The following is a 57,671-nucleotide window of genomic DNA, read 5'->3' on the forward strand; positions in this document are numbered from 1 at the left end:
GCGCTGATGAAGATTCAGAACATCCAAGTCTACACCCATGACTCGATTGGCTTGGGTGAAGATGGCCCAACCCATCAACCGGTTGAGCAAGTGGCTTCACTGCGTTTGACACCAAACATGAGCACATGGCGTCCGTGTGACCAAGTGGAATCAGCCGTCGCATGGAAGTTGGCGATTGAGCGTAAAGATGGCCCATCAGCGCTGATTTTCTCTCGTCAAAACCTAGCGCAGCAACCACGCAGTGAAACGCAAGTTGCGGATATCGCGAAAGGTGGTTACATCCTAAAAGAGTGCGCGGGTCAGCCTGAGCTTATCCTGATTGCCACTGGCTCTGAAGTTGAACTGGCGGTAAAAGCTGCAGAGCAACTTACAGCTGAAGGTAAGAAAGTGCGCGTAGTTTCGATGCCATCGACCGATGCGTTTGATAAACAAGACGCAGCCTACCGCGAAGCCGTACTACCAGCAGCCGTGACTAAGCGTATCGCTATTGAAGCAGGTATCGCGGATTTCTGGTACAAGTACGTTGGTTTTGGCGGCAAGATCATCGGTATGACTACCTTTGGTGAGTCAGCACCGGCGGATCAACTGTTCAAAATGTTCGGCTTTACGACTGAAAACGTGGTGAAACAAGCACAAGAACTGCTTGCTTAAGTCTTCTTATTTTTAATGCAAAAGCCCAGCGAGTCATTCGCTGGGCTTTTTTGATCTTGATGTTTATGGTGCTTTCCATTCCTCAGGACAGGCTTGACGTAGCGCGTCGATAAACAGACGCAGTTTGAGCGGATGTCTGCCTGCTGGATAATGACAACTAATTTCAGTGGGTGGCGACAACCATTCTGGCAAACATGCTTGCACACTGTTTGGGTGCGCTTGTTCAAAGCCTTTGGCAAACCATGTCGGCAGTAAGCCGATGCCTCTTCCTTTGGCTATCGCATCCGCTTGCATAGCTAAATTATCACTCTGCAAGCGGCTTGTGAGCGCAGGTAAAAGATAGCTGCCGTGAATAGGATGGATGAGAGCCAAAGCTTCTTGGCGAAAAGCGATAAAATCAATCCAAGGATGTTTGACTAGATCTTGTGGATGCTCTGGCATGTCGTTATTGGCAAGATAGTGTGGCGACGCATAAGGTGAATATTGCCAATGGCCGAGCAATTCACGTCTCCAGCCTTGTTGAGCAAACGGGCCAATCCAAATCAGTAAATCAGGCTCAAGATGCGACTCTTCTGCCACATATTGGCTGTAGAGTCGAATGTTGATTTCGGTGTGGGTTTGCATGAACTCATCCAATACGTTGCTCAACCAGCCACGAATTAAGTTCGGATGAACCACCAAGGTCATTTCACCGCTGATTTGGTTATTAAACTCTTGCAGTGCTTCATGGCTTTTTTCTGCTAATTCAAGCAGTTGTTCTGTATAGACTGCAAAAACTTGCCCAGCTTTAGTCAAAGTTAGACGGTTGCCTTGCCGAGCAATTAAGGCTTGTCCGAGATCGTTTTCCAAAGACGCCAAACGTCGACTGAGGGTGGACTTAGGCTGTTCCAGCGCTTTCGCCGCCGCAGTCAGGCTTTTGTATTGACAGAGAGCATGGAAAGCTTTGATCGCACTGAAATCATGCATAAGTAAAATGGCCTTTTAATCTAATCATCACTGTGTTCCATATTCGGTATCGACCATTCCATCTGTCTATCTATCTCAATCATCAAAATTATGAATAATCCACTCCTGAAATTAATAATCATTATCATTTAAAGGAGTGGTACATGTCCAGACTCAATCCGCTGAATGTTGCAATTACTGCGGCGCTCGGGTTATTCACCTCATCACACGTTTTCGCTGAAGAAATTCAATCTTATGAGAAATTAGTGGTGACGGCGGCTGGTTTTGAACAAACACAAGCGCAGGCTCCAGCGAGTATCAGTGTGATTACACGAGAAGAGTTGCAATCACGTTATTATCGTGATGTAACCGATGCACTGCGCAGTGTGCCGGGCGTGTTGGTGACTGGAGGTGGTGATAAAACAGACATTAGCTTGCGCGGTATGAGTTCAAACTACACTTTGATGTTAGTCGATGGTAAGCGTCAATCTTCACGTCAAACTCGACCAAATAGTGATGGCCCAGGTATTGAGCAGGGATGGATGCCACCACTGCAAGCCATTGAACGAATTGAAGTGATTCGTGGCCCAATGTCGACTTTGTATGGCTCAGATGCCATTGGTGGTGTGATCAACATCATCACACGAAAAGATAATCAAGAGTGGTCAGGCAGTGTTCAGTTGGATACGGTTTTCCAAGAAAATCGCGATTCTGGCGATCAGAACAGCGTCAACTTCTTCCTGACAGGGCCACTGGCCGACAATCTTTCTCTGCAAGTTTATGGACAGAGTACCGAACGCGATGAAGATAAGATTGAACGTGGCTACCAAGACAAAAGCTTAAAAAGTTTAACTTCAAAGTTGAACTACCAACTTAATGAGCAGCATGATCTGACTTTTGAAGTGGGCACTTCCGCACAAGATCGCCGAGGCAATGTAGGGTTATCCGTGCCAACGACAGGTTGTAAAGGTGGGTGCGAAGACAGCTTAAACGAATACCGTAGAACCTATATTTCCCTTTCTCACCAAGGGGATTGGGGCGACTATGGTGTGTCGGATACTTATGTCCAACGTGAAGTAAGTAACAATAAAAGCCGTGAGATGGAGATCATCAATACGGTGGCTAAATCAAGCTTAGTGGTGCCATTGACTAACAATACGGCAACCGTAGGCATTGAGGCTTCACATTCAAAGTTAGAAGATTTTACCTCAAATAAAGCCTCTGATTTAACTCAGATTGAAAGCACTCAATGGGCGGCGTTTGTTGAAGACGAGTGGCGCATGACCGAGTCGTTTAACCTAACCTTAGGTGGCCGTGTTGACCACGATGAAAATTATGGTTCTCATTTTAGCCCAAGAGCGTATGGCGTGTGGACCATCAATCCAGCGTGGATTCTGAAAGGTGGCGTGGCAACGGGTTTCCGTTCACCGCAGCTCAGAGAAGTCACGCCAAATTGGGCGCAGGTGAGTGGTGGCGGTAATATCTACGGCAACCCAGATTTAAAACCCGAAACTTCAATCAACAAAGAGTTGGGGTTGATGTACCAAAATGGAGCGGGTCTTAACGCGAGTTTGACTTTCTTCCATAATGATTTTAAAGACAAAATTACCCGTGTTGTGTGCCCCAACTACATTTGTACTGCAGGTCCGAACGAGTGGGGCTCTGATCCCACTTATCGAGTGAACGTTGATGAAGCGTACACGCGTGGGGTCGAAAGTACGCTCGGTTTACCTATCACAGAAACGGTTTATTTCAACGCGAGCTATACCTTTACTGACTCAGAGCAAAAAACCGGAAAATATCAAGGTATGCCACTTGAGCAACAACCTGAACATCGCTTCAGCGCTGATATTGATTGGCAAGCGACTGACAACTTGAGCAGTTGGTTGAAGCTGACTTATCGTGGAAAAGAGAGCAACCCAGTCACTGGCCCTTCTCGTAGCAGCTTGATTGAGCCAGCTTATCAGTTCATCGATACTGGCATCACTTACGCGCTTTCTTCTCAAGTAAGCTTGAAAGGTGCGATTTACAATCTACTCGATGAAGAAATTTCATACCAAGAATATGGCTATGTAGAAGATGGACGTCGTTATTGGTTAGGTATTGACGTTAATTTTTAAACCATCAATACCGCAAATGAAATGGCTCCCGTTTGGTGAGCCATTTTTTATGGACATCTTTCTTGTCGTAGCCGCTGTTGCTTGTACCTTGAGTCCGTTTAGAAACAGAATCTTTTGCGACAACTGATGGCTTGGGGTGTTGCTCTTGGTCGCTATCGGTTACTATCTGTACCACGAAAAAAGTTAAGACGATGGAATGATGCTTAAAGTCGCGATCAATGGTTTTGGGCGTATCGGGCGTAACGTGCTGCGTGCGATATATGAAAGTGGAAAAAGTCAGCAGATAAAGGTGGTGGCGGTGAATGAGCTGGCGCTACCTGATGCCATGGCGCACCTACTACAATACGACACCACTCATGGTCGATTTGGTAAAAAGATCACCAATGATCAAGAGCATATCTATGTTCATCATGGGCTAGATGAGCATGACTCGATTCGAATTTTGCACCTTAGTGAAATCAAACTTCTGCCATGGCGCGATTTAGGCGTTGATATTGTGCTCGACTGCACGGGTGTGTATGGCTCAAAAGCCGATGGTTTGGAGCACATTGAGGCAGGCGCAAAGAAGGTACTCTTTTCACATCCCGGCTCACATGATCTCGATAATACGATCATTTATGGGGTCAACCATGAGACGCTAACCGCAGAACATCGCATTGTGTCGAACGGATCCTGTACCACCAACTGCATTGTACCGATTATTAAAGTGCTTGATGAAGCGTTTGGTATCGATTCAGGAACCATTACCACTATTCACTCGTCAATGAATGATCAACAAGTGATCGATGCCTACCACACCGATTTGCGTCGAACACGTTCCGCCAGCCAATCCATCATTCCAGTAGACACTAAGTTGCACAAGGGAATTGAAAGGATCTTTCCGAAATTTTCTAACAAATTTGAAGCGATTTCGGTGCGTGTACCGACAGTAAATGTGACCGCGATGGATTTAAGTGTCACAATTAAATCAAATGTGAAAGTTAATGACGTAAATCAAACCATTGTGAACGCATCTCAGTGTACATTACGTGGCATTGTTGACTATACTGAAGCTCCGCTTGTTTCCATCGATTTTAACCACGATCCCCATAGTGCGATTGTTGATGGTTCACAAACAAGAGTGAGCAACGGGCAGCTTGTTAAAATGCTCGTTTGGTGTGATAACGAATGGGGCTTTGCGAATCGCATGCTGGATACGGCACTCGCAATGCAAGCATCCGAGTAGTAGCAGGATGATGGAGATTTATTTATTTTCAGGCTTGAAATAAATAACTCAAATCTACATATCGATAACCAGTTTGAAGAATTTATAGGCTCGGCAAGGTTGCCGGGTTTCCAAAAACTTTATTTATTAATATTTGAGAGGACAAACCATGTCTGTAATCAAGATGACCGACCTGGACCTAGCAGGTAAACGCGTATTTATCCGTGCTGACCTAAACGTACCAGTGAAAGATGGCAAAGTAACTTCTGATGCACGTATTCTTGCATCGCTACCAACAATTCAGCACTGCCTAGCGGCGGGCGCTAAAGTGATGGTTACTTCTCACCTAGGTCGTCCAACTGAAGGCGAATACGCGGAAGAGTTCTCTCTACTACCAGTGGTTAATTACCTAAACGACGCGCTAGATTGCGAAGTAAAACTGGCAAAAGATTACCTAGATGGCCTAGAGCTAAACGCAGGTGAGCTTGTTGTTCTAGAAAACGTTCGCTTTAACAAAGGCGAGAAAAAGAACGAAGAAGAACTATCTAAAAAGTACGCCGCTCTTTGCGACGTATTTGTGATGGATGCATTTGGTACAGCTCACCGTGCACAAGCCTCAACTCACGGCATTGGTATGCAAGCACCTATCGCTTGTGCTGGTCCACTATTGGCAGCAGAACTTGAAGCACTAGGCAAAGCCATGGATAACCCAGAGCGTCCATTAGTGGCTATCGTTGGTGGCTCAAAAGTGTCTACTAAACTAACGGTTCTAGAATCGCTATCTAAAATTGCTGACCAACTGGTTGTTGGCGGTGGTATTGCTAACACTTTCATCGCAGCAGCAGGCCACAACGTAGGTAAGTCTCTATATGAAGCAGACTTGCTTGAAACGGCTAAAAAGTTGATGAAAGAGTGTTCTATTCCAGTAGCAACAGATGTTGCTTGTGCAAAAGCCTTTGATGAAAACGCAGCAGCGGAAATCAAAAACGTGGCGGATGTTCAAGATGACGATATGATTTTCGACCTAGGTCCAGACTCAACCGCACAACTGGCTGAAATCATCGCTAACGCAAAAACGATTTTGTGGAATGGCCCTGTCGGCGTATTTGAATTCAAAAATTTCGAAGCCGGTACTAAAGGTATCTCTGAAGCGATCGCCAAATCTGCAGGTTTCTCAGTGGCTGGTGGTGGTGACACACTAGCGGCAATCGACAAGTTCGGTATCAAAGCCGACGTATCTTACATCTCTACTGGCGGCGGTGCATTCCTTGAGTTTGTTGAAGGTAAAGTACTACCAGCGGTTGAAATGCTAGAAGCACGCGCGAAAGCTTAATGACTAATGAAAGCGGGAGTGATTCCCGCTTTCTTGTTTGCTGCACGTGTGTTTTTATTCTGATAGAATGACGCCAGTTGTGAGCAAACGTTTGCAAGAATTTAAACTTAACTGTTTTATTTTTAAAACGATAGAAAAAATAGGATCAAATCCATGTCTAAGATCTTCGATTTCGTAAAACCAGGCGTAATTTCTGGCGATGACGTACAGAAAGTATTTGAAGTTGCAAAACAAAATAACTTTGCTCTTCCTGCAGTAAACGTAGTAAACACTGACTCAATCAATGCGGTTCTTGAAGCTGCATCTAAAGTGAAAGCGCCAGTGGTTGTTCAGTTCTCTAACGGTGGCGCGGCTTTCTTTGCTGGTAAAGGCGTTAAACTTGCTGGTCAAGGTGCACAAATCCTAGGTGCGGTTGCTGGCGCGAAATATGTTCACGCTGTAGCAGAAACTTACGGTGTGCCTGTTATTCTTCACACTGACCACGCTGCGAAGAAACTGCTTCCTTGGATCGACGGTCTACTAGACGCAGGCGAAGAGTTCTTCGCTCAAACTGGTAAGCCTCTATTCTCTTCTCATATGCTAGACCTTTCTGAAGAGTCTCTAGAAGAGAACGTTGAAACTTGTGCGAAATACCTAGAGCGTATGGCTAAAATGGGTATGACTATCGAGATCGAACTAGGTTGTACTGGTGGCGAAGAAGACGGCGTTGACAACTCAGACATGGATTCATCTGAGCTGTACACTTCTCCTGAAGACGTAGCTTATGCTTACGAGAAATTGAGCGCAGTGAGCCACCGTTTCACTATCGCAGCTTCTTTTGGTAACGTACACGGTGTTTACCAAGCGGGTAACGTGGTACTGACTCCAACTATCCTACGTGATTCACAAGCGTATGTTTCTGAGAAATTTGGCCTTCCAGCGAACTCTCTAAACTTCGTATTCCACGGTGGTTCTGGTTCTTCTGAAGCCGAGATCAAAGAGTCAATCAGCTATGGTGTTATCAAAATGAACATCGATACTGATACTCAGTGGGCAACTTGGGACGGTATCCGTCAGTACGAAGCTGAAAACCATGATTACCTACAAGGTCAAATTGGTAACCCTACGGGTGAATCTGCGCCAAACAAGAAATACTACGATCCACGCGTATGGCTACGTGCTGGTCAAGCATCGATGGTTGCTCGTTTAGAGAAAGCCTTCGCTGACCTTAATGCGATCGACGTACTATAAGTTCATTTATCTGGACTAAGTGATGAACCCGCTCAATGAGCGGGTTTTTTTATGGCCGAGATTCAGACAAAATGACTGGCGGATTGTTAAAATATTGCTTAACCTCTAACAAGCTCATATCAATGCTTCCAAGTAACTATTTGTTTTGTCAGTGTTTACATAAAACTGACTTTGCAACATAACCAAAGTGAGATATTGTGCCAAAAAACTGACACTCTGCTGTCAGTCGTTTTTTGTCTTTGATGTTCAGTGGTAACAACAACATTCAAAATGATTTTATAAAGAGGAAATGCAATATGTCAGGTGAATCAATGGGCATCGAAGCTCCATTAGTCGATGGTTTAGCGCAAGCCAATACTTGGCTGACCAATAATTCAGATCTTTTGATACAATACGGCGTCAATATTATTTCCGCTATTCTGATCCTATTTATCGGTAACATTGTTGTTAAAGCTGTCGCTGGAAGTGTTGCCAAGGCTCTGAAAAAGAAAGACATGGACAAAGCAGTTGTTGAGTTTGTTCATGGTCTAGTCCGTTATACGCTATTTGTAGTGGTATTAATTGCCGCTTTAGGTCGCATTGGTGTGCAAACCGCTTCTGTTGTGGCCATTATCGGTGCGGCTGGATTGGCGGTTGGTTTAGCGCTACAAGGCTCCCTATCAAACTTTGCTGCGGGCGTGTTGATTGTGGCATTCCGCCCATTCAAATCCGGTGATTACGTGGAAGTGAGTGGTACTGCTGGATCGGTTGAATCGATTCAAATTTTTTCAACAGTACTGCGCACGCCTGACAATAAAATGGTGATTGTGCCTAATGGTTCGATCATCAGTGGCCCAATTGTTAACTATTCACGCCATGACACTCGTCGTATTGATTTGGTGATTGGTGTTTCTTATAAGTCCAATCTGCAAAAAACCAAGGAAGTGCTGGCTAAAGTAGTCGCGGCAGAGCCTCGTTTGTTGCAAGATCCTGCACCGACTATCGGTGTAATGGCCTTGGCCGATTCTTCAGTCAATTTTGTGGTTCGTCCTTGGGTGAAAACGACAGAGTATTGGGCTGTTTATTTTGATTTGTTACAAGCCATCAAAGAAGAGTTAGATAAAGAAGGTATTGAGATCCCATTCCCACAAATGGATGTTCATCTGAATAAAATGAATTAATTCATTTTCAATCAAGTGAAAAGGGCATGAAATGATTATTCAGTTCATGCCCTTTCTTTTTGTTGGTTATACACTTACACCAGATATTGAATTGCCAGCCCTTTTGCAAGGATAAAGGCGATGCTAAACATCATTGCAGCCACGGCCATGTCTATTCCTTTCTTCACGTTAGGCTTTGAGAGCGTCGGCCCCAGCTTCGCAGCACCAATTGATAAAGAATAAAACCATACAAAAGAGGCCATCATGGTTCCTAGCGCAAACGCGATGCGATCATGGCCTTCAAACTGACCACCAATCGATCCCAAAATCACAACCGTATCTAAGTATAAATGTGGGTTAAGCACAGTAACGGCTAACGCGCCCAAAATAACCGTTCGTTTACCACGTGCGATCACTTCGCCATCCGATTCATTAGTGCTTGTTGAAGTGAAGGCACTCCTTAAAGAAATAAATCCATAAAATGAGAGAAAAGCAACACCGCCTAAGGTAACCGAGGTCAGTAAGATTTCGTTACTTGAGAGTAGGGCACCGCCACCAAATATACCCAGAGAAATAAAAATCACATCCAGTAGACTACAGATGGTCGCCGTCGTTAAGTGGTGATTGCGCTTAATTCCTTGGTTTAGCACATAGGCATTTTGTGCACCAATAGGAATAATCATCGTTGCACCTAATCCAAAACCTTGTAGCAAAATCCACACATTCACAGCTCACCTCATCGTAATAATTCAATACAGTGAGCGCACAATAGCGAGAGTATAAAAATAAGTATAATTAATGATTTTAATATTATATTAGTAATACTAATAACCATAAAAAGGAGCCTAGGATGAGAGGGCTAGATTACAAATGGATTGAGGCATTAGATGCGGTACTGCAACAAGGAAGCTTTGAACGAGCCGCTGAAAATCTCTATATTTCACAATCGGCTATTTCTCAAAGAATCAAGCAACTAGAGAGATTTATCGCCCAACCGGTCCTGATTCGAGAGCAGCCACCAAGGCCAACGCTGGTGGGAAAAAAATTGCTAGGGTTGTATCGTAGGGTGTGTTTGCTTGAAAATGAACTGGTGCCTGAATTGATGAATGAGGAGAATACGCGGCCTGTTTCAATAGCTATTGCCACTAATGCGGACAGTTTGGCTACTTGGTTACTTCCTGCGTTATCGAATACGATGAAAACGCGGCAAGTTGAGTTGAACCTGACGGTTTTCGGTGAGTCACGTACGATCGAAAAAATTAAAAATGGCGAAGTAGCTGGCGCAATAAGCTTAGAATCGCAAGCCATTCCTGGTTGTCATGCTGACTACTTAGGCAGAATGGACTATGTGTGTGTTGCCAGCCCAGAGTTTTATCAGCGTTATTTCTCTCAAGGTGTGAACTTTCATACTTTAAAAAAAGCACCAGCGGTATCGTATGATCAGTATGATGATCTGCATAAAAAATATTTGCATGATCACTTCAATGTGCCAAGAGATGCCGTCATAAACCATACCGTGGGTAGTTCAGAAGCTTTTGTTAAATTAGCCCTATCCGGTGCGGCGTATTGTTTGATCCCCCGCTTACAGATAGCACAAGAGCTCGAAATAGGCACGCTTACCGACATTACACCAGGGTTCATTTTAACCAACCGTATTTATTGGCATCATTGGCAGTTAGAAACGGGAATATTACAGGAAATTTCTCAGGCCATCGTTCAATATGCTCGCCAAGTGTTGCCGCAATGACAAAAGTTCAACGTCAAAGTTGTGTCATTTCATAAGCTATTAACTGTGCTTATATAGAGTATCGCCTATGATGTATTCACCCATTTGAGTAAGGTAACTCCCATGAAATTAATGACAAGTGTAACGCTATTATCTGGATTGCTCAGTTTTGGTTCTATGGCGCAGGAAATGAATTTTCCTCATCTTTCAACGACAGGTTATGGTGAAGTCGTTGCGGCACCTGATATGGCTGAGTTTTCAGTTAAAGTGGTTGAATCGACGCTGACGGCGGAGCAGGCAAAAAGAGCGGTCGACAAAGTGGTAGAAGCATTTGTGGCGCGTTTGAAAGAATCCGGTGTGACTTCCCAACAAATATCGAGTTCAAATCTCTACCTTGCCCCTCAATATCACTACCCTAAGTCCGGCAAGCCTGAGTTAGTGGGTTATCAAGCAACAAGAAGTGTCACGGTTGAGGTTGAAGATTTAAGCCAGCTTAATCAATACCTTGATGTAGCGCTCGGTGAGGGCATTAACCAAGTCGACAATATTCAACTTAAAGTTCGGAATCAAGAGCAATACCAGCAACAAGCTCGGCTAGCGGCGATTCAAGATGCGAATATCAAAGCGCTATCATTGGCGGAAGGATTTAAGTTGAAATTAGGTGATGTGTGGCAGATAGACTACAACTCGCCCAGCGTGCAGCCGATTATGATGCGTGCCATGGCAATGGATGCAAAATCTGAATCTAATAGTTACCAAGACTCGACGCTTATTATTCGCGATAGGGTGGACGTAGTCTATCAATTAAACAACTAAGCCCTTACCTAAGCTACTGATTAATTAGTTAATTTAAAGTGGATAAAAACGAGCTTTTACTTCCATAAATTGATTGTATTATTAATCGGTAGCTTTTTGTTTTGTCTATTTTTTAAGATGCTATAATCCGCTCATCACTATTTAGGGTTAATATTTAGACAAGTCATGAGATACACAAAAATAATCAGCATCCTTCTCATCATTTGTTTCTTATTCAGCGCAATAGTGACTGGGTATTACTATCAGCGCTACCAAGAAGTGAAAGACAACGCAACGCAAAACACGGTAGCGGAGGCGTTTGATCAACTCAATGAAAGTGAGCGACAGTATCGGGGGTTGAAAGCTCAGGTCGGTTCCATTATTGATTTGCTTAGTCGAAGCCAAAGTTTGTATGAATTTATTTTTTCTCCTTCAGAGATAAACCGGCAGCATCTTGAAAATATATGGTCTTCTGTTGCTGAAAAGCAGACATGGTATAGTTCGATTACACTTTTGGATTTATCTGGGCATGAGCGACTCCGTATTGATCATTCTGCGGACAACCCTTTAGCCTCTAGTGCAAAAAATCTTCAAGACCTGTCACATCATGGCTATATTGCCTTTGCAGAAAACCTGTCAGAGGGAGAAGTGGGTGTATGGGGCATTGCATTGGCTAGTGCTCGAAGTGCTGCGGCTATACAGCCGATGCTATGTGTGATCACGCCAGTTACCGTATTAGGGGAACGAAAAGGCTATTTAGTCCTCAATGTTGATATTTGGTCACAATCCTCGCGTTTAAATCATGTCCGTGATCCACAATTAACTCCTGAGCTTATCGGCGATTCAGGTTTCTATTGGTCTTCCAACGATAAAACCAAATTATTTGGAGACTTATTACCGTCCAATCAATACGTGAATCTTGCACTTCTGCTACCGAAAACTTGGCAGCAGATGCAGACAACTCCTTCTGGCTATGTATTCGAAAATGGCAAGGTTACGGTTTATAAAACCCTTAAATTTGCTTCACTGAAACCTGTTTTTTTGATGATTCAACTCACCGATGAGCAACTAGAGCATCGAGCGAAGCGTGACGTCAACGATTTAATCAAAGAAGCTTTTTTTGTCTTCTTCGTTATACTCATTTTTGCGCTTCCCATGGTTTCCATGGCGTTGCATTACCATCATCGAAGTATTGAAAGCAAACTGGCAAGAGCGGCCTTGAATGGTATGTCTGCAGTGATGATCTCAGACAGAAAGCACAAAGTGATGATGGTTAATGGCGAATTTGAAAAGATTACAGGTTTGACTATTGACGAGATAAAAGGCAGTAACGCATTAAAGTTACTGCTCAGTCCAAATGGTATGGAGTTTATGCTCGAGGTGCTTGAAGAGGTATCGCAGCAACATTTCTGGGAAGGTGAAGTAGAAATGGTCAATACACAAGGTGAGACTCTAACCGCCATCATGAGAATTCAAGCGATTAAAGAGGCGACTAAAGTCAGTTATTACATCACCTCTTTAGTCGATATTACTCAGTACAAAGTCTTAGAAAACCGATTGCGAGAATTGAGTGAAAAAGATGCGTTAACTCAGCTATGGAATCGGCGTAAATTTGAAGCAGAATTGCAGCATCATACGCACATCATTCAACGTTATCCCGAAAGCCATCATGTTTGCCTCGTCTTAATTGATATTGATTACTTTAAACGAGTGAATGATGAACAAGGACATGATGAAGGTGATCGCGTCATTATTAAAGTTGGTGAGATTTTGAGCCAAACATTGCGTGCCACGGATTTTCTGGCACGTATTGGTGGTGAAGAGTTTGCGATTATTATGCCGCACACTTCTGTCGAAGAGGCGGAGATTGTCTTGAACCGCTTACGAGTCGCAGTAGAGGTAGAGCAAAGTCTTACCGTGACCATCAGCGCTGGTTTTACTGACTTAACCGCAGATGGTAAACGCTCGTATAAATGTGCTGACATTGCTTTATATGAGGCGAAAACCTTAGGACGAAATCGAATTTCACTGTGTAAAAGCAGTGATGATCTTGCTTAAGGCATACCACAAAGAGTGATGGGTTTGGCAAGTAAAACGTAAGCTAGAAACAGAAAAATCGGGGCAAGCCCCGATTTTTCTGTTTCTAGCTTACGTTTCTATTATAGAACGTGAACAGAAGCTGTGTTGGTTGTACCTGAGGCAACAAGTGCACCAGAAACCATCACTACGATGTCACCCTTCTTGCCTAGACCAGAAGCCAGTGCAATCTCTTTACCATTGATGTAGAACGCATCAGTGCTGTCGATAGTATCAACAACAACCGGTGTTACACCTTTAGTCAGAACAAGTTGAGCGGCCGTTTTCTTGTTAGTGGTTACGGCAATGATGTTCGCAGTTGGGAAGTACTTACGCACTGAACGAGCTGATTTACCCGCTTCAGTTGCGACCACGATAAGTGGAGCCGCCAATTTCTCAGCTGTATCTACCGCACCTTTACATACGGCTTCAGTAATGCGTAGGCGTGGGCTGTCTAAACGAGAACCCAACTCAGCTTGTAGAACGCGGTCTGTACGAGCACAGATTTGCGCCATGATAGTGACCGCTTCAACAGGGTATTTACCTTTTGCTGTTTCGCCAGAAAGCATCACTGCATCTGTACCATCCATTACCGCGTTGGCTACGTCGCCAGCTTCTGCGCGAGTTGGACGTGGGTTCTTGATCATTGAATCAAGCATTTGAGTTGCTGTGATAACCACTTTACGTGCGCGGTTACATTTTTCGATCATCATCTTCTGTGCAAAGATAACTTCTTCAGCAGGGATCTCAACACCTAGGTCGCCACGAGCAACCATGATACCGTCAGAAAGCTCAAGAATTTCGTCGAAGTTATCAACGCCTTCTTGGTTTTCAATTTTAGAGATGATTTGGATATCTGCGCCACCGTTTGCTGTTAGCAGTTCGCGGATTTCACGTACGTCGTCAGCTTTACGAATGAAAGAAGCAGCAACAAAATCAACGCCTTGCTCACAACCAAATTTAAGGTCTGCTTTATCTTTTTCAGAAAGAGCTGGAAGGTTCACTGAAACGTTAGGAAGGTTAACACCTTTGTTTTCACCTAGCGCGCCGTTGTTCAGCACTTTACATTTCACTTCAGTTTCTGTGGTTGCAATCACTTCCATTTCAATCAGGCCGTCATCAACCAAAATTTTGTTACCTACAGTAAGGTCTTTAGCAAAACCTAAGTAAGTCACGGCAACTTTATCTTTGTTACCTACAACGGTTGCATCAGTAGTGAAAGTGAAATCCTGGCCAGCCACGAGATCAACGTCATCACCATTTTCTAGTTTGATGGTACGGATTTCAGGACCTTTAGTGTCTAAAAGGATCGCAAGCTGTTTACCAGTGTTTTCCATTACTTTACGGAAGTTCGCAATACGAGTGCCGTGTTCTACGAAGTCACCGTGAGAGAAGTTCAAACGCATAACGTTCATGCCAGCATTCACTAGCTCAGTAAGCTTCTCTACAGATTCAGTTTTAGGGCCAATCGTACATACGATTTTGGTCTTTTTCATGGAAGGTTCTCTCCGGTAAATATGATTACAATTTGAAGTTGGTTGAGTGTTCTAGCGTCATCACAAGCGGCAATTTTTCTTATCTATTACCCAACAATATTGATGTGATTTTGTGACATTAGAGCTGAAAGTCTTTCAACAGTTTAGTCATTTTATGACCAAGCATTGTCGATTTTATAGCGTTATTTTGCCACTTATTGAGTTTAAATCGGTTAAGTTGCAAAAGAATAACAGTCAATTCTGTAATTTTTTTTCTTTTCGGCGCGAATTCTACCACCTAATGAGTTCAATATCACTGCCTAAGAATTGTCTTAGGACAAGGTTTTAGCGTGAATTATTAATTTTTTAGATCGAAATAAATAGACAATAAAGTTTCGATTCGATTAACATTGCTTTTGATTCGTAATCTTGAAGAAAAATATAAATGTCGAAACGAAATACACAACTGAGAAGACACACCATCGCTAACCTTGTGAATGAACAGGGTGAGGTCAGTGTTGATGCACTCTCTGCTCAGTTTGAAACCTCAGAGGTGACGATTAGAAAGGATTTGGCCTCTTTAGAGAAAAACGGTCAACTCTTACGCCGTTACGGTGGTGCGATTGCACTGCCTAAAGAGGTGGTCAATGATGAGTTTAATCCTAAAGTTTCGAATCGAAAGATAAAGCTGGCTAAAGCGGCGGCTAAGTTAATTCGAGACCACAATCGCATCGTTATTGACTGTGGTAGTACTACGGCAGCATTAATTCAGCAACTGAATGATAAACGCGGTTTGGTTGTGATGACCAACTCATTGCACGTAGCGAACGCCCTTAATGAACTAGAAAGTGAACCGACACTATTAATGACGGGCGGTACTTGGGATACCCATTCCGAGTCCTTTCAGGGCAAAGTGGCTGAATCGGTACTGCGTTCTTACGATTTTGACCAACTGTTTATTGGCGCTGACGGTATTGATCTTGAACGTGGCACCACCACCTTCAATGAACTGATTGGCCTGAGCAAAGTGATGGCCGAAGTCTCACGAGAAGTGATCGTGATGATCGAATCAGACAAAGTTGGCCGAAAAATTCCCAATCTTGAGCTCGCTTGGGAGCATATCGACGTGTTAGTGACCGATAACGATCTAACCGTTCAAGATGCCGCATTGATTGAATCGCACCAAGTGCGAGTGATCCGAGCTTAATTAACCCCTATTCAACCATTCCTAAATAAAGGCCTTCGCTTGCGGCTTTAGGGATGAAGCATAAATCTAAAATGGAGTAAAAACCTTATGTGTGGAATTGTCGGTGCAGTAGCACAACGAGATGTGGCTGAAATTTTAGTGGAAGGACTACGCCGCTTGGAATACCGCGGCTATGATTCAGCCGGTGTTGCTGTGGTGGATAGTGCGAGTCAATTAACGCGCGTTCGTCGTTTAGGCAAAGTGCAAGAGCTAGCCGATGCAGTCGAAAAACAACATGTTGCCGGAGGCACAGGCATTGCGCACACGCGCTGGGCGACACACGGTGAACCTTCCGAAATTAATGCTCACCCACACATGTCGGGCGATATTGCGGTTGTGCATAACGGCATTATCGAAAACCATGAAACGCTACGTGATGTTCTGCGTGAACGCGGCTACCTTTTTGAATCGCAAACCGATACTGAAGTGATTGCTCACCTTGTTGAGTGGGAATTGCGCACGGCCAGTTCGCTGCTTGAAGCGGTGCAAAAAACCGTTAAACAGCTCGATGGTGCTTACGGTACTGTGGTACTTGATCGCAAAGATCCAAGCCGTGTTGTGGTTGCTCGTTCCGGTAGCCCGATCGTGATCGGTTTCGGTGTTGGTGAGAATTTCTTAGCTTCAGACCAATTAGCTTTGCTGAATGTTACACGCCGCTTTATGTATCTTGAAGAGGGTGATGTCGCGGAAGTTACGCGCCGCGATGTGACTGTTTTTGCTGCAAACGGCGAACAAGTGACGCGTGAAATTAGCGAATCTAACGCAGAGCATGACGCTGGCGATAAAGGTAAATATCGTCATTTCATGCAAAAAGAGATCTTTGAACAGCCAACGGCATTGATTAACACCATGGAAGGCCGTATCACCAAAGACAGCGTAGTGACAGAAAGCATTGGCGTGAACGCTGCCGAAATTCTTAGCCAAGTGGAACACGTACAAATCGTCGCTTGCGGAACATCGTACAACGCAGGCATGACAGCGCGTTACTGGTTTGAAGCATTGGCAGGCGTGAGTTGCGATGTGGAAATTGCCTCTGAATTCCGCTATCGCAAATTTGTCACTCGTCCAAATAGCTTGTTGATCACGCTTTCTCAATCCGGTGAAACGGCAGATACCTTAGCCGCTTTGCGCTTGGCGAAAGAAAAAGGCTACATGGCCGCGATGACTATTTGTAACGTGGCGGGTTCTTCACTGGTTCGTGAATCTGACTTTGCATTCATGACTCGCGCCGGAACAGAGATTGGTGTGGCGTCAACCAAAGCCTTCACTACTCAGCTTGCAACCTTGTTAATGTTAGTGACCGCTCTTGGTAAACAAAAGCAGTGCATTAATAAAGAAAAAGAGGCTGAAATTGTCGAAGCGCTGCATGCACTGCCTGCGCAAATTAATGCCGCTCTTGCCTATGAAAAGCAGATCGAAGCACTGGCTGAAGATTTCGCAGATAAACACCACACCCTATTCTTAGGCCGTGGTGAGTTTTATCCTATCGCGCTTGAAGCATCATTAAAGCTGAAGGAAATCTCTTACATTCATGCTGAAGCATACGCGGCGGGCGAATTAAAGCACGGCCCATTAGCACTGATTGATGCTGATATGCCCGTTGTCGTGGTTGCGCCAAATAACGAGCTGTTAGAGAAGCTAAAATCGAACATTGAAGAAGTGCGTGCTCGTGGCGGTTTGCTGTATGTGTTTGCCGATCAAGACGCTGGCTTTGCGGCTGATGAAACAATGAAAATCATCACCATGCCACACGTGAGTGAAATTACCGCGCCGATCTACTACACCATTCCAATGCAGCTTCTTTCTTACTATGTTGCTTTGATCAAAGGTACGGATGTCGACCAACCTCGTAACCTTGCCAAAGCGGTCACAGTTGAGTGATACAAGGTGGTTAGAGCACATATTGTCGGAAGACAATATAGTTTGATCGTTTTTCTTTGCTCAAACACTTGGACGAGGTGATGAAAAACAAACACGCTTTTGCCACTTAATGCTTTAAAGTAGAAGCTCATAACGCTTTTGTTCCTCCCCCTTTTAGGGGGAGGGAATCAGTTTTGTGAGCGTTGGGAGTAAGCCATTTATGATAATGGATGCAGTTTGCTAAAACAGTTTTTGTCCCATTACGAGTTTGCGTAACAAAATGATGCTCTTCCTTCGCAGAATATTGTCCGATTCATGCCTAATGACTGACCATTCCAAACTGATGCGTACTTTCTAATAATGTCGTTAGTCATACCGCGTATGCTAAGCAGCCTAAATTTGCATATCATTTCGATTAGCAAAGCCTCTGCCTCTAAAGAAGTGGTTTAGGTGAAGTCTTTAACGGAACTTATTCTGCTTCCTATAGACTTTTATCTAAATTTGCGTGGCGCTGTAAATGTTCAATAAATATCGGGATCTTTTTTGCCAAGTGTTTTCTGGAAGAGTAAAAGAGATATAAAACCAAATCTTCAGGCTCGTACTCCATTTTTATTATTTCCAGAGAACCTACCTCTATCTCATTACGACAAGATTCGGTTGGCAATATCGCGAACCCCAAACCAGCTAACGCACCTAATTTAGCTAGATGTCCACTATTGACTTTAAATGAAGACTTTACCTTTTGGGTTGTCAGCTCACCTTTAGTGTTTTTAAATACCCACGGTGTCCCGTTTAACGCCGTAAAACTACTTATACAAGCAACATGTTTCAAATCGGTAATCTGGAAAGGTCTTCGCGTAGTCTGAAGGAATGTGGGAGATGCCACCACCGCACTTGGCCAACATTTAACCTTCTTCGCGACCCAATTAGTGTCTTCGAGGCTTCCTCGATGAAAGCTTAAAATGATGTCAAACCGATCAAACAAATCCTCTTTAGGGCTAAGACTCGTATCGCAACATAATGAAATTGAGGGATGTTGAGTACAAAACGAAACCACTGCTTGGGCTAAAGCTGGTGCATCAGGCATCAAAACTCTCAGTTGACCCATGACTTCATGGGAGTGCAGTGTCACTTCCTCAAGAGCATCATTAAGTTTGTCTAGCAACGGCTGTGTGCGTAAGTAAAGATGTTCTCCTGCGTCTGTCGGAGCGATTCGGCGTGTGGTTCTGTCAAATAGTCTTATATCTAGCCGTTCTTCGAGTAAAGCGATATGGCGACTGACATTTGATGTCGGTAAAGATAGAAATTCCGCGGCTCGTTTAAAGCTTTTGTTCTCATAAACGCAGTGAAAACTTTTTAGCCACTGCTGATCAATCTTATCAAGCATCTCATTTAATCCCATTAAGTTGGATTATCAAACCCATTTAAACCACTTTATTACCAGAAGTTGGCTTATACAATGTTCCTCACTAAGTTACCTAGTGAGGCATCCCATGAGTTGGTTAGAAAGGTTAATAGATAAGAAGAAGATCATCAGTACACATAAAGCGCCGATTCCCGAGGGAGTATGGATTAAATGTCCGTCCTGTGACCAGATCTTGTACCGTATAGCCCTCGAGGGAAATTTAGATGTGTGCCCAAAATGCGATCACCATATGAGGATGTCAGCTCGCCGCCGATTAGATAGCTTTTTGGATAAAGCAGAGCGAATTGAGATTGCCAATGAATATGAGCCGAAAGATTTGCTGAATTTTAAGGATCTAAAACGCTACAAGGAACGTCTTGTTCTCGCCCAGAAAAGTACAGGAGAAAAAGATGCGTTAATTGCAATGAAAGGAAAACTAATGGGCTTACCTATTGTGGCCTGTGCATTCGAATTCTCTTTTATGGCTGGTTCAATGGGGGCAGTGGTAGGCGCACGCTTCGTTAAGGCTATTAATACGGCTATTGATGCAAATTGTGGATTGGTATGCTTTTCTGCTTGTGGGGGCGCTCGAATGCAAGAATCACTCATCGCATTGATGCAGATGGCTAAAACCAGTGCTGCCTTGAATCAGTTATCAATGGCTAGGTTACCCTACATATCTGTGCTGACCGATCAAACTTATGGGGGGGTATCTGCAAGTATCGCCATGTTGGGTGATATTAACATTGGTGAGCCGAAAGCAAGGATCGGATTTGCAGGACGCCGAGTTATTGAACAAACCGTTCGAGAGAAACTACCAGAGGACTTTCAGCAAAGTGAATTCCTCTTAGAACATGGTGCTCTAGATATGATTGTGGATAGACGTGAGATGCGCAAACGAATTGGTGGACTGGTCGCTAAAATGACCAATACCACTATTCCACTGGATGTATAGTTTATAGGCTCAGTTATGCTCTAGAGCGGAAGTTGATAAACGTTCTGTACCTCCCCCCTTGAAGGGGAGGGAATCAGTTTTGTGAGCGTTGGGAGCATGCCATTTTTAATTTGAAAGCGCCCCTGATAGTGCTATCCAATATGCGAAACTCAGCTCTGTTTTCTTCAAAAGGAGTGCTAGGTTGGGGGAGTGTGTTATAGGGATACCTCCCCTTAAAAAGAGGAGGTATAAACAACCCGAATAACAGAGTTAAAGCGTGTGATGGGTGAGGTATTCGTATGCTTCTTTGGTGCCCATGTAGCGGCTTAAGCTGCGCACCGGAACGTTGCGTAAATCGACCACAATCAAGCCATCTAACGAATCATTAAAATCAGGGTCTACGTTAAAACTGACTAACTTGCCATTTAAACCGAGGTATTGACGCAGTAGCACTGGTACGCTTTTCCCTTCATCCAACCGGGCAATCACTTTTGAAAGCAGCTGTAAATCAGCCAATGCACTCAGCAAACTGGCATTCCAAGGAGCTTGTTGCTTGGGGAGTGGGTTACTTGCCTCTACCAAATGGGCGTGTTGGTTATTGTAGTAGTGCTGCGTCATTGTATCGGCTAATAAACGGCGCGCACTTTCACTGTAATCATTGCTGATACTTACGGGTCCAAATAGGTGCGTATAGTGCGGGTTTCGGTGCACATAGGTTGCGATTCCCTTCCAAAGCAGCAATAGCGGAGCCATACTTTTTTGATACTCGATGTCGACGACTGAACGCCCCATTTCAATTGCATTACCTATGGTATTGAGAAAGCGGTGGTTATACTGAAACAGCGTTCGTGAGTACAAACCTGCAATACCGCTTATAGGCACAATACGGTCGACTAAGCCTAAACGGTAAGCTCCGACTAATTTCTGCGCTTCGCGATCCCAAATGAATAGATGCAGGTAGTTGCGATCGTATTGATCGATATCGAGCTCGGTGCCAGTGCCTTCACCTACCAGCCTGAAATTGTGCTCTCGCACTCGTCCTATTTCGTGCAGTAACGAGGGAATGTTTTCTGCGCTGGTACAATACACATCGAATTCGTTATGCCTTAATAGATGATCAGAAAAAGAAAGCTGCTCAATATCGTGTAACAAAGCGCTTAGGGGGAGCCGCTGTGCAATGGGTTGTAACGGCTCATCATTGGTTTTATTGCGCTTGGTTGGGTTGATGTGACTTAAAAGGTAGGTGTTGAGCCTTAAATAGCTGACCAGCGTCTCATCACACAGATGTTGGATTTCTTTATGATTGATCGCATCGCCAATGGCGATTTCGATACGCTGATGCTTTTTATTGAGCAGTTCACGGCCCAACATTAACGTTCTTAGTAGCGGGTGAATTTTTCCGGCCATGTAAAAGCGTTTCGAATTTTGCCCGTTGATGAACACAGGTAACGCCGTCGCTTGATGCTTTTGTATCAGTCGGCTGACTGAACGGCTCCACTGTTTGTCTTCCAGTTTCTGCGTTTTACTATCAACCAATTGTGACACTTCGCCCGCAGGAAACATCAATAGCAGCCCTCCTTGAGCAAGGTGTTTATTGGCGGCTCTCAAGGCTTGCATATTCGCTTTTTGCGCGGCTTTGTCTTCAAAAACATCCACACCAATGAACAGCGAATCTAACTCTGGTACGGTTTTTAAATAGTGATTGGCTAATATCTGCACGTCTGAGCGAATTGAAAGCAGCATCTCAGCCAGAATAACGCCTTCCACACAACCAAGTGGGTGATTTGCAACAACGACTGTCGCGCCTTGAGTGGGAACTTGAGCTAATGATCCTTTCACCACTTGGTAGTTAATACCCAATACCTCTAACGTAAAACGCAAAAATGTTGCGGTATCGCAATGGGGTGGGCGTTGTGCATAAAACTTATCTAAACGAGTTAGGCCTGTCGCCCACTCAGTGAAGTGTTCGCCTAGTCCAAACGGCGTTTTTCTCGGTAATTTAAAAGGGCTTATCGTGAGCATAGCAACCTCGCATTTTATGCTTTGTGCTTATGCTAGAGAGGGAAGATGACAATCTGGCTGCGATTAAGTGAGTAATTGATGGCTGTTTTTTTACAGTTTAATGAAATCCGTCTCAAACTGGAGATAAATTAGAATCTTGGATGCAACAATGATTTTTTAGTAAAACTAAATAATTTATTGCTCACAAAATGAAGCAAATTTGTGTTGATGCGACATTTTTGGTGTTAGCTTGTAATGGCTGTAAAAAATATAAAAATGTCAATTGAACCTTTGTTTTGCTGATCTGGAATAGACGGGAGCTTCGTGCTCCCGTTGCTGTTTTTAGCGCGAGGTTGCTTATTTCTTTTCTTCTTTATTTTGCCTTGCTACCAATCCAGCCATTTAAAAAGAGACTTTACCGCGCAATGATTTATTGGCCGCTATCCGTTTTTTCTCGTCAACTCGCCGACGTTGAGAACTTTTTGTCGGTTTGGTTGCCCGGCGCGGTTTTTCTATCACCATCGCAGAAAGAATAATTTCTTTGAGACGTTTGAGTGCATCTTCTTTATTCAGCTCTTGGGTGCGGTGAGATTGCGCTTTGAGGACAATAACGCCCTCTTTGGTCATTCTGGAATCTGGTCTTTCGAGTAATTTTTGTTTGTAGATGTCCGGTAACGTTGAGCGTCTGATGTCAAAACGTAAGTGGATCGCACTGGAGACTTTATTGACGTTTTGCCCGCCATTTCCGGCTGCACGAATCGCAGTAAGTTCGATTTCCCAGTCTGCCAGTTCAATAGTGTTGGATAGTTTGAGCATACAACCAAAGTAAAAATGTGTTCAATCCGCATTCTAGTGGAGGTGGCCCAGGTTATCTACCGCAGATTGTGGCTAGATTAGGAAAAGCGATACAGAGTGACGTATTGCGAAATCGCAGCGAAAACTTGCTTGATACGAGCAAGTTTCTACCCGGACGAGCAAGTTCTTGCTCGAAAATGAAAGCTTATAATCTAATTGATTGAAATTTAACTATTTTTGTTTTGGCATCCCCTTTGCTTTAAGAAACATTACATAACGCGATGCAATTTCCATCGCTTTTTCTTACTGAATAAGGATTAAGTCATGCCAACTCCATGTTATATCTCTATCGAAGGCGAAACTCAGGGTCTCATCACTGCAGGCGCTCTTTCTACTGACTCTATCGGCGATGCTTTCGTTGAAGGTCATGAAGATCAAATGTTGGTTCAAATGTTTGACCACGTTGTGACAGTACCGACTGACCCACAATCAGGTCAGCCTTCTGGTCAACGTGTTCACAAACCATTCAAATTCACCGTTGCGCTAAATAAAGCGGTTCCTCTTCTTTATAACGCGTTGGCGTCTGGCGAGAAGATGAAATCGGTTGAGCTAAAATGGTACCGCACTTCTATCGAAGGTAAACAAGAGAACTTCTTCACCACTAAACTTGAAAGCGCGTCTATCGTGGACATTCATTGCGAAATGCCACACTGCCAAGATCCTGCGAACGGCGACTTCACGCAAAACGTTACGGTTTCTATGTCTTACCGTAAAATCCTGTGGGATCACGTGAACGCGGGTACTTCAGGTTCAGATGATTGGCGCAAACCAGTAGAAGCGTAAGCTTTGATTTGGGTGGCTGGCTGATGTTGCGTAAGCAAAGCCAATCCGGCCAGCCACCTTTTTTAGCCTTAAGCAAAGTGCATTCAATGAGTGTGACTTGCTTAAGGCTTTGCTGTTTCTAGTGTAAAGAGGATGGAAGATGGCCACGCTGAATTTTACGTTAAAGGTTGACGGGCTCGCCGACGATGCATTTGTGGTGCGAGAATACCAAGGACAAGAATCCTTATCGGAGAGTGTGCTGGCTAATGGCGAGCCTTGTTATGGGTTTCGTTACCACATTGAGCTCGCAAGCCGTCAATCAACTTTGAGTGCAATCGATGTCGTCGACAAAACGGCTCAGCTAACGGTTTTTCGTAATGGCGGTGTGGTGCAGCGCGTGCATGGCATCGTGCGCCAGTTTAGTAAAGGCGATATTGGTCATCATCACACCTTTTACTCACTCACTTTAGTGCCTGCATTAGAGCGCTTGTCGCTGCGCCAAAATAGCCGCATCTTCCAGCTTAAAACCGTACCTGAAATTCTTTCCATTGTGCTACAAGAGATGGGCATTGACGACTACGCCTTCGCACTTAAACGAGAATGTCTTCAGCGCGAATTCTGCGTACAGTACCGTGAAACCGATATCCACTTTTTACACCGCTTAGCCGCCGAAGAGGGTTTGGTCTATCACCTCCTACATGAAGAAGGTAAACACACCCTCATTTTCAGTGACGACAGTCAAAGCTTAACGAAGCTCGATACGCCGATCCCTTACAATGTGCTGTCCGGTGGTATCGTTGATACGCCTTACATTTCCAACTTAATCAGCCATACGCAATCGCAAGTGGCGGAAAGCCAATTGGCGGATTACAGCTTTAAAAAACCGACTTACGGTTTTAAGCAAAGTGCACTCGGCACCGCGATGGATTACCAGCAGACCCACTATGAACATTTTGATTTCCCGGGCCGATTTAAAGACGATGAGAGCGGTAAAGCGTTTAACCAAATTCGTTTAGAGTATCTAAGAAGGCAGGCGAGTACCGCACAAGGCCAAAGCAATGAAGCGCGTTTGCAAGCCGGAACCCTGTTTGATTTGGCCGAACATTTAGACGACAGCGTGAACCGAGATTGGGTTGTGGTGCAAGTAAACCATCAAGGCCGGCAGCCGCAAGCATTAGAAGAATCTTGCGGTAGCGGTGCAACAACCTACAGTAATCAATTTACCTTGATCCCGGCCGATGTAACGTGGCGTGCAACACCGCACACCAAGCCGCAAGTGGATGGCCCATGCATCGCCCATGTGGTTGGCCCCGATGGCGAAGAGATCTTCTGCGATGAGTATGGCCGCGTTAAACTGCATTTCCCATGGGACAGATATTCTAACGGCGATGAACACAGTTCATGTTGGGTGAGGGTGTCGCAAGGTTGGACAGGCAGCCAATATGGCATGATGGCTATCCCAAGAATTGGCCATGAAGTGATAGTCGATTTTTTAAATGGCGATCCGGATCAACCCATAGTCACGGGCCGCGCTTATCACGCCACCAATAAAGCGCCCTACACACTGCCAGATAACAAAACTAAAACCGTACTGCGCAGTGAAACGCATCAAGGTGAAGGCTTTAATGAGCTGAGTTTTGAAGACCAAGCAGGGCAAGAGAAAATCTACCTGCACGCGCAAAAAGACTATGAAGCGCTAGTGCTTAATGATGCCACCACCCACATCAAACACGATAAACACCTGACAGTGGATAACGACCAGTTCAGCCACATCAAAAATAACCAACACCTAACGGTCGAGGGCGAAAGCCGTCAGAAAATAGCGTTAGATCATAGCCTTGAAGTGGGTGGTTCACTGCACCAAAAAATCGGTGAAAAAACGGTTTTTGATTCAGGTAATGAAGTGCACCTTAAAGCAGGCAATAAGTTGGTGTTAGATGCGGGTAATGAGATCACCATCAGAGCTGCGGGTAGTTTTATCAAAGTGGATGGTGGCGGTGTGCACCTAGTCGGGCCTGCGATCAACCTTAACTCCGGCGGCAGCGCAGGCAGCGGCTCGGGTTATGGCGGTGTTGTAGCGGCGTTGCCGAATCAAATGATTGCTGCACCGCCAGCACCAAACCCATTGCCATTACAACTATCAGCAGCAACCATGTCCACATTGTCTATTGCGAATGTGCCCATGGCAAAAATGTGTCAAAAACAAAGTGATGGGTCATGTCCTCGAGAAGATTGTCCGTGCGAACGAGGTGCCTCATGAATCAACCCAAGGCTGTTAATTATTGGTTAGTGGTTGATACCATTCGTATTCCTGATGCGATTGATGTTCTTACTAGGAATATGGCTGTTCAGCAGGCGATTGTATTATTTGCTGGTTCAGATTTTGATTATTTGAATGACCAAAGCCCATTAGTTGTTAATTTGGGTAGCGATAAGACAGCATTAGATAAATGGTTAACGCTGCCTTACTTCGATTCAAGCTCGGTTATTTTTGAGCTTGATGCGAGTCAAGATGGCTCTGCATTTAGTGAGCATTTACAGTCATTACTCCAAGTTAAGATCGACAATAAAGCCTGCTTTTTGCGTTTTTATACCAATGTCTTTTGGAATCAGGCTGCATCGCAACTTAATGACATCGATATTGAGACCCTTTTAGGTTCAGCTCAAGCCATTCATTGGGTTAATCATGCACGTCAACGGCAAACGCTTCATCATTCACCTATTCAGCCAGAGCAAAGCCAACCTGCTACTCTGACCTCTCCTATCTTTAAGCAGTGGGTATAAACATGTCCAATAATGCCTATACGATTTTAAAAAATGATTGCTTAAGCTTACTTGCTCAGCGTTTCAATATTTCTATCGATGAGTTAATCAAACTTAACAGCGAACAAATTAAAGATCCCAATCTGATTTATGAAGGTAACGTTTTAAAACTGCCGTCAGATCTAACCAAGCCAATTGAATTTGACGGTTCGCGTATTGAATTGGTTGAGCCGCCAACGGTTGTGAACGGTGGAAATGATACGTGTCAATCGCCCAAGGAATACGAGGATATTTTGTATGTTCCTGCTCATCCTAAAACGGGTAAAAAAGCTTGGTATGCGCTGACTAAGCAAGCAAAAGAAAAAGTTGAGGAAGAGAGGGCGCACATGGCGCAAGCCATTGTTGAGAATGATTCAGAAGCTACGATGAAGAACCTCAATAAGTTGGGGTTGATCTCAAAGTTTGCCGCCAAAGTTCACGAACAGTTTATGACGTCAGATGATGCTGAAAAATATCAGGCACTGCTGCTTGCCAAGCTGGTGATTAAAAATGAAGCATTCAGAGTTGATGGGACCAATCCGAATGATTATCTGATCACAGTGGCTAGGCTGATTGGCGTGTCGCTGGAAGAAACTCGTGAGAAGTTATCTAATCGAGAGCAAGCAAAAAACACCCATTTATACTACGGAAAATTCGGCTCTTTATATCGGCCATCACCAGAAGGTCCTTTGTTCGAAAAAAATATTAATCAACAGTTACGGACACTGGTGATTAAAAAAATTGAAAAAGAGGTCGAAAGCCTAGAAAAAGCCGCTGAAAAAGCGGCAAAAAATCATGTTGCAGATGATGGCAGCAAGTTTATTTATGATAAAAAACTCGAATATTTTACCAGTAGCCACCAAAAGAACTTGGCATCTTGGATACAGCAAGTGCACCTAAACCGTGATAAATCAGATCAAGAATTGCTTCGCAGCAGTTATCAACAGTCTCGTGCTTATTTAAAGCAGTGGCCAACACAGTTGCAGCAAGCTTTAGAGCAACGCTCTCGCATGTCTACGCTCGATAGTAAAGAGCAGCAAGCATTTCTTGATAAACAAAAGCTGTTTGTGTGTGCGATAAACTTAAAAAACATCAACCATTATGGCTTAGTCGTTAAAGAGCAATGTCTAACCTTAGACCAATTAGAAGGTGAGTCAGGCGTAGCTTGTGGTCCCGAAGCATTAAAAAAAGTGAAGAAATGGCGAGAATCGGGGGATGCCTTAGACATCATCAATGACAGTCAATTGATCGAGGCGTTATATAAGGAAACCGCAGGTGATAAATTTGACAATGATAGTTTGGACGCCAATCTCGATAGAATTATTAAAGGACCTGCGGCGTGGTCTTACTTCACGGCAAAAGCACTGATCGCGGTCGTTGACGCCACGGTTATTAAGCACAAAAAAGCACTGTCACAACTCCTTGGCACTAGCAGTTCAACACCTATTGATGAACTTTTTAGGCAATTACTTTGGGTTAAAAAAATCGCTTTAGCTCGGTTAAATTACCTAAAATCTCAGGCTCAAAAAAAGGCAGCACAAGGCGCTGATGGATTAGTGTTTACTTTGGGTAACGCGAGCCAGATGCCGCCAGCTCTTACCTTGTTATGGGATGAAACTACATTTAAACCCAAGGAAAAGCATAAGTCAGGCTTTATCAATAAAGCCGGAACCAACGATATTCAAGCGGTGGAGTGCTGTTTGCTCTCAGATGGTAAAGTATTTTACATCCGAGGCCCACACTGGTTAATACCTGAAACTAATGAAGATCCACTGTCTGCCTTAGCTGCGGGGCACGTTCGAGTCATTACTGAAAAAATTACCTTCAATTCGCCACAATCGAATGGACAAAACATTGTAGAAGCAGGGTCTGTGCAGGACGCGCTCAACGCGCTCACCAAGCCTGAAAGTACAGTAGATTTAATGCCATTAAAAGCCAGTGCTGAGTTTGATACTGTTTTTTGGCAAGATAGCTATCATTACCAAGGCGGTATTGGTCCGAATGGTGAAACGTCCGCCTATTCTGTTGACGCTGGAGCGCAGTTGCTGCGTTTATCAACCAAGGCGGAGACCGAACTTAATACCCCTTTAAGCTCCTATCCAGATTTTATTAAAAAACGAGGTGATATCGATATCGGCGGCTCAGAAGCCATCTCGGCTCAATTTACCGCCCTGCAAGGTCAGCTCAGTTTTTCATTTTGGCTCCCGCTTGTACCAGAAAATAAAATGGTGAAGGAAGAGCAGGTCGAAAAAGTGAAAGGGCATGGGGTTAACTTAACTTATATCGATAAATACGATCATGAACATACATATAAAGCAGGTGACCTGCGGGTTTGTATTGCGGGTTCAGTTTATGGTCTGGCGGCCGCTTCATGCCAATTGAGTGCTAAGTTGGCAATCGGCCCGAGTGATGTGAGTGAAGGTTTTGGCATTAAAGGCAGCACGGTAGGGCTGTTTGATCCCAATATCTATAATGGTTATGCTCTGCCCGGAGCGAACTTAGCAAGTGCGGGAGCTGCTGGCTATGCAGGGGAAGCCGCTGTTTCTGTTGATGCGTTTGCCGGAGTAGAAGCAGGTGGCACTTTAGGTGCTACGGTTTACTGGGCCCCTCCAGAGGCTAAGTGTGTTACGCAGAGTAAAGGACCAAAGGCACCGAAAAAATTAGGTTCGATTGATGGCAAGCTGTCTGGTTCATTTGGCGCAGGCTATCATGCTGAGTTTCGTTTACTGTTTCAAGGTGGAGTTATCATCTTAGTGGCTTCAGCAGGCTTAGTGGTTGGGCCCGGTTGTAGTGGTAAAGTGGCGATTAATCTGGATGCCAACGCAGTCGATGAGTTTATTGGCTGCTTGCTTGGGGTATTAAAACAGAGCCATTTCCGCCGCCTAGCGATTTTTGGAGAAGCGGATGCCAATGGAGTCAACGATAGTTTTAACGAACTCAATAACCTAATGACCATTGGTTTAGCCTTAGGTTTACCTTTGGTGCAGGTGCTACTTATGCCGGTGACTGTATTGGCTGATTATAAGCAACAGGTACTGAGTAAAGAATATGCGCCGTTTTTAGCCAAACGTATAAACACGGTAGATCAAATAGAAAAAGAAAGAATGAGAGTTTGGCTTATAAAGTTACCTCCTGAAACGATTTGCAATATTTTAGGCAGTTTAGTTCAAGGTCAATCCAGAATTGAGCATGAAGCGAATCAACTTCAAGCACAAGCAATCGTACAAATTATGCAATGGCTAGAAGCTGATGAGAGTGTTGGTGAGGAAGCCAACCAGAGACAGTGGAAAGAAACCTTGATTGCGATGGGGAAACTTCCCGCAGGCAAAAAAGACCATCAGGTCGAATGGCAAACCTATCAAGCGCAGTGGCTTAGATTGGCAAGGTTTGTGACAGCTTCTGACTTAAGTAGGGATAAGGGAATTTCTGAAGATTTTGATAAAGCGAGTAAAACGCTTTGCAAAAATATGGTGCTAACTCGTTATGATGAATCGTACCAAAGCGGTCTGTTAGTGGGAATTAAAAAGCCAACCCAGTATTTTGCTTATCCGATCGGTGTTGTGCAAAATCCGGAGGTAGGCCAAAAAGTGCAAGTATGGCAAGACGCAGAGTTTCATAGTGAGCTAGTGAAAAAGAATGAAATCATTATTAATTGGAGTATTTATGACGCTTTATTTTAATCGGCTTGTCCGTATTGTCTTGCTGCTGAGCGTTATGGTTGGGCTGGTTGCTTGCAAGCCTAATCCACAAGATGATATTGCCCTATTTCAACCATTTATTACCGAGAATATTAATAAAAAATCAGATGATCCTTATATTTCGAGCACTGTAAAGCCTGGAGATAAGATGTACGATTATTTAATCAGATTGCAGCATGGCTCTGTTAACCCTGAGATATTAAGACCTTTGATTGAGCAAGGGGACACTGATGCCATGGTGTGGTATGCCAGAATAAATTTAATGAGCATTCAGAAGAGGGGAGAAGTTATTTCATTACTACAGAAATCACTACTTGAGGGCAACCCTTATGCTGCATTAGAGCTATCCGAGAAGGGAGAAAGTTGTGCTTACTTAGGCAATGTAAAGTTAGATCAGCAAGTGGCGGAGTTGCTCGGTAATAAATCATCCTCTGAGGCTAATATCTGTAATGAAGATAATATGAATCTTGCGATTAAGGGTTTTCAACAACTCGCTGAGCAAGGCGATCTGCGCGCTCAATATTTTTTACTAAAACAGCAACAGTTAGAACAATCGAAAGAAACTAGAGCTCAGTATATTCAAGAGGTGATTCGCTTTTCTCAAGCACATTATTACCAACCGTTGATGGATTATGTCAATACCATCTTAGTTCGCCCACAGGGTAAAGATAAGTACGAAGCTAAAACACCAGAGCAGTACCAGTTAGCCATCGATTTGTTAACTATTTCGGCTAATCATAATTATATTCCCGCTGTAAATGACTTGGCCTTTTTCTTAAAGGAAACTGCACAGGAAGAGAGTGAAAGATTGAGAGGTTTAGGTTTAAACCTTGGTTCTACAAGTGCAGTGAAATATAAATACCATCGTTCTAATGAAGGGAGTGAGGATGAATATTTCTATAATGCTCTCTATAAAGAATTGTCTGGAGGATATATGTTTAGTTCCCGTAATTTTAATGAAGAAGAAAAGGCAAAGATAAATAAAAACGTTAAGTTATTCATGAGTGACATAACGCCAATGGTTTATATCGATGGTTTTACTAGCCGTGATGACTGGGTGGATTAGTTGCTAAGGCGAATACTTTAGCCGATATAATACGGCATAAACTACCTAAGCCCTTAGGGTAAAAACAACATCGCAACAAGCTTAGTCAACGAATCTGATAAGGAGCAAATCAATGGCAAATGGTGCATTAGTAGGAGATATCGGATCCGATCATGATGGTTTTCCTCCTACGCCGATCACCGCTGGGTCACCGACGGTAAAAATTGATGGCAAAGCGGTGGCAAGGCAGGGCGACCCGCTAGAGCCTCATGACAAGCCGAAAAACCCAAGCCACCCGCGTGCAATTAAAGGGGGCTCGGGTAGCGTTATGATTGATGGCAAGCCCGCCGCGCGAGTAGGCGATGCAGTCGACTGTGGTGGCGTAATTATTGGTGGCTCATCGGTCAATATTGGTTAAGGTTGTAGCCCATTTAATCAATAAAGCGGCGCTTCAAACCTTGAGTGCCGCTTTATTGTGTTAAGCGCAGCAGCTTTAGCACCAGTGAGCCAGCGTTATCCCTCTTTATGAAAAGAAATTCTACGGCCAGAAACGGAGCGAACAATGATCCGCCATATCTTATTAATCAAATTCAAACCACAAGCTCAGCCTGCCGACATTCAACAGCTCAAGTCGCTGTTTGAAGCCATGCCAGAGAAAATCGAGGGGGTCTCCGCTGTTGAGTGGGGCGTGAACGACAGCCCTGAAGGTAAAAACCAAGGTTATACTCACAGCGTTTTAATGACATTTACCGATGAGCAAGCACGCCAAAATTATCTACCTCATCCAGAGCATAACGCGCTAAAGGATATCTTTCGTCCTTTGCTCGAAGAGATCATCGTTTTCGATTATTCGATTTAGTCAAAGCCAGTAAAATCTAGACGGTGTTTATCTCTACTCCATCGCTAGGATTCAAGCCTGAAAGTTGAGATGCCGTCTATCGAACTTTACTTGTTAATGATCGTCCTTATTCCGTTAAAGTATAGACTTATCAATATCTTGTGAGTTTCTATTCACCATTGTATCAATGGTGCTTAGATCAAATTTTCAGTACAAAGCATTCACAATAGTGAGATGAATGTATAGTTTTATTGTTGTTGTGAATGATTTTCATTGTATTGCGTTTTATCTTTTTGGTCGCTTTCTAAGCGCATTAAATAGGATGTAATAAAATGAATAAAGGATACAAATATTCTGCTCTTGCTGCAGCAATACTCGTTTCAGCATCGGTTTCGGCAAACGTCAGTGTGGAACCCACCCCAATTAATTCGCCTTTTATTAAAGATATAAAAGGTAATATTGTTGAAGACTATACTCCACAAGCTACCCAGCCTCGTTTGTTTTTCATGCGTATGATTGGGAGTTCTGAACAGCGTGGGGATTGGTTTAATCTCTCGGCTAACTATTCCTCTATCCAAGGGGTTGGATCGGATTATGTGTATGAATCCTTGATGCCCCCTCTTAAACCTCAGCCTGTTATCGTGGCGGTGTTAGATTCGGGCGTGGACATTGAACACGAAGATCTAAAGAACAAGTTATGGGTTAATGCGGGAGAAATTCCAAACAATGGCATTGATGATGATGGTAATGGCTATATTGATGATGTGTATGGTTGGAATTTCTTAGGTAACTCGCTTGGTATCAATGTGGATTACGATACATTAGAGCTGACGCGTGAGTACAAAAAATACCTGGATTTATTAGAAGGCAATGATTGGATACCTGAGCAAAAACGTGCTTACTACCAAGCAATAGAAACGGAATATCTAGCCGAGGTTCAGAGTAACCAAATCCTGCTCGCGCAGGTCACTGAAGCTATTGCGCAAGCGAATCAATATAAATCGCAAATCTTAGCCCTGACTCAGCATAAAGATTTTACGGCCGGAGGTTTGCTCATTTTACTGTCACATCCGAACCCTGAAGTTGTCTCCGCTGCTCAAGCTTTGTTGGCACTATTCGACGACTGGTATTCGTTTGACTACCTCGAGTCAAGACGAAGCCGATATCAAGATGCGTTGGATTACTACTACAACCTTGAGTTTGATCCTCGTGCTGATATCGTTTTAGATGACATCAGCAATCCTTGGGAAAAGGGGTATGGAAATAATGATGTAAAAGGGCCTGATGCATCACACGGTACGCATGTGGCGGGAATTATTGCGGCAGAGCGTCGCAATGGTATCGGTATTGACGGCTTATCTGAAGATGTGAAAATCATGTCGTTGCGTATGGTGCCCAATGGTGATGAGCGCGATAAAGACATTGCCAACGCTGTGCGTTATGCGGTGGATAATGGCGCAAAAATCATCAACATGAGTTTTGGTAAAAGCTATTCACCACGTAAATTTGTAGTTGACCACGCGTTTCGTTATGCGGCCAGCAAAGGTGTGTTAATCATCCATTCTGCAGGCAATAGCCAAAGTGATAATGATAGTAAACCAAGCTTCCCTAATCGTTTTGCCGATACTTACGAATCGTCACCTATTTCAACTTGGATAGACGTAGGTGCATCAGCGAAATACGCGAATGAAGATTTTGTCGCCAGTTTTAGTAATTATGGCCAAAAATCGGTTGATATCTTTGCACCCGGTTATCGCATTCTCTCTTCTACGCCAGGCAATAACTACGCCACTTATAGTGGTACGAGTATGGCTGCACCTGTAGTATCAGGCGTTGCCGCTATGGTGTGGTCACGCTATCCAGAGCTCTCCGCAGTAGAACTCAAAGCTCTATTACTTGATAGCGCCCGTCGTTATCCTGAGCTGTTAGTGAAAAAACCATCACCACCTGAAACGCTTGTTCCATTCAGTGCGCTATCGATCTCGGGTGGAATCGTTGATGCTGAAGCCGCTTTTGAAACACTCGCGAGCAAGTAGTGTTGCAGTCGGTAATGGATCAACTTTGGCTTGTTGTGCAAGCACAGGCCTATTTACCGATGGCTTAATTTAATAACAGTGAGCGTAATAAAAGGCGTAGCTGATATTATCCAGCTGCGCCTTTTTGTATTCAGAGAAGAGTGCGTGATCGGGGCTTACCTGACCCATTACCTGAACCAAAATCGTCAGGTACAAAAAAGGTCAGTAAACACTACGCTTACTAACCTTCTAGAATTTGGTGGCCCTCCCAGACTTGAACTGGGGACCAATCGATTATGAGTCCTACCAGGTTCATTTTTATGAGTATGCAATGCTTAGTAATTGCCATTAAATTCAAACAGTTACATGTTTGTATTTGTTGCGTTAGTTTGCATTGATTTTCATGTCACTTTTCTCTTGTCTGACCCATTACCTGACCTAGCTTTGCTTAGGCAGGAAATCTGTCAATATCATTTTTGGCTGCTTTTAGGTTATGTCTATTGACCTAGAAAGTTAACTTCGCCAAAAAAGACACGAGAAAATCAGAATGTTAACTGTTACTAAAATTCAATCCGCGACCAGTAGTAAAAATTCCTATTATCTCTGGGATCAGTCAGGTCAAAGAGGTACAGGGCGTTTGGGAGTAAAAATTTTCACTAGTGGGAAAAAGCAGTTCGTGTTTCGCTACTACCAGCAACAGAAAGAAAAATTTATCTCTATCGGTTTATTCAGCGCACGTGCTGGCAGCATGACTCTTACAGAAGCTCGCGAGCAAGCCCAAGTCTTTTCACAACTGTTGCTCAACGGAACTGACCCTAAATTGCACCTTGAACAACAAGAGAGCGAGCAGAAAAAAATTGATGCTGAGAGTAAAAGCTTAGGAACCATTGATGAGCTATTTCATAGCTATACGGAGCGTATGAAAATAGATGGAAAGAGAACGTATGAAGACGTGCGAAATGCGCTGGTACGAGAGTTCTATCCATCTATAGACAAAAACACCAAAGCGTGTGATGTAACGACAGATGATATTAAATACGTTATTAGTAAGATGATCCAGCGCGGAGCTATCACCCAAAGCAACCGAGTACGTAGCTATGTGATGGCGGCGTTTAACCATGGGATGCGCTTTGATAACGATCCTCGCTACTTCTCTTTAGAGTCGAAATTTGGCATAAAATACAATCCTGTAGCACCAATTCCTAAGCAAAAAGATGGAGAGCGCATTGGTGAAAGGTTCTTAGAGTGGCGAGAGTTACGGCGTCTGCTAAAAGATCTTCGTGAAAACTATGATCTTGTTCCCATCGGACAAGATTTGAGGCACTTACTTCAACTGTGCATCTATCTAGGGGGGCAACGACCGTATGAGGTGATTACACTTGAATGGTGGAATGTTGATTGGGAAGAAAGGTTTGTCTACATTACCAAAGAACGTTCCAAAAACAAAAAAGATCATATCGTACCGTTGAACGGATTGGCTTTTGAAATACTTCAGAAACAATATGAGCTTTCTGGTGGTGGACGATATGTTTTTCCAAATCCCAAAGATGCAGAAGAACCCATGAAGAGTAGCTCAATTTGTCGTGCAGTGACTCGTTATCGCGATGCCGTGGGGTTCGATAAGTTTGTGCCTAAAGACTTGCGTCGAACGTGTAAAACTTTGATGGGGGCATGCCGAATCAGCAAAGAAGTCAGGGATCGTATTCAAAATCACGCCTTACAAGATGTAAGTACACGTCACTATGATCGCTATGATTATTTTGACGATAAGTTAGGTGGGCTTGAAACCTGGAGCAGTAAATTGAAAGAGTTGATTGGGTATGTTCCACCAGCGCTGTCAGTTGTACCTTCCGCTGAAACGTTACCTTTTCCAGACATTAAAAGTACTCAGTCGCTAAGAGCTAACCTTAAATAAAGATTGTTTTTGAAAGCCCCACTGGGGCTTTCTGTTTATTCGTTGCTTCAATTAAAGCCGCTTGATGATTTAGGTTCGTTCTGTACTACTATGACGTCTAACTTTTAGTGCCTAACTTCTAGTTGCACATAATCATATGATATTTAGTGTATTTTTTACTTTTGCGTTTCTTTTGATGAGTTCGTTCATATTTTGACGTATTAACCTTAAATTACTGGTATTTGTTTTTAATGTTATGATTTATATTGCTTTTTACCCAATCTAAAATGTTTTTATTGGCTGTTAGGGTGCCTAAGAAGTATTTCTTAGGCACCTGCATAAGCTATCTTAATCAAGTCTACGAGCGATCTCAGTGTACAGAAAAAGCCAAGCAGCGTATGTCGCAGTAACGAGCGAGGGGGATTATGTAAATGGACCTTCTTGCAGTTCATTCTCTAATTCTTTCCCCAGAAGAATTTCAAAGTTAGTGAATAAAGCTATGGGGCGAGAAGTATTGCCTTGTTTCTCGATCTGGATGAATCCTTTTGATGAAAGAGAATGAATTATACGTGACAACTTACGGATGTTATATCCGCTAATTTCTGCAAGTTCAGTTAGATTTTGAGGCTTTTCTTTACTCATTAGAATCATTAGCTCGATATTTTCATTACACAGTAACTTTGACACTTCATCTAGTGATGTGAACCAAAATGTCGGTAGATGTTTGTTATGATTAATGTTGCCTGCGGCCACACGAATCATGTGCCTACGAATGAGATCTTCTGACATAACTCCAATGCGAGCTTTCATTACTGTCCTTCTTAGAACGAAACAATAAGTATAAGAAAATCCTGGTTTATAGAATGATATTCTTAAAGAAAGCGTGGATGGCATCCTATACTTATAAAATGAGACCATATCTAGATATTAAAAACACTAAATCACTAAGAGCTAATATTGAACAATAATAATTTTAGAAAGCCCCTAAAAGGGGCTTTCTAGTTATTCATTGCTGGAATGAAATGTAACTTGTTAGTTTGAGATCACTCTTTACTATTACGGTGATGGCTAACTCTAGGTGATTGATTGTTTTTAACACAGTCACTTAAATGTTTAAGAACTTCTCTGCAAATTGATCCCACTTTTTATCGGACACTACAGGCCTTGCTAATGCTCTCTGAATTCTGAGTTCATTGTTCCAGCATTTTGGCCCATCAATACTTACTATAGAAAAGGCCATTAACCACGCCAAAGCATCCTCTTTATTGAAAGAGAAACTTCTAAAAGCCTCTCCTTTGTATAGATAAATGTATGGAATGTTGACATAAAAAACACTTGGTTCATTTTCTTGTCGATATATTTTAGCCACAGAGCGGTGATGTTGTTTATAGTCAGAAGCTCTTGAATGGTCACTGACAGCTCTAAATGGAACGTCAATAGATAAAGTGCTCCCAGTCATATTGCTATAAATGTTTGGTTTAGTGATTCGTTCGCCGTCTATACACCAAGGTGTTTCTAGGAGCATTCTATAGGTTTCTAGGTGTAGCTGAAGATGACCGTAGCTAGTAAATCCAAGGCTGTTAGCCAAAACCCATCCCAAAGTAGTTTTAGAATGCTTATGCCCGCTTATGGAGAGGTTATGAGATAGTTGGTGTATGAATGTATCAGTTACCTGTCGGCTATAGTCAAAACAGAAATAATGACTTTTCGAATCCCTTTCTACCTCAATAAGCGATTGTTTGAAAGCGAGAATAAACTTCTCATTCTTTAAGTACTTACCTTGCTTTTTTAGCTGGTAAATCATGCATCGCATCACATTTTCTTGACGGGCATGCTTACCATGTTCAGGCTTAATTGTTTGAGGGAAAGTTACTTCTTTAGTACATCCAGGAGTTGATGTGAGGTTGTCCATACTCGATCCTTGTGCCGTAACGAAGCGGGACTGGTCTGTGTCCAACATTGGCAAGCAAGGTTGAAATTATGTTCTGTAAATTTGCTAGACTTACCATCCCTTAAAGGGTCAAACCATAGGCTGTGCTTTGCTATTCTTTCAAGGCTTATAAACACGAGTGTCTGCTACTCACTAGTAAAGGTACAATAATTACTCAATCGAATGCAAGTGCTATTTTTACATCCCAAACAAAGACGAAATAACAATAGTATGAGTACTGTTAAAACGTATTAAAATTGACTTCACACGTCTAAATAAAGCTTTGAGCGAATGACATTACCCAGCAGTCAGCCGACTTGGAAGTTGATCGCGAAACGAGTGAGTTTCTAGGTTTACTTGAGAGGGACACCATAGAGAATCCAGAGAGTCTTATTGCTGTTACTAAAGCAGATCGAGAAGAAATTGAGTACTTGATTGGTGATTACCAAATTGATTTAGATGATGACTTTTAGTCGGTTAAAAGTACCGTACTTCTTATTCAATTGAATAAATCATGAAAGATATCTTGATTGGAGAGCAAGAGAGCCGCTGCATGAATGAAAAAAACGTTATGTTTTTAATTGTTTACTTGTAAGTGCTATTTTACTGTTATAATGATAGCTCAGTGCAAACTTAGTCAGATGAAGTGCTAGTTATTGTAGATGGGATATTTTATCATTTTTGATATATGCAAAAAATCCCAACTACAATTGTATTATTAAAATCCTTAGTTTACATCTTCAATGAAATTAGGATATTCACCATATTTTTTACTAACTCTAAGTGATGCTGAATTTTCAATAATTTGGTGAGATGCCCATGCTCTGTCTGCTATAGGATAAAGAAGGGAAAATTTCGACAGCAAAACTATAAGGGAATTTTTTTCAATTAAATTATTACCGATGAAGTGATAAGATTTACCGCTGTCTAAGATAGTCCCTCTCAACTTAAAATGCTTTAATATATTCTTAACTGACTCTATATTATTAGCTTTAGATGACACTTCAAAATCTAACATAGGTATATGAAGTATCTGCCCATTTTTCATAATGACTTGTGAATTTAGAGCTAGGTTTTTTTCTTTGTTATACTTTAAAAAGTCTATAACATTATTTTTTGATATGTAAATATACTCATTATTCTCATTGTGAAATGTAGCATGTTCGAATAATCGGCTATTGAGGTCCTCACCAAGCCTAATGTAAGACTCCCAAAAAGAGATATCATTTTCTCTCTTATGTTTTATACAGCGCTCAATAACTGACATTTCATCCGAACTTATGTTTGAAAGTCTATCTTGAACTTTATTTTCAAATGAAAATTTAATAAACCTGAACAATCTAATGTCAGGATTATTTTTAAGCACTTTTTCTATGTGTAGTGTTTGCATCATCTTCCTTAATATAGTCCTCAGGTTTTCTTACTAAAAGCTCAATATGTCGAAATCTATTATAGTCCCATTTTATATATCTGGAACTTGCTTCTTTATCTAAAGTTGTAATAATTAAGTCTGATAAACAAAACTGACCAGTTGATGGAAGAGGTGCCTGAACATGATTGACCATAAAAACAGGTACGCTAGTTATGTTTTTTTCTCTGGAAATATATGATAACCGACTATTTCCTTTGACTACTATATTTTCATTGCCGTGCTTTTCCAAAATGATTGGTGTTATAGGGAATGTCGTTCCATCTTTAAATTCTATGGAACAAAAATCTTCTACAGAAAGATCATACTTTTTCAATATACTATCTAGGTTTTCTATTTGATTATATTTATATGATTTTACATAACATGTCATCAATTTCACGTCATTTAAATTGATACTTTTTTTCTGTATGTCAATATTTTTGTTTGTATATTGACTTACTTGGCGTAAGCTACGTTTAACATTGTTATGATTGTCTTTCTTTATTGTGAAATCAATTGACGATAATGTATGTTTGTAATCTGAACTTGATATATCTAGTGATGTTATCAGTGAATCCTGTATATGGAGGTCAATGTTACCATTATATATGGTTCCATAACTCATATCAGCATTATAACTAGAACCATATGTGTTGTTTTCTATATTATTAATTATTATAGATTTACATTGTTCACGGCTATGGTTAATGAAAAGGAAAGATGAAAAAGGAATGTGTTCTCTCTCAATTATTTTTATTCCAAACTTTCTGAGAATTAATCTCCTATATTTCTCATGTAGTATTCTATCTGGATCTGTACCATAAGAATCTAATTTTTTTGTTATAAAAGTAACTGGTTTTTTCTCATCAATCCAACCCAATAATGTTGGAAATAAACCGTATACATATTTAGTATCTTGACTTGATATTACAAGCGCATTATGTTTTTCTGGCTTTTCTATAACAAAAGAATTGAGAATAAAGTCTTTAGATAGATAGTTTGAATTGTTTTCTCTATTGCTTATATGTACAGTTTCACGATTAAAGAAATTTGAAGCAGCTTCTCTTCCTTTTAGTATTGATTCCTCAATAGTGGTTTTGTTTATCTTATCAAATGAAGTTGTAGTTAGTGGTAGGTCATTTATTTGAATGTGATAAGTATTATTTTGATACATCTCTTGAATTTGAACTGCACCATCAATTACAGCTCCAACGATATTTAAGATGTAATTAAAAGGATTGTCAATGCTTTGAGTTTGATCGTTAAGAGTGAAACAAAGTACTTTTTCAAAATGAGCATTATTTCTTTTTAAAGAGAAAGTGGGTAGATTACTTACTAAACCACCATCAACGTACTTTAGGTCTACAGGTTGGAAGAAAAATGGAATAGTGCATGAACAACGTACAGCATATGCTACGGATTCATCTGGAGTGTTAGTTAAACTCCATACTTTTTGCTTCTTATTGCTTATATCAGTTGCAATTACATGGAGAGGTAGTTTTAAATCACGAAATGTTACTGTACCATCTTTTTTTCCTAATAAGGATAATAAATGTTCATTTAGCCATTCTTCTATTTTTTTGGAGGAATAGAGACCAAGATAAGATAATATTTTGAAAGGTGATCTCATGCGCTTACTAAATACCAGCGGAAACCTAATTATCCCCCAGCTAGACCCTACTTTCTTATATTGATCTTTTTCAATAGGGGCCATAAATGCATTATAATCGGTATCCATCATGATCTTTTTCATGTCAACGGGACTTGCTCCAGCTGCTACTAAAGCGGCGAATAAAGAACCTGCTGAGGTGCCTGCTACTTCGGAAAAGTATACTCCCCTGCGTTTTGCTTCCTCGAATGCTCCAGCAAATGCTAAGGCTTTACAGCCTCCCCCTTGAAATACGCCAAGACAGTTTTTAAAGTGGGTTGTTTGTTGTTTTTCCATTTGATAATCAATACATAGTCATTTTCTTAATGCTACTACAGTGCTACTACACACGTATAGTCAAAGACGAATCAGACGAAACGAACTGTTTTGAGTTTTTTGCAAAAATGAGTGGGCGGCTACATTTCATATAGTTAATTCTATCCATCTTCATAGTGTTTAGTTGTTTCTTGACATCGTTAAACGAAAAACGTCTAAAGTCGTTTCAGACTTCTATTCGAAGTCTATCTCTGATAAGGAAGAAGGAGCTTTTGACATATGGCTTGTACTCTACTCGGATGCTTGTAAGGAGAGTCTTTTAAGCATTTTCAATGCATTGTCGAAAATAGGGCTAGAGATATGTTCTGGAAAGTCATTTGACAACCTCGTATTTAAACGGTCTATAGCTTCTGGAAGCTCGGTTTTCATTGTGTCGAGAATTTCCTGCATTATGTCCTGTTCAAAGCGGACATACTGTGCGGTTGCCAGAAAATGGCGAGGGTAAATCTTGTTGACTTCGTATTTTCTACCCCTTGATGCTCTTAGCCCCATGGCTAGCTTTAACTGCCTGATGTTAAGCCCTTTTTTGCCTAATAAAGGGTAAGCAGACAAAATGTCATAGAAAGGCGTTAAGCGGTAGCTTCCCGATGGCTCAATTGTGATCGAATAGTTTTTCGCATGACCATCAGTCGCTCCAATGACCCATTGATACACCTGGAATTTCATAAAATTGTATTGGTCGGCAAAGGCATTTGAAGACCCAGATAACAAGTTCATAATTTCCAAGATTCCAATACCGCCATCAGATTCGTACTTGATTGATGCTGGCAGCGAAGCTGCCTGACACATATCTTCTTGTGGTAAACGTTGAATATGAGTCTTCTCATTCGTCCATTTTCGGTCAAAACGTTCAACAGCCAATGCTTTGAAGTTCAGAGTTTGAATAATTTCAATATTAGGTACATCAAACCCTAGCTCTCGTGCGAGTTCGATACAGAGATATTCATTCTCAACGCTATCCGTTAAGTCCAACGTGCAGTGTGGTTGTTGGAGAACTCCCATTGGGAGTTTGATGATGTGAGTTGTCGGAGTATTGCCACTTGGTAAACACCAATGGCTATCCACTTTAAGTAACGCAGTTTTAGCTTGTGCGCCAGCAATGGCTATACGGAAATCATTGGAACCTCCAATCATTCCATGTGGTGTTCCTGCCTGTAGTGCTGACAATATGAGTTCGAGCGTTTTTTCATCTAGGATGTCATACTCCAAGCTTGGCTTATCATTTTTTGTATCAGGTGGAAGTAGAGTAAGAGCACCTACAACATCACGACCAACGGCTGTGAGCAAATCGAAAGGTTGTGTAGTGGAGGTTTTAAATCTGGTGGCTAAACGGCTTCTTGTATCAGTTGAGTCTGGGAGAAGATTGTCAAAGTAGTTGAAGACCGCTTCAGAAGATATAGTGTTTTTCTGCATTTTAAGAGACAGAGATAAAGGCCGAGCGTTGTCATTGTTCAGCCAGGAAGAATCATATTTAAAGCTGAGTCTGTTGTCTGGATACTTTGCTAGAGTCCCGACAAGCTCGTTGTTCATATATGCAGTTAGCGTTTCCATTACCAGTGAGCCTTTTTTGCTATACGGTTTTGTCTCGTTTATCAAACAGAGTGTTGGCAAGAGCTACTTAGCGAGTGATTTGACTAACGACGTCACCGAATAAGACTGGTCTAAATTGAGTCTGATCTACTGATACATTGATATAGCGGGGATCTGGTTTGCCTGCATCATCTAGAATGATACTGTCATGTAAATGTCCGTGAACATTGATCTTTCCATGTAATTCCTGAGGATGTATAGGGCAGTGTGTAAACCAGGTATTTCGTTTAGATAGCATCGAGTGAATCTCATCGAAGCCATCTGCGAGCATCTTGCCGCTGACCTTCATGTTTGTACAATGATTGCCAAGTACGAGCACTTTCTTCGTACATTGAATACTTGCAACCTTCTCTAGCCAAAATGGGGTCGTTGCAATATCTCCAAGTAGGATTAACGTGTCACGACGTTGTACAAATGATGCAAGGTTATCAAATAGAATATTATGGTGCTCTTCAGGAGAATCGAATCCTGAACGATATTTCAATATATTATCATGCCCTAGATGTAAGTCCGCGGAGAGTACAAATCTACTCATAAGAATATTCTCAGTAACGATATTATGAATAATATACACTTGAACTGTAGCGTTATTCAAATAAATATTTTTCTTTACCTTGAATATAATATATAGAAAATAATAAACAAAAAGTGCTATTTTTATTTATTAAAATAATACACTGTATGTTTGCCTAAGTTTTTTAAACCAAAATTGTTTGGCACATTGTTTTGCCAAGATTGGCAGCGAAACTGTCAAGGATGGCAGAGGAAATGCCACGGCGGGCAGCGAATGTGCCAATGGTGGCACTAAAATTTAGACCTAAAATTAGAATATTCCGTTTAAGAATCCAAATTTTAATAGATTAACGTTATATTAGAATTATAACTTTATAATAGTTATAACATGAAAAAGTCAATAAGTAAAAACTATTTTATTGCCATAATTATCTTGGCTCAACTTAATAATTAAATTATTCGTAATTATATTTATGATTTTTATTTGATTTAATAATTAAAAATGTAAAATAAATTCGATTGTTTTTTGCACAGTTACTTTGCTGTTTAGGAGAGCAATTGATTTTTTTTTATGATCTGGTGTACGCGTTGTCTGCTAAGCCCAAGCGTTCTGGCGATATCACTTAAGTTAGTTTTGCTATTCGTGGCTAGTTGTTGTTTTAACAGCTCTTTGATCAACTGGTGTTGTTCTAGATTGGCTCTATATCCAACGTCTGGGCCCCGCTTAGTTTCAATGCTATTGATTCGTTCTACACATTCGAAGCGATGCAAGATCCCAATCAGTGTAGTCCAAGTATTCAACTCATTGAAAAGCGTTAGGCACTCTTTATCACTCCACGCGTTTGGTTCTTTAGGATCTAAACATCTCACTATCGCGATACACCATGATGACCATTGACCAAAATCATCTGACTTGATCTGTTTTATTTTTTTATAGCTCGCTGGATAGTTTACTTTACATGTCTGAACAATGCTCTTCGATAGCGAGAGCCAGTCTCCTGACTTAGCGCTATCTTTACAGTGGCGTAGAAATACTCGTGGATGCGGCGCATAGCCGCTGACCAGATCATACAGTTGTCGTCCCAACTTTTTCTGTTTGTTAGGTTGTGCTAGATACTTTTCGTAAGCAGTGTTGTTCTGGTTGGGCAGGTGTTTCAATGCAGTGATAACTGCGTATTTTTGCTGTTTATAAAGTTTAGTGGACTTGATGGGATGGTGTTTTTCGCAGTAGTAGTGAGAGCGGCTGCGTAGACGCCAGCATAGTGCGCAGTAAGGTAGAATACTGTTCCAACGAACCTCTTCCTCTTGATGTTGTGGAGTGAGTGAACGCAGATCCTTTAAGCCCAACAGTACTTGATCGGCATAATTGACGCGTTGTTGGGTATGAAGACCGAATCCACGTAAAGTTAGCACCGCTTCAATAAGTTTAATTGTTTTATTTAATCCACCGTAACTTTCGATGATCTCAGCAAGATGGATAGCATTAGAACTGCTGTACTTTTTGAGTATGGTTCCATGTTGTCTGAGTAACTTGGTAAACCACGTTTCCAGAACAATGTTCCGAGCGGCATCAACAGCGTATAAATACCCAGAACGACGTCGCTGAGCAATTTTACAACCTTGAGATTCGGCCTGGTTTTTTAAATCATTAATTGCTGTTTCTAGCTGTACTCTCAATGCATTGCGCTTTTTATCTAAGTCCATTAGTCATTATGTCAATATGGTTTGTTGCTTATTCTATATTATGAGTTGGGCGATGAGAATCTAAGATGCGACTAAATAATAGAGAAATAAAGGTAATAAAATGTTTGTAAGACAAGAGCAGTTAGCTCAAGAGATGGGAGTAAGTGTTAGTACTTTGTGGCGCTGGCGTCGAGAGGGAAAAATGCCACCCGTTGTTACGCTTAGTTCTAGGGTAGTGGGCTGGCAGAGAAAAGACATTGAGCGATGGCTAGAAGAACAAAAATAGATGCAATTTGTTACTGCGAGAACAGTGTTCTCGCTTAACCTGACCCTGTAAATACAAAGTAAGTCATTGTTTGCATGATTAATAACATGAATAAAAAATGCTCTTGCAGGAACCTTGTTCCTGCTTTTGACTATCTCAGGGATCCATTTTCTTCTTAAATCTTCATCAGTTGAACGGAGAACGATGTTCTCCGAATGACAAAAGACAGAGTTAGGTATTATCCGACTCGTGTTTGGATATATCAGGCAAAGGCTGATAGCGTTCAAACGCTACTGCGAGAACACTGTTCTCGCTCTCATCATCAAAAACTAAAGTTTGGTCATTTAATTAATAAATAAAAAATGCTCTTGCTAGAACAATGTTCTAGCTGTTTGTTCTCCCACTAAATACATGATTTAACTCTATGTATTAGGTCTGGTAATTGTGCTTTAATGCATTTTGATGCTTATTGGGAGGAGTTATGGCTCGGAAGAATGATGGAATTATTTGGCATTTGATGGATGCGCCGTGGTGGGTGAGTATCTTGTTCTCAGCAGGCATTTATGTTGGTTTATCCTTTCTATTGCCTGATTTGGCGGCTCGCAGTGATAACTTCATCTTCAATGCCATTGGGCCGAATCTTCCGCAAATGGCACCGTATTTTGCTTTTTTGTTTTTAATTCCAGCTCCAATTGCGTTCTTTAAGCAGTATCAGCGAAAGCATAATTATCTTGCGACGATGTCTCAAATCAGAGCACACAAAAACACGACTCCGCTTAATTCCCTCAGTTGGATTGAATTTGAAAGCTACATTGGCGAGTACTTTAAGCAGCAAGGCTACGACGTTAAACAATCTTTCTCAAAGCAGGCGGATGGTGGGGTTGATATTTGGTTAACTAAAGACGGTGAGTTGAGTCTTGTACAATGTAAGCACTGGAAAGCTAGAAAAGTCGGAGTTCAAGTCTTAAGAGAAATGTATGGTGTGATGATCGACAATCGTGCTAGCAAAATGATCATCGTAACATCGGGAGATTTTACTTCTGAAGCCATCGCCTTTGCTCAAGAGAAGCGCCTGTGGTTGGTTAATGGTAGCGAGCTAGTCCACATGATTGAAGATGGACGCAGCTTTATGAATAAGCCAGTCATTGATGAGCCTACACTCGATCCTCATTCCAAGGTTTGCCCAAACTGCCAGTCTAGCCTTGTGATTCGTGTTGCTAAAAAAGGTCGTAATGCGGGTAAAAGTTTCTATGGTTGCTCTGCGTATCCTAAGTGTCGCTACACTTGCGACTGTTGAATGTGGGTGAGGATTCAAGCTGTTTAATCTAGAAGGGTGCTCTCAGAACATAAAAGTTAACCTATTGAGTCTAGCTGCCAGAGAAGAATGCTACTGCGAGAACACTGTTCTCGCTCAAATCATCAAAAACTAAAGTTTGCTCATTTAATTAATAGATAAAAAAGCTCTCTTAGTGCCGAACCCTCTGGTGAAAAATATGTTAACCACTACTTTTCATAAATAGGGGGCAGAGAAGATAATAAAAAGTATTCACCCTCAAGTCTTTGTAAGATCTAAATGTGTATAATTCATAAAGTCTGGTTGCATAATCAATTGGATGGGTATTTATTTGGTTGTTTTAACAATAGAATGAGGCGAAATAGTGAAGCTTGATAAGTTACGACTCTCCTGTTTTCAAAGTTATGGGTCAACCTCTACTGAAATCTCTCTTGACGATTTAACTTTCCTAATCGGTCCAAATGGCTCAGGAAAAACAGCCGCTCTTCAAGCGCTTTGTCGAATGTTCGCGTTTGATCCATCTCTACGTCGGATAAGAAAATCTGATTTTCATGTTCCACACAACGAATCAGAGCAACTTGAAGAAAGAACTCTTTGGATTGAGGCTGATTTTCTTTTCCCTGAATTACATGAAGAGGGAAATAACACTACTGTTTCACCACACTTTGGTCACATGCGATTGGTAGACGGAGAAGATACTCCACGGGTAAGGTTTCGACTAGAAGCGTCTATGGGTATTGATGGTGATATAGATGAGTCATTGATATATGTATTAGAGGTAGACGACAACCAGCAGCCTAAAAGTACGGCTAAAGTTTCACGCACAGACCGAAGTCAGATTCAAATACACTACCTTCCAGCTAGACGTGACCCCGCTGAACATATTACCTTTGGTGCGAATGCTTTGTTAGGGCGAATGCTAAGGGCTGTTAACTGGGAGACTGAGCGAGAAGCAGTGAAGGGACATACAGACCAAATCAGCGCAAGTCTCGCATCTAACTTATCAGTTAATGCCTTGAGTACAAGCATTCGAGATTCGTGGTCTCGTTTACATAAAGGACAGTTTTTTACACAGCCCCAAATTACTTTTGTCGCAAGTGAAATCGAATCATTGCTTCGCCATCTTTCTATTTCTTTTTCTCCAGGACACGATGAAGCTAATGTCGATTTTTCTCGATTAAGTGACGGTCAAAAATCGATGCTGTATTTGTCTTTGGTTCTTTCATCCCAGGCTATTGGCCGCTCGGTACTACAAGGCGATGAATCTTTTGATCCAGATAAGCTTAGACCTCCAGTGTTTACGTTAATTGCCGTGGAAGAACCAGAAAATAGCCTATCTCCTCACTATTTAGGAAGAATAGTAAGCTCTCTTACAGAAATGGTCGGTCACGGGGATGCGCAAGCCCTAATAGCAACTCACGCACCATCAATGCTGAGACGTATCGAGCCAAAACAAATACGCTATCTTCGTTTGAACCCAGACAGAGAAACAACTATTGCGAGTATCGAGTTGCCTGATGAGGAACACTCAGGTGATGCTCATAAGTTTGTCACTCAGGCAGTAAAATCTTTTCCTGAAATATATTTTTCACGTTTGGTTATACTTGGAGAAGGGGATAGTGAAGAAATCGTAATTCCTAGATTACTAGAATCTAAAGGGGTGCCTGTTGACGCATTTGGGATTACTGTGGCTCCACTTGGAGGGCGACATGTAAACCATTTCTGGAGGCTTCTTGAAGGGCTAAACATTCCTCATATTACACTTTTAGACCTCGATGTAGGAAGGTACCAAGGTGGTTGGGGACGCATCAAAACAACCAATGATCAGTTAAAACTACATAAACCTGATCTTCAGTTAACTGATAGATACGAAAGCATCCCAACATGGAATGATCCTCAGCATAAAATTAGAGCATGTCCTCAATATCTAATGGAATTGGAAAAGCGCAGAGTGTTTTTCTCTTATCCAATGGACTTGGATTTCGCAATGCTCAGCGCTTTTCCTACCGCATTTAATATAGAAGCAGATGATCAGGTTGAACCAGAACTCCCAAATATCAAAGCGGTACTAGGTAAATCTCGTACTGAAGCTTCAGAGTATAGTGATGATGAGCAGAAGTTGTTTATTACGTATCACAAGTTATTCAAAGTTGGGAGTAAGCCAGCGGAGCATATTACAGCTCTCTCTAGATTATCTGATGAACAACTCCTAGCACATATTCCTCCGTCATTGGGACGGCTAGTAGATGCTGCAAAAGAAATATTGTTGGAGCTTCCTGAATGATTAGAGTCGAGAGTTGGCAACCAGCTGATGGATTAGTATTGGAGCCTAACGCTTATAGAGCAGCTAAAGAGCGAGAATACAGCTTAGCTTTAACCGCTGGTCCAGGCGCTGGCAAAACAGAAATGCTCGCTCAGCGAGCTGACTTTTTACTTCGTACAGGGTCATGTCGCTACCCCAAACGTATACTTGCTATTTCATTTAAGGTAGATGCAAGTAGTAATCTAAAAGAGCGGATCAAGCGTAGATGTGGTGCTGAGCTTTCATCACGTTTTGACAGCTATACATTCCATGCTTTTGCAAAGCGAATAATTGACCGTTTTCGTCCAATATTGACTGGGGATGAAGCCTTAGAGCCTGGTTTCACAATCGGTCCCAAAATCCTTCACAAGCAAATTGATTTTACAGATCTAGTTCCGCTTGCAATAAAGATATTAAAAGAATCCCCCGTTGCTAGAAACGCATTGAGGCAAACCTATACAGATGTTTTTTTAGATGAGTTTCAGGATTGCACAAAGTATCAGTATGAGCTTATTAAGGTAGCCTTTCAAAGCACAGACATTCGCCTTACTGCTGTAGGCGATACAAAGCAAAAAATTATGGGCTGGGCTGGTGCTCTTGACGGTATTTTTGAGGCATTTAAAGAAGACTTCCAAGCTGTACCACTCAATATGTACCGAAACTTTCGTTCACAGTCCAAACTTCTTCGATTGCAAAATGAAATCGTCAAAATTCTTGATCCCGCATCAGTGATGCCTGAAGAGCAAATCGCGGGAGAAGAAGGCCATATACAAGTTCACCCTTTTCAGAACTGCCAAGAAGAAGCCGATTATCTTTCAGAGCAAATCCAAAGGTGGATAAATGAAGAAAGTGTTCCTCCTTCTGAGATAGCTGTGTTAATCAAGAACCAACCTGAATTATATGCAATGAGGCTTATGGTTGCTCTACGTGATAGAGGTATACCATATAGGAATGAACAGCAGTTGCAGGACATAACTGTTGAGCCAGCCGCACGCCTAATTGTAGACTTCCTATTGAGCACTTTTGGCAAGCAGGAACCTTCAGCATGGGTTCGCTTAATGGAAAAGTTAGTTCCCTTCACTGATGATGACGATGAAAAGGGTGAACTGGTCCAAAACTGGCAACGTTTCATTCTAGAAGAGAAAAAGGCGGTTAATCAAAATCCTATAGTTCCTGAAAACCCCAAAAGGTGGGATTGCTTGAAGCGTTTCATTGAAAAAGTAGGGTTCCAAGAATTAATGTCTCTGTCACATGATTATGAAACTGAGTCACGTTTACGTGAGGTGCTCAATGATACTTGTTCACAGATAGATCAATTGATGTCTACTGGACTCGATCTCCAAGCGTCCCTGAAGCGTTTTGAGGATGATCAAGCAGTTAGAATACTTACAGTTCATAAAAGCAAGGGACTAGAGTTTGATTCTGTCGTTCTACTTGGCGTTGAAACTGAAAGCTATTGGGGAGACCTAGATGAAAACTTATGTGCATTTTTTGTAGGAGTTTCAAGAGCAAAACGAAGGTTGTTGCTAACACATGTCGGCTTTCGCTCTAGGCCTGCTGGTCACTATGGAAGATGGGATACCCAAAGGCATAGACAAGAAAGGTTTTTGGGGTGTCTGATATAAACTTAACAGTCATATTCTATATGTAACTGAATTATTTATATTAAAGTCTCAAGACTAGCTACGAAGGCTCGACATATCAGGTAACCTACTCTATTGTAATTATCACCAATAAGTGATAAAAGGCATCGCTTTGTTCTGAGATAGAGTAAGCCCTGTATTACGTGAATTATGTGTGACATTATGAAAGAAGCTGACTATAAAGTTGCTACTATAGACTGGTTGATAAATAGAGGCTATCTAGAGCACGATGCCGTGCTTATTAATGAATTGCCAGTAGACAACTTCAGTAGGCGTGCAGACTTAGTAGTTGCCAATGGTAAACTTCACGCGTTTGAAATCAAAAGTGATGCAGATAGCCTAGCTCGCCTGCAAGGTCAAATCGAAACCTACTTAGCTTTTTTTGACAAGGTTACTTTAGTCTGCTCTCCAAAGTTCACAAATAAAGCCATTGAAATGTTGCCAAACATGGTGGAAATACTGGAACTTGAAATAAACTCCCAAGGGGATGCTTCCCTAAAAGTTAAGCGCCGAGGAAGAATTGAAAAGGTAGGTACTGCCAGTGATTTCTTATCTTTTGTCGATAAAAGGCATCTAGTTACTTCGCTAAAAAGTAAAAAACTAGTATGCCAACTTAGTGAAACGAGAAGTGCCTTGAATGCGAAGTTAAGCAGGCTACCAAAGTCACACTGGCGTAACTTAGTTTTAGATTACTTGAAAAATAAGTATCGACCAACCTATCAATCCTTTTTGGCAAATAAACATGATATTACAGAAGTATCTGATTTGACTTATCTTAGCCCGCAGAAGTTGCAGACTGAGCCTGATCAGATGGATATCACTCGAACTCGCGATGATGTATGGGAAATAAATATAGATGGGGCTAAAGTGATTGCAGAGTCTGGTGTTGATATATCCGAAAGTATGAACCAATTTGGTTTTGTTACATCAAAACCAATTAAAGTTATCCCTCGGGTATTGAAGCAAGCTACATAAGGTAGCTTGCTAACGCATATAAAAGATGGCGTCGAGATCTACTTCTTAGATTACCAATCAAATTCATCTTTATCCCAGTCGTCGTTGTCTAAAGAGTCCTGTGGGATAGAGACTCCTTCATCTAAGAAGCGAGTAATTCTCTCAATGTGTAAATTCAATCGAACGGAAATCCATTTTGCTGGAGTTCCAAATTTTTCTAATTGGTTGTTAGCTGCCTCTCTGATGATTTTAGCTCCCCAAACATCTAAAGAGTCATCCCAGCTCTCGCTGGTAACGATCCCCCTAGCAGCTCTACTGTATAGCTTTTCACGAGGAACATCGGCAGCATTACGATCCTTAACTTGCCTTCTGCGTTCAAAAATCCATGTTGCAGGTGTAGGGTAATCTACTCTAGCAACAAATTTAGCGTAACTTCCTTCATAGAACTCGCCATGTATACCTGCATAGTCACCATAAATTGCAATATTCTGCCCACCTAATGCATGGTAGTTTTCCCATTCAAGCATAGGAATTTCACCATACTTCCCGTCACGATCTTGCGTGTATGATTGAAACATTCGAGGGAAGCTAGAACTTGTTGTAACTACTTCAATTCTGGGATCGATTAGGCGTAGTTCATTGAGGGCATGAATTGTCGCATCTAGAATTGCTTTTTGGTGTTCTCGTGAAATTTGGCCTGCATCTAAGATGAACAAAATGTTGTCGGTTGAGTCAATAACAGAAGCTGCGGTCATTGCAGCTGCAACCTCACGGCGATGCAAAGGGTTTACACGGAGTACAACTTTGCCGAATTCGCTTTCAAATCTCTGTAATTGCTTTACAAAATCTCTCTTGCCCACGTCTTTATTTAGAATAAGAGATGGAATAAGAAAATCATTCACTTTCTTAGCGTTCATAAAGAAGGTAGCCCACGCGCTAAAGCCGTCCTCCGATGACATTAGTTGAGCGTAGTCTTCGACTTGCAATCTTTTATCTTCAGATAAGCCGAGTATCGCAGGTTTGTCAAAGGCGCTATGCCATTTATCAAATGCTCCTGATGCACTTGCGATACGATTAACTTTTGACAGGCATACAAAAGGCAGAATTTTTTCTTTGGTAGAATCACTCAGTTTCTCAACTCCTAGCATCTCAGAAGCACGAGTTCTCAGAGTGGGTATGTACTTATACTGACTAAAATTCATCTTGATCCTCGCTTCTTTGGGTTCTTGGAATTGGGCGCTCAAATCTATCTAGTCCAGAAGTTAAGTGGTTGAGACTAATATTGGACTTTGAAAGTTCATTTTGTAGATATTCTTTATCATTTGCTCTTTCGTTGAGTAAGTTATTGATGACATCCTGTCGTTCAGTATGTCGTTCAGCCTGAGCTTGCTTTTCATCTCTGTGTCGAATTTCTTGGTATATCAACACTAAACAGAGTATAAAGCTAACTCCCCACCCAGAAATAAACACAGTGCTTTCAACGATTTGTGAGTATGTTATATCTTCTGGAATGAGAGTCTTAAACGCTGAAAGAACCCCGAGAACTGAGACTAACGCAGCAAGAATTTTGATTATCGCCGTCAAATTACTTACCTTTAAAATTCGCACCAATAGCGTAAATTTTATACAAATCAGTCTATTAAGTATGATAGGTGAGTAGCAAAACTCAATAACGATATTCAACAGTGTGCTTTCGAACGAAGAAAGGAAGTAGAATTAACAGCTTCTTTTGTGTTTGGGATAGACTAAAATAATCTAATAACCTCGTGGATACGTAATTTTTGCCTAGCTTCTGCCATTAAAGAAGCTCACTCATTGCTGGTACACTCTCGGCCTGACTTAGTAAGTGTTCACACTCTGTTTGGATGAGTGACACACATAGCTCTATGTGTTCACGTTCCTCATCGTCGATTCCTTGAGCTTCGGTAAGGTCAATCGCTTCCTTCAGAGCATTTTTTATAGCACCAACGGTTTCTACCATTATGGAAGCCATTTTGGTGCCTGAATAACCCAGCAGAGCGCCGAATTCAGCTAAATCATAGCTGGTGATAGGGCGTTTGAAGTTACCTTTCGGCGGATTTTGAAAGTCTTCACTTTCCCAATCTCCAATCGACATTGCAAAATATTGAGGGATACTGGCGGCACGCCCCTCATCAGCAGACAACTTACCGCTTCGTGAGTTGCGTTTTGTTCCCTCTTGAGCGATTGCTTCTATGTTTACTAAATCATAAAAAGGGGTCAGTTCCAGGCCTTTAGGGGTGACGAAGAAGCTAATATTTTTACCATGGGCATCGTAGTTTAGCGTTACTAGATTAAAGAGCATCCATTGGGTGAGCTTTAGGTTAGTGATGACCGTGTCTATGGTTTTGACGCACAGTAGGCGTGGGAAAGAAACGCCATCACGCATATATACGCCATCGCCTTCATCCCCATTCTGACGCTCGTATTTGTAACCTGGAGGTAAGTCAGTTGCCTGACAGCCATCAATCACATGTTTTCGTTGAACGACATCACGAGTCGCGATATAGGCACGATCGAACCGCTCTATTATCAGTGTCCTAGTCTTCCCAATGCGAGTTAACTCAACATTAGCGACGTCCAAACCTGCTAGCTTGGCTAATGTCATGCAAAAGAACTCATTAACAGCAATACACGGTGCTTTACCGCTTTCAAATTTCAGAATGTAGTTCGAACTTAATTTGCCTTCACCAAACCCCCACTCATCACCGCGTTTAAGTAAGTTTAACTTGTTTTGAACACCAGCAACCGAAAGGCGAACCTTACCGTCCCAATACACTAATGGCGCTAGATTTCGCTCTAGTCGTTCTATTAGTTCATCATCAGGTACAGATCTAAAGCTGGTTTCCCCAGGTTCTGAGCCTGGAACTCGAAAAGATAGTGCGCCAGAAGTTTCCGCACCAAGCTTACGAATCAGCCCGAATGTATTGCTTTTGGAGATAGTGGTGTTTTGTATCATCTCCTCAAAGGCTTCTCCTTCAGGAAGGAGATTTCTGAGGTAGTTCTCAATACTACGTGGCGAAGCCCGATCATCGAAAGGGATGTGTGGCGAAATCGGGAAACCAGTGTGTTTCCATTCATCTTCATAGATGAATGAGAACTCTGTTTCTGTTCCGACAGGAAGAATCAAACGACCAATTTTGGTATTCGTACCGATAAACACGTCTAACTGTTGTAACTTACTCATACCAACCGTCCTCATTGCTTCTCACGCTGTTTTCAGCTTGGGAGGTTATTTGGCTATGTGGACGAACAAATAGGTTTAAATCGATAAGGCGTAAAGATAGCCCTAAGATGTCCATGAGGACGAGTACATTGGCAAAGGTGACACTGGTATCGCCTTTTTCTACTTTCATGACCGTTCTACGAGATAAGTTGGCTTTTGAAGCGAGATCATCAATACGCCAGCCTCTATCGGTGCGCTTTGAGCGAATGGCGCTCCCCAGCGTTTCCATACTGAATTCGGTATTCAAATCAGGCATAGGTTGTGCCTTTACCATCTTACCTTTTTTCATAAGTGCCTTTTAATGTACTTTTGTCACTATTGGGTTCGTCTTAATATATAAGTTCACTATAACTCACTTTTGTTGTGACTGTATAAGAAATTATCTATAAGTGTAATTTAAGTCACTTATGGTTGGTTTGCGAGTTTAATACTTCTCTTTGTTCTCTATGAGAGAGTTTTATCAGCCAGAAGGACACATTTGGCAACAGAGTAGTATTCGGATTAGTATTGGGAGAAGACAGAGAAGAGTGCGTGATCGGGGCTTACCTGACCCATTACCTGACCCAAAATCGTCAGGTACAAAAAAAGGTTAGTAAACACTACGCTTACTAACCTTCTAGGATTTGGTGGCCCCTCCCAGACTTGAACTGGGGACCAATCGATTATGAGTCGACTGCTCTAACCACTGAGCTAAGGGGCCAAATTAGGTGTGTGATTATAGGGGATGGAGTTATGAGTGTCTACCCGCAAAATAGGGTAAATGCGCTTAGTTTTTATCCACTTAAACCATGAGATACAAAAAAGGTGAGCTTGTGCTCACCTTTTAGATTGGATAGGTTGCGATTACTCGTCTAGGAAGCTGCGCAATGTTTCAGAGCGGCTTGGGTGACGCAGTTTACGCAGTGCTTTCGCTTCAATTTGGCGGATACGCTCACGCGTTACGTCAAACTGCTTACCAACTTCTTCTAGCGTATGGTCTGTATTCATATCAATACCGAAACGCATACGCAGTACTTTCGCTTCACGAGGGGTTAGGCCAGCAAGAACGTCACGAGTCGCTGCTCTTAGGCTGGTGGCCGTAGCAGAATCAAGTGGTAGTTCAAGGGTTGTATCCTCGATAAAGTCACCAAGATGCGAATCTTCGTCGTCACCGATAGGTGTCTCCATAGAGATTGGCTCTTTAGCAATTTTCAGTACTTTACGAATTTTATCTTCTGGCATTTGCATGCGTTCTGCCAATTCTTCTGGCAGAGGCTCACGGCCCATCTCTTGCAGCATCTGACGTGAGATTCGATTCAGTTTGTTGATCGTTTCGATCATGTGCACTGGAATACGAATAGTACGTGCTTGGTCTGCAATTGAACGTGTGATAGCTTGGCGAATCCACCAAGTGGCGTAAGTTGAGAACTTATAACCACGGCGGTATTCAAACTTATCTACCGCTTTCATCAGGCCGATATTACCTTCTTGGATAAGATCCAAGAACTGCAGGCCACGGTTGGTGTATTTCTTCGCGATAGAAATAACCAGACGCAAGTTTGCTTCAACCATCTCTTTTTTCGCTCGACGAGCTTTCGCTTCACCGATAGACATGCGACGGCTGATGTCTTTAATGTTTTGTACATTCAAAGACGTTTCTTCTTCGATCATTTTCAATTTATGAATTGAACGACGAATGTCTTCTTCTTGCTGTCTGATTTTTTCTGCATAAGGTTTTTCTGAAGCGAGTACTTCATCTAACCATGCATCGCTTGATTCATTGCCAGTGAATAAGGCAATGAATGATTTCTTAGGCATTTTACCGTATTCGACCGCAGCTCTCATGATCAGACGTTCTTGAGTACGAACACGATCCATAGAGGTGCGAAGCTTGTTGACTAGGTAGTCAAATTGCTTTGGCGTGAGTCGGAATTCACGGAAAATATCCAACATCAACTCGGTGGCTTGGGCGGCTTTATTGCTGTCATAGCCATGCTCATTTTTCGCGAGTTGAAGATTTTGATACTTGTTGCGTAGTTCGGTGAATTTTTCTAGCGCAAGCTCAGGGTCGATTCCTGCATCTTCTTCAGAGTCAGTATCTTCGCTGTCGTCATCGTCGTCATCATCAAGATCGTCTTCATCAGCAAGGTCAGCACTAGCAAGCTCTGAACCGATATGGGTCGCTGTTGGGGCGTTCGTTGCATCTGAGTCAGGATCAACAAAACCTGATATCAGGTCTGTTAAACGAAGTTCTTCAGCAAGAACTTTGTCAAATTGCTCTAAGATGTATGGAATGGTGCCTGGATATTCAGCCACTGCGCGTTGAACTTGGTTAATACCATCTTCAATACGCTTGGCGATATCAATTTCACCTTCGCGAGTCAGCAGTTCTACGGTACCCATTTCGCGCATATACATGCGCACAGGGTCGGTAGTACGACCAATTTCGCTTTCTACACTGGATAATGCAGCGGCTGCAGCTTCGGCAGCATCCTCATCGGTGATTGCGTTGTCATCATTTAGAGCAAGATCATCGGCATCAGGGGCAGTTTCTACCACCTTAATGCCCATGTCATTGATCATCTGAATGATATCTTCTACCTGCTCGGAATCTACGATTTCTGCTGGTAGGTGGTCATTTACTTCGGCGTAGGTCAGATAGCCTTGCTCTTTGCCTTTAATGACAAGTAGTTTTAGCTGTGACTGCGGATTTTGATCCATAGACGGTATCCAACTTCATATCTGGTGAAGGAATTAGTATGCGAAATGCAAACCACATATACTAACAAATTTATTCATTGCTGACTATTTAAACTGGGTTACGCTTTCA

General features: G+C 42.2%; 45 protein-coding genes and 1 tRNA gene (1 of these 46 running past the window's edge). 26 read left to right on the forward strand and 20 right to left on the reverse strand.

Annotated elements, in window-relative coordinates; genetic code table 11:
- Positions 1-651: transketolase-like TK C-terminal-containing protein (locus tag AACR75_RS18055; RefSeq protein ID WP_047688183.1), on the forward strand; the 651-nt coding region annotated here is incomplete at its 5' end.
- A gap of 63 nt (positions 652-714) precedes the next feature.
- Here the strand turns inward: AACR75_RS18055 and AACR75_RS18060 are convergent.
- On the reverse strand, positions 715-1,617 hold the full coding sequence (locus AACR75_RS18060) for a LysR family transcriptional regulator (protein WP_019282284.1): 903 nt from the start codon (positions 1,615-1,617) through the stop codon (positions 715-717).
- A gap of 143 nt (positions 1,618-1,760) precedes the next feature.
- Between AACR75_RS18060 and AACR75_RS18065 the strand changes: the two genes are divergently transcribed.
- From AACR75_RS18065 to mscS, 5 genes are all read left to right on the forward strand, one after another.
- Positions 1,761-3,716 carry a ligand-gated channel protein gene (locus tag AACR75_RS18065; RefSeq protein ID WP_047688185.1) on the forward strand — a complete coding sequence of 652 codons (1,956 nt, stop codon included), beginning with the start codon at positions 1,761-1,763 and terminating at the stop codon, positions 3,714-3,716.
- A gap of 199 nt (positions 3,717-3,915) precedes the next feature.
- Positions 3,916-4,941 carry an erythrose-4-phosphate dehydrogenase gene (gene epd, locus AACR75_RS18070; RefSeq protein WP_047688187.1) on the forward strand — a complete coding sequence of 342 codons (1,026 nt, stop codon included), beginning with the start codon at positions 3,916-3,918 and terminating at the stop codon, positions 4,939-4,941.
- Between the two features lie 148 nt (positions 4,942-5,089).
- Entirely contained in the window at positions 5,090-6,253 is a 1,164-nt protein-coding gene (locus AACR75_RS18075) for a phosphoglycerate kinase (protein ID WP_047688188.1), read from the forward strand.
- 153 nt (positions 6,254-6,406) lie between these two features.
- A complete protein-coding gene (gene fbaA, locus AACR75_RS18080; RefSeq protein ID WP_013857804.1) occupies positions 6,407-7,483 on the forward strand; it encodes a class II fructose-bisphosphate aldolase in 1,077 nt (358 codons plus the stop codon).
- A gap of 233 nt (positions 7,484-7,716) precedes the next feature.
- Positions 7,717-8,643: a small-conductance mechanosensitive channel MscS gene (gene mscS, locus AACR75_RS18085; protein ID WP_047688190.1), complete on the forward strand. Its 927-nt coding sequence runs from the start codon at positions 7,717-7,719 to the stop codon at positions 8,641-8,643.
- A 74-nt stretch (positions 8,644-8,717) separates the two neighbouring features.
- Here mscS and AACR75_RS18090 read toward each other — a convergent pair whose 3' ends face one another.
- Positions 8,718-9,350, reverse strand: coding sequence for a LysE/ArgO family amino acid transporter (locus AACR75_RS18090; RefSeq protein WP_017047512.1), 633 nt, complete (start codon positions 9,348-9,350; stop codon positions 8,718-8,720).
- A gap of 122 nt (positions 9,351-9,472) precedes the next feature.
- On the opposite strand from AACR75_RS18090, the gene AACR75_RS18095 reads away from it, so the two are divergent.
- From AACR75_RS18095 to AACR75_RS18105, 3 genes are all read left to right on the forward strand, one after another.
- The gene (locus tag AACR75_RS18095) at positions 9,473-10,369 is read left to right on the forward strand and encodes a LysR family transcriptional regulator ArgP (protein WP_017045436.1); all 897 of its coding nucleotides are present in this window, start codon (positions 9,473-9,475) and stop codon (positions 10,367-10,369) included.
- Positions 10,370-10,471: 102 nt separating this feature from the next.
- Positions 10,472-11,164: an oxidative stress defense protein gene (locus tag AACR75_RS18100; RefSeq protein ID WP_047688193.1), complete on the forward strand. Its 693-nt coding sequence runs from the start codon at positions 10,472-10,474 to the stop codon at positions 11,162-11,164.
- Between the two features lie 165 nt (positions 11,165-11,329).
- The gene (locus AACR75_RS18105; protein ID WP_017049515.1) at positions 11,330-13,201 is read left to right on the forward strand and encodes a sensor domain-containing diguanylate cyclase; all 1,872 of its coding nucleotides are present in this window, start codon (positions 11,330-11,332) and stop codon (positions 13,199-13,201) included.
- Positions 13,202-13,302: 101 nt separating this feature from the next.
- Here AACR75_RS18105 and pykF read toward each other — a convergent pair whose 3' ends face one another.
- Complete coding sequence (pykF, locus tag AACR75_RS18110; RefSeq protein ID WP_026027602.1) at positions 13,303-14,715, reverse strand: pyruvate kinase PykF; 1,413 nt, start codon at positions 14,713-14,715, stop codon at positions 13,303-13,305.
- 424 nt (positions 14,716-15,139) lie between these two features.
- On the opposite strand from pykF, the gene AACR75_RS18115 reads away from it, so the two are divergent.
- Together AACR75_RS18115 and glmS are read left to right on the forward strand one after the other, a co-directional pair.
- The gene (locus tag AACR75_RS18115) at positions 15,140-15,901 is read left to right on the forward strand and encodes a DeoR/GlpR family DNA-binding transcription regulator (RefSeq protein ID WP_013857797.1); all 762 of its coding nucleotides are present in this window, start codon (positions 15,140-15,142) and stop codon (positions 15,899-15,901) included.
- An 87-nt stretch (positions 15,902-15,988) separates the two neighbouring features.
- Complete coding sequence (gene glmS / locus AACR75_RS18120; protein WP_013857796.1) at positions 15,989-17,821, forward strand: glutamine--fructose-6-phosphate transaminase (isomerizing); 1,833 nt, start codon at positions 15,989-15,991, stop codon at positions 17,819-17,821.
- Between the two features lie 460 nt (positions 17,822-18,281).
- On the opposite strand, the gene AACR75_RS18125 is transcribed toward glmS, so the two are convergent.
- A complete protein-coding gene (locus tag AACR75_RS18125; RefSeq protein ID WP_443089062.1) occupies positions 18,282-19,187 on the reverse strand; it encodes a LysR family transcriptional regulator in 906 nt (301 codons plus the stop codon).
- A 106-nt stretch (positions 19,188-19,293) separates the two neighbouring features.
- Here AACR75_RS18125 and accD point away from each other — a divergent pair, with 106 nt between their 5' ends.
- Complete coding sequence (gene accD, locus AACR75_RS18130) at positions 19,294-20,160, forward strand: acetyl-CoA carboxylase, carboxyltransferase subunit beta (RefSeq protein ID WP_047688198.1); 867 nt, start codon at positions 19,294-19,296, stop codon at positions 20,158-20,160.
- Between the two features lie 249 nt (positions 20,161-20,409).
- Here accD and AACR75_RS18135 read toward each other — a convergent pair whose 3' ends face one another.
- Both AACR75_RS18135 and arfB read right to left on the reverse strand, forming a co-directional pair.
- Complete coding sequence (locus tag AACR75_RS18135) at positions 20,410-22,161, reverse strand: lysophospholipid acyltransferase family protein (RefSeq protein WP_047688200.1); 1,752 nt, start codon at positions 22,159-22,161, stop codon at positions 20,410-20,412.
- 381 nt (positions 22,162-22,542) lie between these two features.
- The gene (arfB, locus tag AACR75_RS18140; RefSeq protein WP_017043428.1) at positions 22,543-22,956 is read right to left on the reverse strand and encodes an alternative ribosome rescue aminoacyl-tRNA hydrolase ArfB; all 414 of its coding nucleotides are present in this window, start codon (positions 22,954-22,956) and stop codon (positions 22,543-22,545) included.
- A gap of 303 nt (positions 22,957-23,259) precedes the next feature.
- Between arfB and AACR75_RS18145 the strand changes: the two genes are divergently transcribed.
- The 9 genes from AACR75_RS18145 to AACR75_RS18185 all read left to right on the forward strand — a co-directional run bounded on the left by AACR75_RS18145 (position 23,260) and on the right by AACR75_RS18185 (position 36,070).
- The gene (locus AACR75_RS18145) at positions 23,260-23,778 is read left to right on the forward strand and encodes an Hcp family type VI secretion system effector (protein WP_013857791.1); all 519 of its coding nucleotides are present in this window, start codon (positions 23,260-23,262) and stop codon (positions 23,776-23,778) included.
- 139 nt (positions 23,779-23,917) lie between these two features.
- A complete protein-coding gene (locus tag AACR75_RS18150; protein WP_047688202.1) occupies positions 23,918-26,017 on the forward strand; it encodes a type VI secretion system Vgr family protein in 2,100 nt (699 codons plus the stop codon).
- Positions 26,014-26,541 (forward strand): DUF4123 domain-containing protein, encoded by a 528-nt coding sequence (locus AACR75_RS18155; RefSeq protein ID WP_047688204.1) that lies wholly within the window; start codon positions 26,014-26,016, stop codon positions 26,539-26,541. Before AACR75_RS18150 ends, AACR75_RS18155 begins: the two co-directional genes overlap by 4 nt.
- Positions 26,542-26,543: 2 nt before the next feature.
- Complete coding sequence (locus tag AACR75_RS18160) at positions 26,544-30,239, forward strand: LysM peptidoglycan-binding domain-containing protein (RefSeq protein WP_047688206.1); 3,696 nt, start codon at positions 26,544-26,546, stop codon at positions 30,237-30,239.
- Complete coding sequence (locus AACR75_RS18165; protein ID WP_047688208.1) at positions 30,223-31,323, forward strand: hypothetical protein; 1,101 nt, start codon at positions 30,223-30,225, stop codon at positions 31,321-31,323. The genes AACR75_RS18160 and AACR75_RS18165 overlap by 17 nt, the downstream gene beginning before the upstream one ends.
- 112 nt (positions 31,324-31,435) lie before the next feature.
- Entirely contained in the window at positions 31,436-31,720 is a 285-nt protein-coding gene (locus AACR75_RS18170; RefSeq protein ID WP_010318209.1) for a type VI secretion system PAAR protein, read from the forward strand.
- 144 nt (positions 31,721-31,864) lie between these two features.
- Positions 31,865-32,161 carry a Dabb family protein gene (locus AACR75_RS18175; protein ID WP_047688210.1) on the forward strand — a complete coding sequence of 99 codons (297 nt, stop codon included), beginning with the start codon at positions 31,865-31,867 and terminating at the stop codon, positions 32,159-32,161.
- 311 nt (positions 32,162-32,472) lie between these two features.
- Entirely contained in the window at positions 32,473-34,176 is a 1,704-nt protein-coding gene (locus AACR75_RS18180) for a S8 family peptidase (RefSeq protein WP_047688212.1), read from the forward strand.
- A gap of 526 nt (positions 34,177-34,702) precedes the next feature.
- Positions 34,703-36,070, forward strand: a complete 1,368-nt coding sequence (locus AACR75_RS18185) for a tyrosine-type recombinase/integrase (protein WP_047688214.1) — start codon at positions 34,703-34,705, stop codon at positions 36,068-36,070.
- Between the two features lie 402 nt (positions 36,071-36,472).
- Here AACR75_RS18185 and AACR75_RS18190 read toward each other — a convergent pair whose 3' ends face one another.
- From AACR75_RS18190 to AACR75_RS18220, 7 genes are all read right to left on the reverse strand, one after another.
- Entirely contained in the window at positions 36,473-36,859 is a 387-nt protein-coding gene (locus AACR75_RS18190) for an HVO_A0114 family putative DNA-binding protein (RefSeq protein ID WP_047688216.1), read from the reverse strand.
- Positions 36,860-37,154: 295 nt separating this feature from the next.
- Positions 37,155-37,961: a hypothetical protein gene (locus AACR75_RS18195; protein ID WP_047688218.1), complete on the reverse strand. Its 807-nt coding sequence runs from the start codon at positions 37,959-37,961 to the stop codon at positions 37,155-37,157.
- 745 nt (positions 37,962-38,706) lie between these two features.
- Positions 38,707-39,369 (reverse strand): primase 1D-like protein, encoded by a 663-nt coding sequence (locus AACR75_RS18200; protein WP_047688220.1) that lies wholly within the window; start codon positions 39,367-39,369, stop codon positions 38,707-38,709.
- Positions 39,338-41,335, reverse strand: a complete 1,998-nt coding sequence (locus AACR75_RS18205; RefSeq protein ID WP_047688222.1) for a patatin-like phospholipase family protein — start codon at positions 41,333-41,335, stop codon at positions 39,338-39,340. Before AACR75_RS18205 ends, AACR75_RS18200 begins: the two co-directional genes overlap by 32 nt.
- Before the next feature lie 270 nt (positions 41,336-41,605).
- Entirely contained in the window at positions 41,606-42,925 is a 1,320-nt protein-coding gene (locus tag AACR75_RS18210; protein ID WP_047688224.1) for a type II toxin-antitoxin system HipA family toxin, read from the reverse strand.
- A gap of 67 nt (positions 42,926-42,992) precedes the next feature.
- Positions 42,993-43,499: a hypothetical protein gene (locus AACR75_RS18215; protein ID WP_140315263.1), complete on the reverse strand. Its 507-nt coding sequence runs from the start codon at positions 43,497-43,499 to the stop codon at positions 42,993-42,995.
- Between the two features lie 524 nt (positions 43,500-44,023).
- Positions 44,024-45,181 (reverse strand): hypothetical protein, encoded by a 1,158-nt coding sequence (locus tag AACR75_RS18220; protein ID WP_047688226.1) that lies wholly within the window; start codon positions 45,179-45,181, stop codon positions 44,024-44,026.
- A 100-nt stretch (positions 45,182-45,281) separates the two neighbouring features.
- Between AACR75_RS18220 and AACR75_RS18225 the strand changes: the two genes are divergently transcribed.
- The 5 genes from AACR75_RS18225 to AACR75_RS18245 all read left to right on the forward strand — a co-directional run bounded on the left by AACR75_RS18225 (position 45,282) and on the right by AACR75_RS18245 (position 51,639).
- Entirely contained in the window at positions 45,282-45,446 is a 165-nt protein-coding gene (locus tag AACR75_RS18225; protein WP_025633108.1) for a helix-turn-helix transcriptional regulator, read from the forward strand.
- 460 nt (positions 45,447-45,906) lie between these two features.
- On the forward strand, positions 45,907-46,722 hold the full coding sequence (locus AACR75_RS18230; protein ID WP_047688228.1) for a restriction endonuclease: 816 nt from the start codon (positions 45,907-45,909) through the stop codon (positions 46,720-46,722).
- Positions 46,723-47,083: 361 nt separating this feature from the next.
- Positions 47,084-49,003 carry an ATP-dependent nuclease gene (locus AACR75_RS18235; RefSeq protein WP_047688230.1) on the forward strand — a complete coding sequence of 640 codons (1,920 nt, stop codon included), beginning with the start codon at positions 47,084-47,086 and terminating at the stop codon, positions 49,001-49,003.
- Complete coding sequence (locus AACR75_RS18240) at positions 49,000-50,646, forward strand: UvrD-helicase domain-containing protein (RefSeq protein WP_047688232.1); 1,647 nt, start codon at positions 49,000-49,002, stop codon at positions 50,644-50,646. Before AACR75_RS18235 ends, AACR75_RS18240 begins: the two co-directional genes overlap by 4 nt.
- Positions 50,647-50,826: 180 nt before the next feature.
- Positions 50,827-51,639, forward strand: a complete 813-nt coding sequence (locus tag AACR75_RS18245; RefSeq protein ID WP_052190318.1) for a sce7726 family protein — start codon at positions 50,827-50,829, stop codon at positions 51,637-51,639.
- 50 nt (positions 51,640-51,689) lie between these two features.
- On the opposite strand, the gene AACR75_RS18250 is transcribed toward AACR75_RS18245, so the two are convergent.
- The 7 genes from AACR75_RS18250 to dnaG all read right to left on the reverse strand — a co-directional run.
- Entirely contained in the window at positions 51,690-52,820 is a 1,131-nt protein-coding gene (locus AACR75_RS18250; RefSeq protein ID WP_029837337.1) for a beta family protein, read from the reverse strand.
- The gene (locus AACR75_RS18255) at positions 52,810-53,202 is read right to left on the reverse strand and encodes a hypothetical protein (protein ID WP_029837335.1); all 393 of its coding nucleotides are present in this window, start codon (positions 53,200-53,202) and stop codon (positions 52,810-52,812) included. The genes AACR75_RS18250 and AACR75_RS18255 overlap by 11 nt, the downstream gene beginning before the upstream one ends.
- A 214-nt stretch (positions 53,203-53,416) precedes the next feature.
- The gene (locus tag AACR75_RS18260) at positions 53,417-54,823 is read right to left on the reverse strand and encodes a HipA domain-containing protein (protein ID WP_047688234.1); all 1,407 of its coding nucleotides are present in this window, start codon (positions 54,821-54,823) and stop codon (positions 53,417-53,419) included.
- Positions 54,816-55,151: a helix-turn-helix domain-containing protein gene (locus AACR75_RS18265; RefSeq protein ID WP_020904247.1), complete on the reverse strand. Its 336-nt coding sequence runs from the start codon at positions 55,149-55,151 to the stop codon at positions 54,816-54,818. Before AACR75_RS18265 ends, AACR75_RS18260 begins: the two co-directional genes overlap by 8 nt.
- A 335-nt stretch (positions 55,152-55,486) precedes the next feature.
- Positions 55,487-55,562 (reverse strand) — tRNA-Ile (locus AACR75_RS18270).
- Between the two features lie 143 nt (positions 55,563-55,705).
- The gene (rpoD, locus tag AACR75_RS18275) at positions 55,706-57,562 is read right to left on the reverse strand and encodes an RNA polymerase sigma factor RpoD (protein WP_013857727.1); all 1,857 of its coding nucleotides are present in this window, start codon (positions 57,560-57,562) and stop codon (positions 55,706-55,708) included.
- A gap of 98 nt (positions 57,563-57,660) precedes the next feature.
- Positions 57,661-57,671 carry the end of a DNA primase gene (gene dnaG / locus AACR75_RS18280; RefSeq protein ID WP_013857726.1) on the reverse strand. 1,732 nt of this gene lie beyond the right edge of the window, so the window shows 11 of its 1,743 coding nt (coding positions 1,733-1,743); the start codon falls outside the window, past its right edge — the gene reads right to left on this strand; it ends in the stop codon at positions 57,661-57,663.

This window comes from Vibrio sp. ZOR0018 (assembly GCF_963865925.1).
Classification (GTDB): domain Bacteria; phylum Pseudomonadota; class Gammaproteobacteria; order Enterobacterales; family Vibrionaceae; genus Vibrio; species Vibrio anguillarum.

Coding starts and splice junctions, on each gene's coding strand:
- AACR75_RS18245 (WP_052190318.1), top strand. CDS start 50,827: ATGAAAGAAGCTGACTATAAAGTTGCTACTATAGACTGGTTGATAAAT.
- AACR75_RS18190 (WP_047688216.1), bottom strand. CDS start 36,859: ATGAAAGCTCGCATTGGAGTTATGTCAGAAGATCTCATTCGTAGGCAC.
- AACR75_RS18240 (WP_047688232.1), top strand. CDS start 49,000: ATGATTAGAGTCGAGAGTTGGCAACCAGCTGATGGATTAGTATTGGAG.
- AACR75_RS18155 (WP_047688204.1), top strand. CDS start 26,014: ATGAATCAACCCAAGGCTGTTAATTATTGGTTAGTGGTTGATACCATT.
- AACR75_RS18100 (WP_047688193.1), top strand. CDS start 10,472: ATGAAATTAATGACAAGTGTAACGCTATTATCTGGATTGCTCAGTTTT.
- AACR75_RS18075 (WP_047688188.1), top strand. CDS start 5,090: ATGTCTGTAATCAAGATGACCGACCTGGACCTAGCAGGTAAACGCGTA.
- AACR75_RS18215 (WP_140315263.1), bottom strand. CDS start 43,499: ATGAGTAGATTTGTACTCTCCGCGGACTTACATCTAGGGCATGATAAT.
- AACR75_RS18185 (WP_047688214.1), top strand. CDS start 34,703: ATGTTAACTGTTACTAAAATTCAATCCGCGACCAGTAGTAAAAATTCC.
- AACR75_RS18180 (WP_047688212.1), top strand. CDS start 32,473: ATGAATAAAGGATACAAATATTCTGCTCTTGCTGCAGCAATACTCGTT.
- AACR75_RS18225 (WP_025633108.1), top strand. CDS start 45,282: ATGTTTGTAAGACAAGAGCAGTTAGCTCAAGAGATGGGAGTAAGTGTT.
- AACR75_RS18060 (WP_019282284.1), bottom strand. CDS start 1,617: ATGCATGATTTCAGTGCGATCAAAGCTTTCCATGCTCTCTGTCAATAC.
- fbaA (WP_013857804.1), top strand. CDS start 6,407: ATGTCTAAGATCTTCGATTTCGTAAAACCAGGCGTAATTTCTGGCGAT.
- AACR75_RS18095 (WP_017045436.1), top strand. CDS start 9,473: ATGAGAGGGCTAGATTACAAATGGATTGAGGCATTAGATGCGGTACTG.
- AACR75_RS18165 (WP_047688208.1), top strand. CDS start 30,223: ATGACGCTTTATTTTAATCGGCTTGTCCGTATTGTCTTGCTGCTGAGC.
- AACR75_RS18220 (WP_047688226.1), bottom strand. CDS start 45,181: ATGGACTTAGATAAAAAGCGCAATGCATTGAGAGTACAGCTAGAAACA.
- AACR75_RS18135 (WP_047688200.1), bottom strand. CDS start 22,161: ATGCTCACGATAAGCCCTTTTAAATTACCGAGAAAAACGCCGTTTGGA.
- AACR75_RS18210 (WP_047688224.1), bottom strand. CDS start 42,925: ATGGAAACGCTAACTGCATATATGAACAACGAGCTTGTCGGGACTCTA.
- AACR75_RS18115 (WP_013857797.1), top strand. CDS start 15,140: ATGTCGAAACGAAATACACAACTGAGAAGACACACCATCGCTAACCTT.
- rpoD (WP_013857727.1), bottom strand. CDS start 57,562: ATGGATCAAAATCCGCAGTCACAGCTAAAACTACTTGTCATTAAAGGC.
- AACR75_RS18170 (WP_010318209.1), top strand. CDS start 31,436: ATGGCAAATGGTGCATTAGTAGGAGATATCGGATCCGATCATGATGGT.
- AACR75_RS18230 (WP_047688228.1), top strand. CDS start 45,907: ATGGCTCGGAAGAATGATGGAATTATTTGGCATTTGATGGATGCGCCG.
- AACR75_RS18260 (WP_047688234.1), bottom strand. CDS start 54,823: ATGAGTAAGTTACAACAGTTAGACGTGTTTATCGGTACGAATACCAAA.
- AACR75_RS18125 (WP_443089062.1), bottom strand. CDS start 19,187: ATGCTTGATAAGATTGATCAGCAGTGGCTAAAAAGTTTTCACTGCGTT.
- AACR75_RS18195 (WP_047688218.1), bottom strand. CDS start 37,961: ATGGACAACCTCACATCAACTCCTGGATGTACTAAAGAAGTAACTTTC.
- arfB (WP_017043428.1), bottom strand. CDS start 22,956: ATGCTCAAACTATCCAACACTATTGAACTGGCAGACTGGGAAATCGAA.
- AACR75_RS18200 (WP_047688220.1), bottom strand. CDS start 39,369: ATGCAAACACTACACATAGAAAAAGTGCTTAAAAATAATCCTGACATT.
- pykF (WP_026027602.1), bottom strand. CDS start 14,715: ATGAAAAAGACCAAAATCGTATGTACGATTGGCCCTAAAACTGAATCT.
- AACR75_RS18065 (WP_047688185.1), top strand. CDS start 1,761: ATGTCCAGACTCAATCCGCTGAATGTTGCAATTACTGCGGCGCTCGGG.
- AACR75_RS18175 (WP_047688210.1), top strand. CDS start 31,865: ATGATCCGCCATATCTTATTAATCAAATTCAAACCACAAGCTCAGCCT.
- AACR75_RS18105 (WP_017049515.1), top strand. CDS start 11,330: ATGAGATACACAAAAATAATCAGCATCCTTCTCATCATTTGTTTCTTA.
- accD (WP_047688198.1), top strand. CDS start 19,294: ATGAGTTGGTTAGAAAGGTTAATAGATAAGAAGAAGATCATCAGTACA.
- epd (WP_047688187.1), top strand. CDS start 3,916: ATGCTTAAAGTCGCGATCAATGGTTTTGGGCGTATCGGGCGTAACGTG.
- AACR75_RS18150 (WP_047688202.1), top strand. CDS start 23,918: ATGGCCACGCTGAATTTTACGTTAAAGGTTGACGGGCTCGCCGACGAT.
- AACR75_RS18160 (WP_047688206.1), top strand. CDS start 26,544: ATGTCCAATAATGCCTATACGATTTTAAAAAATGATTGCTTAAGCTTA.
- AACR75_RS18205 (WP_047688222.1), bottom strand. CDS start 41,335: ATGGAAAAACAACAAACAACCCACTTTAAAAACTGTCTTGGCGTATTT.
- AACR75_RS18145 (WP_013857791.1), top strand. CDS start 23,260: ATGCCAACTCCATGTTATATCTCTATCGAAGGCGAAACTCAGGGTCTC.
- AACR75_RS18250 (WP_029837337.1), bottom strand. CDS start 52,820: ATGAATTTTAGTCAGTATAAGTACATACCCACTCTGAGAACTCGTGCT.
- AACR75_RS18265 (WP_020904247.1), bottom strand. CDS start 55,151: ATGAAAAAAGGTAAGATGGTAAAGGCACAACCTATGCCTGATTTGAAT.
- glmS (WP_013857796.1), top strand. CDS start 15,989: ATGTGTGGAATTGTCGGTGCAGTAGCACAACGAGATGTGGCTGAAATT.